The organism is Sinomonas atrocyanea, from assembly GCF_030811715.1.
GTDB lineage: Bacteria > Actinomycetota > Actinomycetes > Actinomycetales > Micrococcaceae > Sinomonas > Sinomonas atrocyanea_A.
Map to the genome: position 1 here is coordinate 56,212 of NZ_JAUSRH010000013.1, position 55,016 is coordinate 111,227.

The 55,016-nt window shown below is 68.0% G+C and carries 58 protein-coding genes and 1 riboswitch (2 of these 59 only partly in view); of the genes, 37 read left to right on the plus strand and 21 right to left on the minus strand.

The window, feature by feature from the left end; genetic code table 11:
• Together J2W21_RS16720 and J2W21_RS16725 are read left to right on the plus strand one after the other, a co-directional pair.
• A protein-coding gene (locus tag J2W21_RS16720; RefSeq protein WP_307115648.1) for a hypothetical protein crosses the window boundary here: on the plus strand, positions 1-101 show its 3' portion. 595 nt of this gene lie to the left of the window's left edge; the window shows 101 of its 696 coding nt (coding positions 596-696); its start codon lies off the left edge, out of view; the stop codon is at positions 99-101.
• Positions 102-203: 102 nt separating this feature from the next.
• On the plus strand, positions 204-593 hold the full coding sequence (locus J2W21_RS16725) for a hypothetical protein (protein ID WP_307115649.1): 390 nt from the start codon (positions 204-206) through the stop codon (positions 591-593).
• Between the two features lie 142 nt (positions 594-735).
• On the opposite strand, the gene J2W21_RS16730 is transcribed toward J2W21_RS16725, so the two are convergent.
• Both J2W21_RS16730 and J2W21_RS16735 read right to left on the minus strand, forming a co-directional pair.
• The gene (locus tag J2W21_RS16730) at positions 736-1,890 is read right to left on the minus strand and encodes a hypothetical protein (protein ID WP_307115650.1); all 1,155 of its coding nucleotides are present in this window, start codon (positions 1,888-1,890) and stop codon (positions 736-738) included.
• 158 nt (positions 1,891-2,048) lie between these two features.
• Positions 2,049-3,056, minus strand: coding sequence for a glycosyltransferase (locus J2W21_RS16735; RefSeq protein WP_307115723.1), 1,008 nt, complete (start codon positions 3,054-3,056; stop codon positions 2,049-2,051).
• Between J2W21_RS16735 and J2W21_RS16740 the strand changes: the two genes are divergently transcribed.
• The gene (locus tag J2W21_RS16740; RefSeq protein ID WP_307115651.1) at positions 3,055-4,239 is read left to right on the plus strand and encodes a glycosyltransferase; all 1,185 of its coding nucleotides are present in this window, start codon (positions 3,055-3,057) and stop codon (positions 4,237-4,239) included. The two genes, J2W21_RS16735 and J2W21_RS16740, sit on opposite strands and share 2 nt — an antisense overlap.
• Before the next feature lie 2 nt (positions 4,240-4,241).
• On the opposite strand, the gene J2W21_RS16745 is transcribed toward J2W21_RS16740, so the two are convergent.
• Complete coding sequence (locus J2W21_RS16745; RefSeq protein ID WP_307115652.1) at positions 4,242-5,324, minus strand: lipopolysaccharide biosynthesis protein; 1,083 nt, start codon at positions 5,322-5,324, stop codon at positions 4,242-4,244.
• A 254-nt stretch (positions 5,325-5,578) separates the two neighbouring features.
• Positions 5,579-6,718 (minus strand): glycosyltransferase, encoded by a 1,140-nt coding sequence (locus J2W21_RS16750; RefSeq protein ID WP_307115653.1) that lies wholly within the window; start codon positions 6,716-6,718, stop codon positions 5,579-5,581.
• A 708-nt stretch (positions 6,719-7,426) separates the two neighbouring features.
• On the opposite strand from J2W21_RS16750, the gene J2W21_RS16755 reads away from it, so the two are divergent.
• From J2W21_RS16755 to J2W21_RS16775, 5 genes are all read left to right on the plus strand, one after another.
• Entirely contained in the window at positions 7,427-8,650 is a 1,224-nt protein-coding gene (locus J2W21_RS16755; protein ID WP_307115654.1) for a glycosyltransferase family 4 protein, read from the plus strand.
• Between the two features lie 114 nt (positions 8,651-8,764).
• Positions 8,765-9,799: a GDP-mannose 4,6-dehydratase gene (gene gmd, locus J2W21_RS16760; RefSeq protein WP_307115655.1), complete on the plus strand. Its 1,035-nt coding sequence runs from the start codon at positions 8,765-8,767 to the stop codon at positions 9,797-9,799.
• Positions 9,799-10,770 carry a GDP-L-fucose synthase family protein gene (locus J2W21_RS16765; protein ID WP_307115656.1) on the plus strand — a complete coding sequence of 324 codons (972 nt, stop codon included), beginning with the start codon at positions 9,799-9,801 and terminating at the stop codon, positions 10,768-10,770. The genes gmd and J2W21_RS16765 overlap by 1 nt, the downstream gene beginning before the upstream one ends.
• Before the next feature lie 39 nt (positions 10,771-10,809).
• Complete coding sequence (locus J2W21_RS16770; protein WP_307115657.1) at positions 10,810-12,159, plus strand: UDP-glucose dehydrogenase family protein; 1,350 nt, start codon at positions 10,810-10,812, stop codon at positions 12,157-12,159.
• A gap of 20 nt (positions 12,160-12,179) precedes the next feature.
• Complete coding sequence (locus J2W21_RS16775) at positions 12,180-13,625, plus strand: sugar transferase (RefSeq protein ID WP_307115658.1); 1,446 nt, start codon at positions 12,180-12,182, stop codon at positions 13,623-13,625.
• On the opposite strand, the gene J2W21_RS16780 is transcribed toward J2W21_RS16775, so the two are convergent.
• The gene (locus tag J2W21_RS16780) at positions 13,622-14,692 is read right to left on the minus strand and encodes a glycosyltransferase (protein WP_307115659.1); all 1,071 of its coding nucleotides are present in this window, start codon (positions 14,690-14,692) and stop codon (positions 13,622-13,624) included. The two genes, J2W21_RS16775 and J2W21_RS16780, sit on opposite strands and share 4 nt — an antisense overlap.
• Before the next feature lie 125 nt (positions 14,693-14,817).
• Positions 14,818-14,955 carry a hypothetical protein gene (locus tag J2W21_RS16785; RefSeq protein ID WP_307115660.1) on the minus strand — a complete coding sequence of 46 codons (138 nt, stop codon included), beginning with the start codon at positions 14,953-14,955 and terminating at the stop codon, positions 14,818-14,820.
• A 261-nt stretch (positions 14,956-15,216) separates the two neighbouring features.
• On the opposite strand from J2W21_RS16785, the gene J2W21_RS16790 reads away from it, so the two are divergent.
• The 5 genes from J2W21_RS16790 (at position 15,217) to J2W21_RS16810 (ending at position 18,884) form a co-directional block, all read left to right on the plus strand.
• Positions 15,217-16,269, plus strand: a complete 1,053-nt coding sequence (locus J2W21_RS16790; protein ID WP_307115661.1) for an FAD-dependent monooxygenase — start codon at positions 15,217-15,219, stop codon at positions 16,267-16,269.
• 135 nt (positions 16,270-16,404) lie between these two features.
• Positions 16,405-16,986, plus strand: coding sequence for an LGFP repeat-containing protein (locus J2W21_RS16795; protein WP_307115662.1), 582 nt, complete (start codon positions 16,405-16,407; stop codon positions 16,984-16,986).
• A gap of 99 nt (positions 16,987-17,085) precedes the next feature.
• Positions 17,086-17,469: a DUF3467 domain-containing protein gene (locus tag J2W21_RS16800; RefSeq protein ID WP_307115663.1), complete on the plus strand. Its 384-nt coding sequence runs from the start codon at positions 17,086-17,088 to the stop codon at positions 17,467-17,469.
• A complete protein-coding gene (locus J2W21_RS16805) occupies positions 17,466-18,167 on the plus strand; it encodes an SGNH/GDSL hydrolase family protein (RefSeq protein ID WP_307115664.1) in 702 nt (233 codons plus the stop codon). The genes J2W21_RS16800 and J2W21_RS16805 overlap by 4 nt, the downstream gene beginning before the upstream one ends.
• Before the next feature lie 492 nt (positions 18,168-18,659).
• A complete protein-coding gene (locus tag J2W21_RS16810; protein WP_307115665.1) occupies positions 18,660-18,884 on the plus strand; it encodes a hypothetical protein in 225 nt (74 codons plus the stop codon).
• Between the two features lie 33 nt (positions 18,885-18,917).
• Here J2W21_RS16810 and J2W21_RS16815 read toward each other — a convergent pair whose 3' ends face one another.
• Both J2W21_RS16815 and J2W21_RS16820 read right to left on the minus strand, forming a co-directional pair.
• Positions 18,918-19,700 carry a TIGR03943 family putative permease subunit gene (locus J2W21_RS16815; RefSeq protein ID WP_307115666.1) on the minus strand — a complete coding sequence of 261 codons (783 nt, stop codon included), beginning with the start codon at positions 19,698-19,700 and terminating at the stop codon, positions 18,918-18,920.
• Positions 19,701-19,708: 8 nt separating this feature from the next.
• Positions 19,709-20,803 carry a permease gene (locus J2W21_RS16820; RefSeq protein WP_307115667.1) on the minus strand — a complete coding sequence of 365 codons (1,095 nt, stop codon included), beginning with the start codon at positions 20,801-20,803 and terminating at the stop codon, positions 19,709-19,711.
• 144 nt (positions 20,804-20,947) lie between these two features.
• On the opposite strand from J2W21_RS16820, the gene J2W21_RS16825 reads away from it, so the two are divergent.
• The 3 genes from J2W21_RS16825 (at position 20,948) to J2W21_RS16835 (ending at position 24,416) form a co-directional block, all read left to right on the plus strand.
• Positions 20,948-22,507: an MFS transporter gene (locus J2W21_RS16825; RefSeq protein ID WP_307115668.1), complete on the plus strand. Its 1,560-nt coding sequence runs from the start codon at positions 20,948-20,950 to the stop codon at positions 22,505-22,507.
• Positions 22,508-23,216: 709 nt separating this feature from the next.
• Positions 23,217-23,777: a hypothetical protein gene (locus J2W21_RS16830; protein ID WP_307115669.1), complete on the plus strand. Its 561-nt coding sequence runs from the start codon at positions 23,217-23,219 to the stop codon at positions 23,775-23,777.
• 147 nt (positions 23,778-23,924) lie between these two features.
• A complete protein-coding gene (locus J2W21_RS16835) occupies positions 23,925-24,416 on the plus strand; it encodes a DUF2199 domain-containing protein (protein WP_307115670.1) in 492 nt (163 codons plus the stop codon).
• 29 nt (positions 24,417-24,445) lie between these two features.
• On the opposite strand, the gene J2W21_RS16840 is transcribed toward J2W21_RS16835, so the two are convergent.
• Positions 24,446-24,652, minus strand: coding sequence for a DUF4177 domain-containing protein (locus tag J2W21_RS16840; protein ID WP_307115671.1), 207 nt, complete (start codon positions 24,650-24,652; stop codon positions 24,446-24,448).
• 108 nt (positions 24,653-24,760) lie between these two features.
• Between J2W21_RS16840 and J2W21_RS16845 the strand changes: the two genes are divergently transcribed.
• Both J2W21_RS16845 and J2W21_RS16850 read left to right on the plus strand, forming a co-directional pair.
• Positions 24,761-25,075, plus strand: a complete 315-nt coding sequence (locus tag J2W21_RS16845) for a hypothetical protein (RefSeq protein ID WP_307115672.1) — start codon at positions 24,761-24,763, stop codon at positions 25,073-25,075.
• Positions 25,076-25,197: 122 nt separating this feature from the next.
• Complete coding sequence (locus tag J2W21_RS16850; RefSeq protein ID WP_307115673.1) at positions 25,198-25,728, plus strand: hypothetical protein; 531 nt, start codon at positions 25,198-25,200, stop codon at positions 25,726-25,728.
• Between the two features lie 25 nt (positions 25,729-25,753).
• Here J2W21_RS16850 and arr read toward each other — a convergent pair whose 3' ends face one another.
• On the minus strand, positions 25,754-26,176 hold the full coding sequence (gene arr / locus J2W21_RS16855; protein ID WP_307115674.1) for an NAD(+)--rifampin ADP-ribosyltransferase: 423 nt from the start codon (positions 26,174-26,176) through the stop codon (positions 25,754-25,756).
• A 133-nt stretch (positions 26,177-26,309) separates the two neighbouring features.
• Between arr and J2W21_RS16860 the strand changes: the two genes are divergently transcribed.
• The 4 genes from J2W21_RS16860 (at position 26,310) to J2W21_RS16875 (ending at position 29,516) form a co-directional block, all read left to right on the plus strand.
• Positions 26,310-27,734 carry a phenylacetate--CoA ligase family protein gene (locus J2W21_RS16860; RefSeq protein WP_307115675.1) on the plus strand — a complete coding sequence of 475 codons (1,425 nt, stop codon included), beginning with the start codon at positions 26,310-26,312 and terminating at the stop codon, positions 27,732-27,734.
• A 206-nt stretch (positions 27,735-27,940) separates the two neighbouring features.
• Positions 27,941-28,237: a DUF4193 family protein gene (locus J2W21_RS16865; protein ID WP_307115676.1), complete on the plus strand. Its 297-nt coding sequence runs from the start codon at positions 27,941-27,943 to the stop codon at positions 28,235-28,237.
• 131 nt (positions 28,238-28,368) lie between these two features.
• Positions 28,369-28,581: a hypothetical protein gene (locus J2W21_RS16870; protein WP_307115677.1), complete on the plus strand. Its 213-nt coding sequence runs from the start codon at positions 28,369-28,371 to the stop codon at positions 28,579-28,581.
• Positions 28,582-29,123: 542 nt separating this feature from the next.
• Positions 29,124-29,516: a hypothetical protein gene (locus J2W21_RS16875; protein ID WP_307115678.1), complete on the plus strand. Its 393-nt coding sequence runs from the start codon at positions 29,124-29,126 to the stop codon at positions 29,514-29,516.
• A 194-nt stretch (positions 29,517-29,710) separates the two neighbouring features.
• On the opposite strand, the gene J2W21_RS16880 is transcribed toward J2W21_RS16875, so the two are convergent.
• Positions 29,711-30,382: a response regulator gene (locus J2W21_RS16880; RefSeq protein WP_307115679.1), complete on the minus strand. Its 672-nt coding sequence runs from the start codon at positions 30,380-30,382 to the stop codon at positions 29,711-29,713.
• Between the two features lie 225 nt (positions 30,383-30,607).
• A complete protein-coding gene (locus J2W21_RS16885) occupies positions 30,608-31,180 on the minus strand; it encodes an AAA family ATPase (protein WP_307115680.1) in 573 nt (190 codons plus the stop codon).
• Between the two features lie 202 nt (positions 31,181-31,382).
• On the opposite strand from J2W21_RS16885, the gene J2W21_RS16890 reads away from it, so the two are divergent.
• The 4 genes from J2W21_RS16890 to J2W21_RS16905 are packed head-to-tail and all read left to right on the plus strand — an operon-like array spanning position 31,383 to position 33,632.
• Entirely contained in the window at positions 31,383-31,712 is a 330-nt protein-coding gene (locus J2W21_RS16890) for a PadR family transcriptional regulator (protein ID WP_307115681.1), read from the plus strand.
• Between the two features lie 2 nt (positions 31,713-31,714).
• The gene (locus J2W21_RS16895) at positions 31,715-32,092 is read left to right on the plus strand and encodes a DUF1048 domain-containing protein (RefSeq protein ID WP_307115682.1); all 378 of its coding nucleotides are present in this window, start codon (positions 31,715-31,717) and stop codon (positions 32,090-32,092) included.
• On the plus strand, positions 32,092-32,871 hold the full coding sequence (locus J2W21_RS16900; RefSeq protein ID WP_307115683.1) for an ABC transporter ATP-binding protein: 780 nt from the start codon (positions 32,092-32,094) through the stop codon (positions 32,869-32,871). The genes J2W21_RS16895 and J2W21_RS16900 overlap by 1 nt, the downstream gene beginning before the upstream one ends.
• Positions 32,868-33,632 carry an ABC transporter permease gene (locus tag J2W21_RS16905; protein ID WP_307115684.1) on the plus strand — a complete coding sequence of 255 codons (765 nt, stop codon included), beginning with the start codon at positions 32,868-32,870 and terminating at the stop codon, positions 33,630-33,632. The genes J2W21_RS16900 and J2W21_RS16905 overlap by 4 nt, the downstream gene beginning before the upstream one ends.
• Here J2W21_RS16905 and J2W21_RS16910 read toward each other — a convergent pair.
• Positions 33,611-34,246, minus strand: coding sequence for a hypothetical protein (locus J2W21_RS16910; RefSeq protein ID WP_307115685.1), 636 nt, complete (start codon positions 34,244-34,246; stop codon positions 33,611-33,613). The two genes, J2W21_RS16905 and J2W21_RS16910, sit on opposite strands and share 22 nt — an antisense overlap.
• Before the next feature lie 160 nt (positions 34,247-34,406).
• Positions 34,407-34,868 carry a GNAT family N-acetyltransferase gene (locus J2W21_RS16915; RefSeq protein WP_307115686.1) on the minus strand — a complete coding sequence of 154 codons (462 nt, stop codon included), beginning with the start codon at positions 34,866-34,868 and terminating at the stop codon, positions 34,407-34,409.
• A 141-nt stretch (positions 34,869-35,009) separates the two neighbouring features.
• Between J2W21_RS16915 and J2W21_RS16920 the strand changes: the two genes are divergently transcribed.
• Positions 35,010-35,927 carry a DUF2382 domain-containing protein gene (locus J2W21_RS16920; RefSeq protein WP_307115687.1) on the plus strand — a complete coding sequence of 306 codons (918 nt, stop codon included), beginning with the start codon at positions 35,010-35,012 and terminating at the stop codon, positions 35,925-35,927.
• 86 nt (positions 35,928-36,013) lie between these two features.
• On the opposite strand, the gene J2W21_RS16925 is transcribed toward J2W21_RS16920, so the two are convergent.
• Together J2W21_RS16925 and J2W21_RS16930 are read right to left on the minus strand one after the other, a co-directional pair.
• Positions 36,014-36,661 carry a bifunctional 4-hydroxy-2-oxoglutarate aldolase/2-dehydro-3-deoxy-phosphogluconate aldolase gene (locus J2W21_RS16925; RefSeq protein ID WP_307115688.1) on the minus strand — a complete coding sequence of 216 codons (648 nt, stop codon included), beginning with the start codon at positions 36,659-36,661 and terminating at the stop codon, positions 36,014-36,016.
• Positions 36,662-36,716: 55 nt separating this feature from the next.
• On the minus strand, positions 36,717-37,484 hold the full coding sequence (locus J2W21_RS16930; protein ID WP_307115689.1) for an IclR family transcriptional regulator: 768 nt from the start codon (positions 37,482-37,484) through the stop codon (positions 36,717-36,719).
• Positions 37,485-37,635: 151 nt separating this feature from the next.
• Here J2W21_RS16930 and J2W21_RS16935 point away from each other — a divergent pair, with 151 nt between their 5' ends.
• From J2W21_RS16935 to J2W21_RS16960, 6 genes are all read left to right on the plus strand, one after another.
• On the plus strand, positions 37,636-39,027 hold the full coding sequence (locus tag J2W21_RS16935) for an MFS transporter (protein ID WP_307115690.1): 1,392 nt from the start codon (positions 37,636-37,638) through the stop codon (positions 39,025-39,027).
• Positions 39,024-39,998: a C-terminal binding protein gene (locus J2W21_RS16940; protein ID WP_307115691.1), complete on the plus strand. Its 975-nt coding sequence runs from the start codon at positions 39,024-39,026 to the stop codon at positions 39,996-39,998. The genes J2W21_RS16935 and J2W21_RS16940 overlap by 4 nt, the downstream gene beginning before the upstream one ends.
• Positions 39,995-41,293: an alpha-hydroxy acid oxidase gene (locus J2W21_RS16945; protein WP_307115692.1), complete on the plus strand. Its 1,299-nt coding sequence runs from the start codon at positions 39,995-39,997 to the stop codon at positions 41,291-41,293. The genes J2W21_RS16940 and J2W21_RS16945 overlap by 4 nt, the downstream gene beginning before the upstream one ends.
• The gene (locus J2W21_RS16950) at positions 41,290-42,171 is read left to right on the plus strand and encodes a fumarylacetoacetate hydrolase family protein (RefSeq protein ID WP_307115693.1); all 882 of its coding nucleotides are present in this window, start codon (positions 41,290-41,292) and stop codon (positions 42,169-42,171) included. The genes J2W21_RS16945 and J2W21_RS16950 overlap by 4 nt, the downstream gene beginning before the upstream one ends.
• Positions 42,172-42,190: 19 nt before the next feature.
• Positions 42,191-43,102 (plus strand): dihydrodipicolinate synthase family protein, encoded by a 912-nt coding sequence (locus tag J2W21_RS16955; RefSeq protein WP_307115694.1) that lies wholly within the window; start codon positions 42,191-42,193, stop codon positions 43,100-43,102.
• A 71-nt stretch (positions 43,103-43,173) separates the two neighbouring features.
• On the plus strand, positions 43,174-44,649 hold the full coding sequence (locus J2W21_RS16960) for an aldehyde dehydrogenase (NADP(+)) (RefSeq protein WP_373423123.1): 1,476 nt from the start codon (positions 43,174-43,176) through the stop codon (positions 44,647-44,649).
• A 37-nt stretch (positions 44,650-44,686) separates the two neighbouring features.
• Here J2W21_RS16960 and J2W21_RS16965 read toward each other — a convergent pair whose 3' ends face one another.
• The 4 genes from J2W21_RS16965 to J2W21_RS16980 all read right to left on the minus strand — a co-directional run bounded on the left by J2W21_RS16965 (position 44,687) and on the right by J2W21_RS16980 (position 49,074).
• Positions 44,687-45,034: a hypothetical protein gene (locus J2W21_RS16965; RefSeq protein WP_307115696.1), complete on the minus strand. Its 348-nt coding sequence runs from the start codon at positions 45,032-45,034 to the stop codon at positions 44,687-44,689.
• Positions 45,035-45,119: 85 nt separating this feature from the next.
• Positions 45,120-45,437 carry a hypothetical protein gene (locus J2W21_RS16970; RefSeq protein WP_307115697.1) on the minus strand — a complete coding sequence of 106 codons (318 nt, stop codon included), beginning with the start codon at positions 45,435-45,437 and terminating at the stop codon, positions 45,120-45,122.
• 129 nt (positions 45,438-45,566) lie between these two features.
• Positions 45,567-47,699: an FUSC family protein gene (locus J2W21_RS16975; RefSeq protein WP_307115698.1), complete on the minus strand. Its 2,133-nt coding sequence runs from the start codon at positions 47,697-47,699 to the stop codon at positions 45,567-45,569.
• A gap of 613 nt (positions 47,700-48,312) precedes the next feature.
• Complete coding sequence (locus J2W21_RS16980; RefSeq protein WP_307115699.1) at positions 48,313-49,074, minus strand: sigma-70 family RNA polymerase sigma factor; 762 nt, start codon at positions 49,072-49,074, stop codon at positions 48,313-48,315.
• A gap of 145 nt (positions 49,075-49,219) precedes the next feature.
• On the opposite strand from J2W21_RS16980, the gene J2W21_RS16985 reads away from it, so the two are divergent.
• From J2W21_RS16985 to J2W21_RS16995, 3 genes are all read left to right on the plus strand, one after another.
• Entirely contained in the window at positions 49,220-49,888 is a 669-nt protein-coding gene (locus J2W21_RS16985; protein WP_307115700.1) for a TetR/AcrR family transcriptional regulator, read from the plus strand.
• Positions 49,889-49,943: 55 nt separating this feature from the next.
• A riboswitch (M-box (ykoK) riboswitch) is annotated at positions 49,944-50,118 on the plus strand.
• Between the two features lie 231 nt (positions 50,119-50,349).
• The gene (locus J2W21_RS16990; RefSeq protein WP_307115701.1) at positions 50,350-52,041 is read left to right on the plus strand and encodes an Nramp family divalent metal transporter; all 1,692 of its coding nucleotides are present in this window, start codon (positions 50,350-50,352) and stop codon (positions 52,039-52,041) included.
• Positions 52,042-52,122: 81 nt separating this feature from the next.
• Positions 52,123-53,388 (plus strand): magnesium transporter MgtE N-terminal domain-containing protein, encoded by a 1,266-nt coding sequence (locus J2W21_RS16995; protein ID WP_307115702.1) that lies wholly within the window; start codon positions 52,123-52,125, stop codon positions 53,386-53,388.
• 54 nt (positions 53,389-53,442) lie between these two features.
• Here J2W21_RS16995 and J2W21_RS17000 read toward each other — a convergent pair whose 3' ends face one another.
• Positions 53,443-54,669: an MFS transporter gene (locus tag J2W21_RS17000; protein WP_307115703.1), complete on the minus strand. Its 1,227-nt coding sequence runs from the start codon at positions 54,667-54,669 to the stop codon at positions 53,443-53,445.
• A gap of 242 nt (positions 54,670-54,911) precedes the next feature.
• Here J2W21_RS17000 and J2W21_RS17005 point away from each other — a divergent pair, with 242 nt between their 5' ends.
• Positions 54,912-55,016 carry the 5' portion of a hypothetical protein gene (locus J2W21_RS17005; RefSeq protein ID WP_307115704.1) on the plus strand. The gene runs 360 nt beyond the window's last position, so only the first 105 of its 465 coding nucleotides appear in the window; its start codon is at positions 54,912-54,914; its stop codon lies off the right edge, out of view.

Sequence of the window (55,016 nt, forward strand, 5' to 3'; positions counted from 1 at the left end):
TGAATGTGGCGTGGGGCCGCCTGTCCGCTGACGCCCGCGCGCGGCTGTGCGCCGCGGCCCTCGGGCAGGGCATCTCCGTCCCCGCCGGTCAGTGCCGCTGACTGGAAGCGTCACACTTCAGTCAGTCCGATATGCCCTGTGGGTGAAGGCCCGTCAAGGCCTAGCCTTGAGGCACGCGAACCACTCTGACAGGAGGCGGGGCGATGGGTTTCAGACTCCTTGCCCTCGGCGACAAGGTGACGTTCCACGACACGGGGCGCCAACCGTTCAACGTCCGCGCGGTCTCGCCGGACGGCAGCGTGGTGATCCTCTCCCGGCCCGTGGGGCGCGGCGACGCCGCCGAGTACACCATGATCGACTGGCACCACGAGCTGCGCGGCACCGACGGAACCACTGGCGCCGGGATCCGGATCACCTCGCAGGCCCACCAGCGCCTGCACCGGTTCTTCACCGAGCGGGCGGCCCTGCGCGACGGCGACGTGCCGGCCACCCAGTCCATCCTCGCCTTCGGCGATTGGACGCCGGTGCAGATCGCCACCGTGAACGGGCGGCCGTGGCCGGAACTGCACCAGGCCACCTCCGAGCACGGGTGAGGTGCGGAAGCGGCCTGGGGCGCTGCAACTAATTCCGCCCGTAGTCCCCTGTAGGGCAGCGGTATGCCGTGCACGGGCCACGCTAGCAGGAAACCATCGGCCGTCGACGCGCCAGACGTCGCCGCAGTCTGAGAACGGGGAGTCAGCCAAAACGCGCTTCACTCAAACTGCCACGATTTCTGCGCGAGCCGATCGCGAAAAGCGCAGCAGCCATCCCCCATAGAGTTGCTGTATAGGCCGTGTGTGGCGAGAAAAGAGTGTCCCACGCGATTTGCAGTGCAAGATACACCACCATACCGCCGAAGGGTCCCTTCCATCGGAACGCCGCAACCATTCCAGCCCCAATCAAAACAACGAGGAAGATTCCTGCCAGCAGCCCTCCCTCGACCCATAATTGAGCCAACATCGAATGAAGGGTTACCTCGTAGCCCGATCGGTGCCAGAGACGGTATATCGCTTCCGTGTTATCGACACCCACGGACTGAAGAAAATCACGTCCCTCTAGGACTAAACTCTCCGGCACGTTGGCCACGCTGCCCCAACCGGTAAGCGGTCGTGCCGATATAATGAAATACGACATAGCTGGCTCAGTCCGGCCCGCAAGCAAGACGGGACCGCCGTCGGATTGGCTGAGAGCCTTCTCCTGTACTGTTGCGCCGAAGATTCCAGACTCGATTAGGGCAGGCAATGCAAGAACAGGAAGTAACACTAGAACCAAAGCGATTGAACTGCGAACTCGGGAACGACGCCCGCTTTGCCCAAAACCCTGATTATGTACAGCGATCAAGATCGCTCCAGCAACTGCACACACCAAACCATGGGAGCGAAAGTTCAAAAATATCGATACTATCCCAATTACGAATAGCAGCACCCCCGAGACAAGAGATCGCCGCTCGCTTGAATTCGCGACAAATAGGACAAGGATCGTCACAGGCACAGCGATCGCATATTTCCAGAGGTTCCCAAAGGAACCCGCGGCATCGCCGACCGGCGCCATAGCACTATGCAGGACCCAGGCAAGAGCATGTCCAGCGATGATGAATGCTACGGCGTCTAGAGAGCCCTCGGCAACGATTAAATACGCGATCAGTCCGACGACATTAGCAGCCAGAATAACACCGGCCCTCTGGAACGGACTCTCCCCATCAGCGTAGGTAAAAAAAACGTACGCTAAACCTGACACCACTCCGCTTAGAAAAAGCCATTTAGCACCGCGGAGGCTGCCCTTTCGCCGCCAACGACCGACCCCGAAAAAAATCGCTAGGAAGAGGGGCAACCCAACGACATCGGGCACCATCGGTATTGGGATTGCGGAAGACGCCCCGAGAGCAAAGAAGAGAACCATCCGGTTCGTCTTCGGACCAGAGTCAGTCGCTACACTTAGCAATTCGCACCCTCGCACACGTATCAGAGTGCGACTCAAATCGTCGCACGCTCATGACCGGGGACAAAATGTCAACCGGCAGAGTTTTCATAGTACCTAGAACCACACCTCATCGGGGCGGGGGGATCAGGAAGCCTGGGATGGACACTCAGCAAAACCCGATCAGCAATGCGAGCAGCAAAACTCACCATAACATCGAAAAAGAAAGGCATTTTTGGACGATATCGAGCACTAACTAGAGCTCGCTCATCGTTGCCGCCCTTTCGCGACGAAATGCTGCCGTCATGAACCCGGAAAGCGGCGACCTCAATCGGGACGTATGCGACCGGACCTTGGATCGACAGTCGAATGAACAGGTCCTGATCCATCGCATTCTTCAATGAACCATCAAGACCACCAACCGCCTCGAAAGCACGCCGACGCATCAAAGAGCCCGGCTGTCCCATGAAGTTACGACCGATGCGCGAGTACCAGCACGCCCAAGAGCCGCTTCTGACTACCCACTTGCTACATCCATCCCCCGTGATGTAACGCACCCGTCCCAGTGCCAGAGTTGTTTCAGGCTTCGCATCCATCATTTCGGCCATTTGCGCCAGCGAGCCAGGCGCTAAGATATCGTCGTCACCCAGCCAAGCGAAATATTCCACGCCGCTTGGAAGGACGTCGTATCCGTCCATTCCGAAGCCCCGGTTCAGCGCATCGGAAAGCCCGGTTCCGGGATCGTCTACTATACGGACCCCCCATTCCTGCGCTCGTCGTGAAAGCGCTTCATTCCGAGGAGCCACTAGAAGAAGGTCTACTGGGACATCCTGCGAGAGTACGGACTCCACACACTGACTCAGCCAAGCGAGATTCTTGCCTAGAGTGGGGATCACGAATCGAATACGCACAAGGTCACTGCCGACCATAATGAGCCCCCAAGAAAAAAATCTTTGAATAGCACAAAGCTCCCCCTTGCTAAACTGTGAAATCCACCAATTGACCCGAATTGGCTCACATCGAACCGTCAGAAGCGGGTCTACGAACGCCAGCCACGTGAGTTCGCAGACAGCATCTGCTTGGCGGCACCGGACCCGCATGCCCACATCGCATGATACATTATCCGACGTAATATTCAAACGCGACCCTTGGGAGCTATACCGGATGAGAAGCCACGATCGGGCGGTTGCTATTTGGAAAAATGGCTGGCTTCCTCGCTCGGAGACGTTTATACGCAATCAGATCAGGGCAGTTCCAGGTTGGAGCCCGCTCAAGATTGGGTTCAACAGCCTCGCTGCTGGCCTAGAGAGGGCCGACTTCGCACCCTATCCGAGTAATTTTCTCGGAAAAGTTGCGCGGATTTCGTTCGGCACCGCACCTTTCATGGACACTTACGTCGAGATGATTCGTTCCTTCCGGTGTGAGCTAATCCATGCTCACTTCGGAAGCGGAGGCGTCAACAGTCTGCCTCTAGCCCGCCGAACCGGACTCCCTCTCATCACGACTTTCCACGGTGCTGACACTAGAATCTATGGCTCGAGCGTACCCGGTCTCGAACGCCGCTATCAGATGGGTCTAAGGTCGCTCTTCAAAGAAGGAAAACTGCTTCTTGCTGCTTCTCGCTACCTCGCAGATCAGCTGGTGCAGGGGGGAGCCCCTCTGGGCAAGACTGAGGTCCTCTACACAGGGGTGCCACCCGTGGACAAAGCGAGTGCCCAAAGTCGGGAGGGCATCATATTCGTCGGCCGTCTCATAAAAATTAAGGGGGTGCACCACCTCCTCAGAGCCGCAGCAGAGCTTCCTCCCCATCTACGGAGCACTCCAATCACAATCGTGGGTGATGGCCCTGAACGCGCTCCCCTTGAGTCTCTGGCGAGAGATCTAGGACTACATGCTCGTTTCGCCGGGTTGCGCAGCTCTTCCGAAATCCCAACACTTTTAGCACGTCACCGCCTGTTCTGCGGACCTTCCATCCCGAGCTCGGCCGGCACCCGCGAAGGGTTTGGAACAGTATTTCTTGAGGCGGCACTGCAAGAGTTACCAGTTGTCGCGTACGCCTCGGGTGGCGTCCAGGAGGCCGTGGCACACGGTGAAACCGGACTCCTAGTTCCCGAAGGCGACATCAAGCAATTAAGTCATGCCCTTCAGACCGTCTTAACCGAGGATCTGCTGGCGCATTCAATGGGCACCAACGGTCGGAGGCGCGTACTTGAGGACTTCAACATGGAGCGCCAAGCCGCACATCTCGGCCGAATCTATGAAAGCATAGCGGACCACACCTGAATTTAGGGTTTTCCTGACCTGTTCATCTCTAAACGATGGTGACGACCGATTCGCAAACGACCTCTTCGTGGCGTGAGCAGCCCGACCTCAGTATTCACACGAGCTACGCCGGGTATAACTTGGAAAGCCATCACGCTTAGTGCAGTTGCAGCAAACGGCACCCATGGTCCATAGATTGGGGTATAGGTGACAGAGAGCGCTAGGTTTGCGATAGTCATAACCACGACGCAAAGGGACTGAAAGGCAAGCCCGCGTGAATCGGTGAGATACATGCCAGGGACCTGCTGAACAGCCTGCACGAAAAGCATGAAGCCCATCGATATGACGACGCTCACGCTGAGATGAATCGTTCCGTGAGAGATCAGGCTCGCGACAGCATCCCCAAAGAGAATAGTCCCCGCCCCAGCAAAGGCGCCGACACCGAAGAAAATGGCGAGAGACTGGCGGACAACTTGCGCCTTGCCCGCCGAGTGGCTTCTGTTTTTGGCGAACATTGGCCACAGGGCGCCAGAAGTCGCTGCAATGAAGGACCAGATTGGCGAATAGATTTGCATCGCAAGGCCGTACACAGCCAAGGCCGTAGGAACGTCGCTCCAAGACACTATAAGTCGTTGGCCTTGGATAGCTGCGGGTAGGGCTATCAGGAGGACAAGCATGGGCGCCGCTGTGCGCATAATCTCTCGATGCTCGCCGGTTTCCCCGAATATCGCTAAGCCCAGCGGTAAGGCATAGGTGTGCAAGCCTAAGACAAAGCAGATGAGTTGGGAGAGCAGCACACCCGCGGGTATGGAGACAGCAAGCTCAATCCCTGAGGTACCCCCGGATGAAAGAAGCCAGGCTATTGCGAGCGTGAAAAGGCTTGAAGTTGAAAGTGAGTATAGGACAAGATCGTTTCTCCCCAACCCAAGCAAGATACGCTGCCCCAGCGACAAGGGTATCGTTGCTGCAAATAATGTCATACACACCGCGACAGTATGGTCCACATCACTCGCGGGAAAATGACCGAGGCTCAAGATATTGCGCCAAGAAAAGATCGACGCCCCTGCCCACCCAATTAACGTGAAGCAGATCGCTGAAACGAACACCCATCGAAATGCGCTCCGAATCACCCGTAGCGCATGCCGTCGTCCATGCATGGATCCTGCGACAGCATTGACGACCGCAGCGCCGGTGCCGAGGTCTGAGAACGGGAAGAGAAGAAATACCCCACCCACGAGAGCGACGCCGCCATAGACTTCTGGTCCTCCGACTCGGATAAACAGCGACGTCGAAAGAAAAGTTGCAAGCGCGGTCAAAGGAAATGACAACAGCCTCGCCAGAAACGAACTACCTAAGGACTTCACCGCCCGCTGGCATCTTCCTCAATAATCCCGACCAACGCTTCATGCCATCGTTGACCGGCGGCCATCCACGAAAAATTCTGCTGGGCGTATCGCTGTGCTGCTCGCGCGAATTCCCTCCGGCTGCCGCGCTGAAGGTCTTCCACTGCGTCCGCGATACTTTCGGGGGTTGGAGACGATAGGACGCGCCCACATGCGAGCGGTAGGTCCTGGGCAGCCGCCACTGCCGCTGAGGAAACGCATGGCAGGCCATGCGCAAGCGCCTCGGCCAGACTTATTCCGAAGTTTTCGTCGTCACTCGGCAGAACATAGATATCTGAACCAAAGTAGAACCGCTCTTTGTCTTGCCCTGTTTTCTGACCATGGAAAGTGACGACGCTTTCGATACCGAGAGCTTGGCACTGCCTCTCGAGCTTCATCTTCAATTCGTCTGGCCCGTCACCGACGATGTCGAGATGAACGTTTATGTCGCGTTCTCGCAGCACCCCTACAGCCCCGAGGATGAGGTCGTGGCGCTTCTTGGGGGCGATGCGGGAAAGGGCGAGTAATCTGAGCGGTTCGTGCCAACCGTTCGTCAGACTCTGCTGGGGGACGGGCGTGCCCACACCGCCAACCGACACCCGAGCCCCCGGTACACTCGCGCGCAGTTCACCCGCTTCTATTTCAGACCCCGTAACCCATCCTGTTGCACTGTCGCGAACAAACCTCCCAACAAGAAGCTCAAAGATGCGCTTTTTGAGAACCGAGACAGTTTGCTGGTGAAACGTCAGAGAACCGTGAGGGGTAATGACGAAGGGAGTTCGCAGAAGCTTTGCGAGGATCGCGAGTGGCAGTATCCATCCGAGATAGTACTGGTGGACAACGATGACATCAGCGCCGCGTACCAAGGCATATAGTCGACGCACGCCAATCGCGTTCCGTCCATCGAGAAGCCGCAGCTGTGCCGGTCTGCGGGCAGGCAGAGGTCCGAGCGCTCCCCCATACGTATCGATAACAGATCTATTGGGCGTTCGTTTCATATATATGAGCTGTGCCGATACGCCGTCTATCTTGTTCAGCGTCAGGTTGAGCTCGAACGAGTTCCGCGACGGTCCTCCGTAACTCACATCAACCGTCTGGATTAGCTGGAGTATTTTCATTGCACTAGCCGGTCCGACCGGAGTTGCCATCGATTGGCGAGCTGTCAATCTTACCCAAGGATTTCGCGTCGAAGCGAGGGAAAGTGCGTCTATCAGCGGTGGTCTTTACTACCGTGTTTGCGGGCACGTCCTCATTCGGACCAATCACAGTTCCAGGCGACAGAACTGCCGATGTACCTATTGTGGTCCCTCCAAGCACCATGCATCTGGTCGTCACCCATGCGCCATCCGAAACTTCAACAGGCGCTGTGATCAGCCGCATGTCCTCCCTGAGCGCGTGACTCCCCGTCGTGATGAATGTCTCTTGCGAAATCACCACGTCCTGGCCAATCGATACGTGGTCCTGATTGTGTATCCAGACACCCTCACCGATCCAGCTTCGATCGCCGACTCGAAGTTTCCACGGAAATTTCACCCTGGTGCGAGGTCTGAAGATCACTTGAGCACCGATGCTGGCACCGAAGAGGCGCAGGACGGCGACCCGAAGCCTAGACGACACCTGAAGCGGATTCGTGACCAAGCACGCTTCTGCTAATCCCCAAATGTAGACTACCCAAGCCGGCCGCCCCCATGCCTGCCCTTCTCCCGGTGCCGCCGCAAGATCAATGACCCGTACGTGGTCCCGTGCTGGCATTCCCGAAGACTTCTCCCCCACTGCACACCGCTCCTCGTGATACCAAGACTGTGGCCTCGGGTAGTATCCCACAGGTGACAGAACCACTCTCGACGGTGCTTGTCGTCGCTCTGAACTACGCGCCCGAGCCGACCGGCAACGCTCCCTACACCACGAAGTTGGTGGAAGGGCTTCGTGGTCAGGGCCACGACGTACGAGTGCTCACGGGCTATCCCCACTACCCCTGGTGGCGGGTCCAGGAGGGCTACACCGGCCTGTCGCGAACAGAGCTGGTGAACAGCGTCCCTGTACAGCGCGTCCGCCACACGGTTCCAGCCGCACCAAGGACGCTTTCGAGACTGCTCATGGAGTTCACATTTGGCCTTCATGCGGTCTTCGTCCGCTGGGGCGAGCCGGACACCGTTCTCGTGGTTAGCCCCGCTCTCTTCTCTTCCGGGCTTGCCGTGCTGAAGGCCCGGTTGCGCGGCAAGCGCGTCGCGATCTGGGTTCAAGACCTCTACAGCCGCGGCCTCGAGGAGACAGCCGGCCGGCGGAGCATCGTGTCTCGGGCGATGCGCAGGGTCGAATCCGCGATCCTCTCCTCCTGCGCGAGCGTCACCGTTATCCACGACAGGTTCCGGGCATATGTGGTGGACGACCTGAACGTCCCCAAGTCCAAGGTCCACGTTGTCCGCAACTGGTCGCACGTCCAACTGCCGTCCCAGTTCGACCGAGGGTTGGCGCGCCGCGAGCTCGACTGGGCTGAGGGCGAGATCATCGCGCTCCATGCAGGCAACATGGGGGTGAAGCAAGGCCTCGAGAACGTGGTCGAGGCGGCGAGACTGGCGAGCGCGCTGGGGAGCCCGGTGAAGTTCGTGTTGCTAGGAGATGGCAATCGCCGGGCGGCCCTCGAAGAAGCAGGTGCCGGCATCCCAAACCTCACCTTCGTCCGCCCGATGGATGACGCCGCCTACTCGGCGGCGCTCCGCGCAGCTGATGTGCTCCTGGTGAACGAGCTGGCAGACGTGAGAGAGATGTCTGTGCCCAGCAAGCTGACGTCATACTTCGCCACCGGGCTCCCGGTCGTGGCCGCGACGCATGAGGAGAGCGCGACCTCCGACGAGATCCGCCTCTCTGAGGGCGGGGTCCGAGTCGACCCGGAGCGGCCCTCTGTACTCCTCCGGGCCATCGAAGCGCTCGGTGCCGACCCAGAGCGCGCCACGGCGCTCGGCGCGAACGGCCAGAGGTACGCGTTGCGCATGCTCTCGGCTGAGGCCGCGATCACAGCACATGAGCGTGTTCTCCTTTCGCACGCCTAGAACGCGTCTCATAAGACGCATTTGGCCCGCCTGCCACTGCAGGCTCTGACGCGACACGCTAAACTCTGCTTGGCCGTTCGCGGCTGCACTATAGGGGACCACATGGGGGGACACATGCCTAAGAAGGCGCTTATCACCGGCATCACTGGACAGGACGGCTCCTACCTCGCCGAACTCCTCCTGTCCAAGGGCTATGAAGTCCACGGGCTCATTCGCAGGGCCTCGACGTTCAACACCGCTCGCGTGGACCACCTCTACGTCGACCCCCACGATCCCGAGGCCCGCCTCTTCCTCCACTACGGAGACCTCTCCGACGGCGCGCGGCTCGTGACGCTGCTGGCGGACATCCGCCCCGACGAGGTCTACAACCTCGCCGCGCAGTCGCACGTCCGCGTCTCCTTCGACGAGCCCGAGCACACCGGCGACACCACGGGCATGGGCTCGATCCGGCTGCTTGAGGCCGTGCGCATGGCCGGAATCCAGACCCGCTTCTACCAGGCATCCTCGTCCGAGATGTTCGGCGCGACTCCGCCGCCGCAGGACGAGGAGACCCCGTTCTACCCCCGCTCCCCCTACGGGGCGGCCAAGGTCTACAGCTACTGGGTGACGCGGAACTACCGCGAGGCCTACGGCATGTACGCCGTCAACGGCATCCTCTTCAACCACGAGTCCCCGCGGCGCGGCGAGACCTTCGTCACCCGCAAGATCACCCGCGCGGTGGCCGCGATCAAGGCCGGCGTCCAGTCGGATCTCTACATGGGCAACCTCGATGCCGTCCGCGACTGGGGCTACGCCGCCGAGTACGTCGAGGGCATGTGGCGCATGCTGCAGGCGGATGAGCCCGAGGACTTCGTCCTCGCCACCGGCGCCGGCTACACCGTCCGGGATTTCCTGCAGTACGCCTTCGAGCATGCCGGCCTCAACTGGGAGGACCACGTCCGCTTCGACGAGCGCTACCTGCGCCCCACCGAAGTCGACGCCCTCATCGGCGACTACTCCAAGGCCGAGCGGAAGCTCGGCTGGACCCCCACGGTCAAGACACCGGAGCTTGCCCGCCTCATGGTGGACGCCGACGTCGAGGCCCTCAAACACGCCGGAGGCAAGTGGATCGACAGCGTCGACCTTGACAGCTGGAAGGCTCTCGTCTGATGCCTGAAAACTCCTACTCCCCCGGCGCCCTCGACCGCTCGGCCACGTTCTACGTTGCCGGGCACCGGGGCCTCGTAGGATCGGCAATCTGGAGGCGGCTCGAGGACGAAGGCTTCAGCAGCCTCGTCGGGCGAACGTCGTCCGAGCTCGACCTGAAGGACCGCAAGGCCGTCTTCGAGTTCTTTGCCGCCGAGAAGCCCCGCTACGTTGCCCTCGCCGCAGCCAAGGTGGGCGGGATCCTCGCCAACAACACCTACCCAGTCGACTTCCTCAGCGAGAACCTGCGCATCCAGACCAACGTCATGGACGCGGCCCTCGAGCACGGCGTGGAGCGCCTGCTCTTCCTCGGTTCATCCTGTATCTACCCGAAGCTCGCGCCGCAGCCCCTGAAGGAGGAGTACCTCCTCACCGGGCACCTGGAACCCACGAACGACGCCTATGCGATCGCCAAGATCGCGGGCATCCTCCAGGTCCAGGCAGTCCGCCGACAGTACGGGCTGCCGTGGATCTCCGCGATGCCCACCAACCTCTACGGCCCGGGCGACAACTTCTCGCCGACGGGTTCGCACGTGCTGCCGGCTCTGATCCGCCGGTACGAGGAAGCGCGCCTCAGCGGCGCGGAGAGCGTCACCAACTGGGGCACGGGATCACCCCTGCGGGAGTTCCTGCACGTCGACGACATGGCAGAGGCATGCCTCTACCTCCTCGAGAACTACGACTGCCCGGAGCAGGTCAACGTGGGCGTGGGAACGGACGTCACCATCAAGGAGCTCGCCCAAACGGTCGCAGAGGCCGTCGGCTACACGGGCTCCATCGAGTGGGACACGACGAAGCCGGACGGGACGCCCCGCAAGCTCATGGACGTCAGCAAGCTCACTGCCCTGGGGTGGAAGGCGAGCATCGGCCTCGATGAGGGGATCCGGAGCACCGTCGAGTGGTTCCGCGAGCACCAGGACGACTTCCGCAAGTAAGGGCGGGCACGCACCGCAGGTCTGATTCAGGGGGGAAATATGAGAATCAGCGTCATCGGCACGGGCTACCTTGGGGCAACGCATGCCGCGTGCATGGCCGAGCTCGGCTTCGAGGTGCTCGGCGTGGACATCGATCCGGCGAAGATCGAGGCACTCGCGAACGGGGTGCTCCCGTTCCACGAGCCGGGGCTCCCTGAGCTCCTGCGCAAGCACGTGGCCTCCGGGCGGCTGCGCTTCACCACCTCGTTCGAGGAGGCGGGCTCCTGGGCTGACGTCCACTTCATCGGAGTGGGCACCCCGCAGCGCGCCGGCGAGCACGCCGCGGACCTCACCTTCGTCGATGCGGCCGTACGGTCCCTCACGGAGAACATCACCAAGGACGCGCTGATCGTCGGCAAGTCGACGGTCCCGGTGGGGACGGCGCGGCGACTGCGCGAAGTCATCGACCGACACGCCGACGCGGGCCTGCGGGTCGGTCTCGCGTGGAATCCCGAGTTCCTGCGCGAAGGCTTCGCCGTCCGGGACACGCTCTCCCCGGACCGACTGGTCTTCGGTGTGGAGAGCCAGGAGGACGAGGACCTGCTGCGCGCCGTGTACGCCGACGCTCTGGCCCTCGACACTCCGCTCATCGTGACGGATTTCGAGACCGCAGAACTGGTCAAGGTGGCCGCCAATGCGTTCCTCGCCACCAAGATCTCCTTCATCAATGCCTTCTCCGAGATCACCGAGACCGTGGGCGGCGACATCCGCACCCTCGCGGATGCGATCGGCTATGACGCGCGGATCGGCCGACGCTTCCTCAACGCCGGCGTGGGCTTCGGCGGGGGCTGCCTGCCCAAGGACATCAGGGCGCTCCAGGCCAGGGCCAGCGAGCTTGGACTCGACAGGACCATGCGGTTCCTGTCCGAGGTGGACCTGATCAATCTGCGGCGCCGCGACCGGGTGGTCCACCTTGCCGAAACCATGCTCGGCCCGCTTCTGGGGAAGAAGGTCGCCGTACTCGGCGTCGCCTTCAAGCCGGACAGCGACGACGTCCGCGACTCCCCCGCGCTCGACATCGCCGTGCGCCTCTTCAACAGCGGAGCCGATGTGGCCGTCTACGACCCCGAGGGCAACGCCAACGCCGCCAAGCGCTTCCCGCGTCTGGGCTACGTCGACTCCCTCGAGGCAGCCGCGACCGATGCTGACCTCGTACTCCTCCTCACCGAGTGGAACGAATTCCGCCAGCTCAAGCCAGCAGACATCATGCCCCTCACCGAAGGCCGCAAGATCATCGACGGCCGCAACGTGCTCAACCCGGCAGAGTGGGAAGACGCGGGGTGGGACTTCACCGCCCTGGGCAAGCGCTTCGTTCCTGCGGCCGATCTGGCCAAGGCCTTCGCGGAATGACCGCCCGGGAGACGGCCGCCATGGCTACCTCCGCAGCCGTTCCACGCCCGACTAAGCACCTCGGCCTGCTCGGCCTGTCCGATCTCGTGTGCATCATCTGGGCCACCGTCGGTGCGCAGATGCTCCGCTTCGGATCCGACGACACCTCCATCCAAGTCAGCCACACCTGGCACGCCCCCTATGCCCTGGTCACCGTCGTGGTGATCGGAGCCTGGTGGCTCATCCTCGGGGCGGGGGGAACCCGGGAGAGCACGATTCTTGGCCACGGCCCCGAAGAGTACAAGCGGGTGCTCACCTCCTCGCTGTGGCTCTTCGGCGCGATCGCCATCCTCTCCTACGTCTTCGGCCTCGACACCGCCCGCGGCTACGTGGCCGTGGCGCTCCCCCTCGGCATCATCTCCCTGCTGATCTCCCGCTGGGTCCTGCGCAGCGTCCTGGTCCAGTCGCGCAGCGACGGCCGCAACCTCCGCCGCGTCCTCGTCCTCGGCGCGCCGAGCAGTGCGCGCCACCTCGCCAGGCAGCTCGCTGACAACCCGGGGGCGGGCTACCGGGCCGCCGCAGCCTACCTCCCCGGCTACCCCGGTGTCGTGCTCACCGGCGTGGGCCACAGCATCCCCGTCCTGGGACATCAGGACGACGTGTGGGAGATCCTCGCTGCTGTGACCGAGGCCGGCGTGGACACGGTGGCGATCTCCGGCTCTGCGCTTGCCCCCGAGGACCTGCGCCGGCTCGGTTGGGAGCTCGCGGCGCGCAACGTGGGAATGATCCTCGCACCCGCGTTGACCGACGTGGCCGGCCCGCGCATCCACATGCAGCCCGTGGGCGGCCTGCCCCTCATCCACGTCACCACCCCCAAGCTCGAGGGCGGCAAGGCCGCGCTCAAGCGCGGCCTGGACATCGTGGCCTCGCTCGTACTCCTCGCGATCCTCGGCATCCCCATGCTCCTCGTCGCCGCCGCCGTGAAGCTGGACAGCCCCGGCCCGGCCCTCTTCCGGCAGACGCGCGTGGGCCGCGCCGGCATCTCCTTCAAGATGCTCAAGTTCCGCTCCATGGTGGTCGACGCCGAGGCGCGGCTCGCCGAGCTCCGCAGCCTCAACGAGGGCGCCGGCCTCTTGTTCAAGATGAAGCAGGACCCGCGCGTCACTCGGCTCGGCCGCATCCTGCGCAGGTTCTCCATCGACGAGCTCCCGCAGCTCATCAACGTGCTCCGCGGCGAGATGAGCCTCGTGGGCCCCCGGCCGCCGCTGCCCGCCGAGGTGGCCGGCTACGACGACTTCGCCCACCGCCGCCTCCTCGTCAAGCCTGGCGTCACCGGCCTCTGGCAGGTGTCCGGCCGCAGCGACCTGAGCTGGGAGGAAGCCATCCGGCTCGACCTCTCCTACGTGGAGAACTGGTCCCTCGTCCAGGACCTCGTGATCCTGCTCCGCACCGCCCGCGCTGTGCTCGGCAAGTCCGGCGCCTACTAGGCTCCGGCGGCCGTCATTGGCTCCCCGGCACCGCTGCCCGCGGGCCGGAGGCCGAGGTCCTCGAGTAGCGCGCCGAGCGCCTTCCGCCCCGCCTCGGGCGAGTAGGCGGTCTGCCAGCGGAGGCGGGCGGCAGCCACGGCGTCGTCCGCGGGGAGCGCCGCGGCGGCGGCCGTGATCACCTCGGCGAGGTGGCCGGCATCGCCCGCGCGCGCCACCCACGGGTGGTCCGGGCCCACCGCCTCGGACAGCGACCCGGCGTCGCTCACCACCACCGGGACGCCCGAGGCCATCGCGGTCGCCGCCGGGAAGCAGAAGCCCCGGGGAGAGACGGCCGGGCAGACCAGCAGGTCCACAGACCCCAGGAACTCGTCCACCGGCATGTTGTGGACGCTCTGGACCATCGCGCCCAGTGACCTGAGCCGGCCCTCGACCACGACGCGCTCGCGCGCATCGGCGTAGCGGGTCGGGCCGGTGATGCGGAGCCGGTACCGCCCGGGGGCCCAGCGCCGCAGCGCGTCGACGGCGTCCGCGAGGACGAGCACGCCGTCGCGCTCGGAGACCGGGCCCATGAAGCCGACCCGCAGCGGGCCGCCGCCGCGCGGGCTGCGGACGAGCTCGAGGGCGGGGACCGACGGGGCGAGCGCCCGGGCGCCCTTCAGCTGAGCGGCATCGGACGGGGACGGGACGATCGTGGCTAGCGCCCGCGCGCGTGCCGCGGACCGGAGTCGCTGCACGGGGGCCGGGGCCGCCGTGTCGAAGGCGACAATCCGCTGCCGCATCCCGGCGGTCGCCAGGGCGGGCATGGTCCCCTCGCACCACAGCACGCCGTCCGGGTTCGCGCGGCGCCACAGGAGCAGATCCCGCGCGTACTCCGCGGGACCGGCGGAGGGCAGCGTGTGGACGGGAAGGCCGAGCGCGGACGCGCGGGCCACGAGCGGGCTGCGGGCCGGTGGGCCGACCACGAGGAGCTCCTCGCCGAGCGCGGAGAGGCCCTCCGCGACCGAGGCCATCAGGCCCTCCCCGCCGCCGCGCCGGATGCCCGCAGCGATGACATGCCTGGCCGTCATCTCCCCCATACTCCTTGCTCGTCTTTGCCGTGTGGGTTCAAGGCTAGAGCGGCTGCCGCGCGGGTCTGTGGCGGCACGCCGGGGTGCGCTGCGGGGTGAGCTTCGGCACAGCCGGAAGCTCCTAGCTAGCGGTGGATGTTCAGGGCAATGAACAGCACGGTGGCCACGGCGGCGACCGCTAGGAGGGCGGTCTGCGCCCTGCTGATGAGGCGCTCGTTCCTCAGCCACCACTGCCGGCGGCGGTACTTGCTCTTCCAGCCCATGAGTGGCCCCCCTCGCGTCACTGAGCGCGGCAACGGAAAGCCGCGGCTGCCCCTGTGCACGACCACCATGGCAGAGGCACGCACGAAGTTCCAAAGAGTGCAAGTCAAACGGCTTCATGGTGATGGAATGCCCGTCATCTCGCGGGATTTTGGCGGAATTCCGGGACTTTGGGCACTGGCTGTGCGGCGGGTTTCGGCTTTGCTCCGCCACCGGGGTTTCGGCTCCGCCCAGCCACCACGGTCCCGTCCTAGGCTGGGCCCATGAGGGGTAGCGCTGTGATCGTCGGGGCCGGGATCGCGGGACTCGCCGCGGCCCGGGCGCTCACCGCGGGCGGCTGGGACGTGGAGGTCCACGAGCGCCACGCGCAGCTCTCCACCGCCGGCACGCTCCTGGGCCTGTGGCCGGCGGCGTGGGCCGCGTTCGAGCGCCTCGGGGCCGCCGCCACGCTGGAGACCGTGAGCATCGCCTCGGGCGAGCTCCTCCGCCCGGACGGGCGCGTCCTGGCCCGCCTGGCCCTCCCGGGAACCACCCGCGGGGTGGGGCGGATGGACCTGCTCGAGACCCTCCTCGCCGGACTGCCCAAGGGCACCGTCCGCTGGTCCTCCGCCGTCGCCTCCCCCGCCGGGCTGCCGGACGCGGACGTGGTGGTCGCGGCCGACGGCGTCCACTCGGCCCTGCGCGCCCGCGCCTTCCCGGCCGCCCGGCTCCGCGACGCCCACGTGGTGGCCTTCCGCGGCGTGGCCCCACTCGAGACCGTGGACGGGTTCGAGGCGTGGGGCGCCGGGCTGATCTTCGGCCGGGCACCGTTCCCCGGCGGCGGGACCAACTGGTACGCCGGCGTCCGCGCCGACCTCGCCGGCACCCGCGAGGACGATCCGCTCGAGCTCCTCGGCGCCCTCTACCGCGGCTGGACCCCGCGCGTGCACGAGGTGCTCGCCACCCTCACCCCCGAGGCGGTGGACCGGCGCCGCATCGAGGACCTCGCCCCGCTCAAGAGCTACGTCGCCGGGAACCTCGCCCTCGTCGGGGACGCCGCCCACGCCATGGCCCCGCACCTGGGCCGCGGCGGCGGCGAGTCCCTCATGGACGGGCTCGCCCTCGCCGACGCCCTGGTCGCCGCCCCCACCGTCGCCGATGGCCTCGCGCGGTACGACGCCGCCCGCCGCCGCCCCTCCCAGCGCGCCGTGGCCGGCTCCCGGCTCATGAACCGCATCACGAACCAACTGCGCCACCCCTGGCTCCGCGACACCCTCGCCACCGCCGCCGGCAAGGTCGCAGCGCGGCGCCGCCCCGCGCCGTCGTCCGCAGGGTGAGACACCTCGGCGAGGGCGGCAGGAGCACCTCGTTGGACATGTAAAATCACGGTAGCCCGGTCCGCTGCGTCAAGCACCCGGCCGGCCGACCGGGCCACCACTTCGTTCAAGAACTCGTAGAACACTGGGGGCTCCATGGAAGCATCGTCGCTTCGGCAGACCACGGGGAGCAGGCTCCTCGGCAAGGGCGGCATCGCCGCACTCGTGCTGGGCCTGCTGCTCGCACTCACCACCACCGGCATCGCGCCGCAGACCGCCTCGGCCGGCGGCTACAGCGCGATCGACGCCAAGTACCAGGCCGTGGGCGGCTCCCGCCTGCTCGGCGCCGCGCGGGGCCCCGAGGTCCGCACCAGCACGGGCGCGCACCGCGACTACGCCCGCGGCGCCATCTACTGGTCCTCGAGGACCGGGGCGCACCCGAACGCGGGCGCCATCCGCGCCGCCTACGCCTCGAAGGGCTGGGAGCTCGGCTACCTCGGCTACCCGACCACGGACGAGTACAACTACCAGGGCGGCCGGGCGCAGAACTTCCAGAACGGCTACATCACCTGGTCCACCCGCGGCGGCACCGCCGTGGTGGTCAACGGGCGCGTCATCCCCGGCGCCTTCTGCGCGAACAGCCAGGTCTGGATGAAGGGCCTGGCCTCGAACGGCCGCTGGTACACCTGCGGCAGCAAGGGCCGCGACGCCAACGGCCACTACCACTGGAACAGCTGACCTGAAGCCCGGCACGCCCCTCGAAACAGGGGTACGCCAGCGACGAACGGGGTCCGCGAACGCTTCGCGGGCCCCGTTCGTCGCGCAATGATGGGGTGCATGACCGAGCCAGAGCCGGAAATGCCCGAGATGCCCAAGGTCTTCCAGATCTCCCTGCCCGAGGAGAACATCGAGGGCCGCTTCGCCGACTTCGCCAACCTCTGGCACACGCCCAACGTGTTCGTGCTGGACTTCGTGGCCCTCACCCAGCCCCCGCAGGTGGGCGAGACCGAGGACGGCGACCACGCCGAGGTGATCCCCGGCCGCGTGGTGAGCCGCATCCGCATCCCCCCGGAGCAGGTGTTCGAGCTCGCCGCGGCCCTCACGCGCCAGCTCGGCGTCTGGGAGCACGAGACCGGCCGCAAGCCCCCGGCCAAGCCCCTCTACGACTCCCAGGGACGCCAGATCCGCATCGACGACGAGGGCGTGGAAGGCCCCGAATGAGGCCCGCCCTCGCGCGGTCCCTCGCGGCGCTGCCCGCCCTCCTGCTGCTCGCCGCCTGCTCGGCGCTGGGGACGCACGACGCCGGCCCCTCGCCGCACGCTGCCGCCTCCCCCGGGGCTGCGGCCCCCGGCGGGGACGCGGCGCAGGCGGTGCCCGCGGCGCAGACCGTGGTGAGCGTCCTGGGCGACTCCCACTCGGGCGTCCCCTACTCCTGGTACCGGCTCTCCGTGGCCGACTCCCTCGTGCCCGGGGCCTCCCCCGGCGTGCTCTCCTCCCACGCCGGGCGGACGTCCGCGGAGCTGCGCCCGTGGGTCCGCGAGGCCACCGCCCGCGGCGGCGTGGTGCTCGTCCAGGCCGGCACCAACGACATCCTGCGCGACGGCGCCCCGCCCGCCGCGGCCGCGGCCGGGGTGGAGCTCCTGGTCCGGGACGTGCTGGCCCGGCACGTGCGGGCCATGCTGGTCTCGGTGCCGCCCTCCGCCGCCCACGGCGCCTCGACCCTGCAGCTGAACGCGATCCTGCGCGCGTGGGCCGCCGCGCACGGGGTGCCGTGGCTCGACGTCACGAGCGCCGTCACGGCCCCGGACGGGACGTGGCTGCCGGGCCTCTCGAGCGACGGCGTGCACGCCAATGAGGCCGGCGGCGCGCTCATGGCCCTCGCCGTGCGGGACCAGCTCCCGGGCCTGCTCGGGAAGTAGGGGCTTCTTGGGTAGGATCTGCTGTCCGTGGGCACTTCACGCGGGCGGGGCCGGGCACCGGCAGCGGTGCTGCTCGCAGCCATGGCAGCAGTCCTCGGCGTGTTCCCGGCGGCGCCGGCCGCCGTGGCCTCGCCGGCGCCGAGTGCGCTGAGCAGGCAGATGGCCGTGCCCGCCGGCTGTCCGGGCCTGCTCACCCTCTTCTGCCCGCCCAGCCGCCCCTCCCCGTCGCCGAGCCCGTCCACCGCTCCTCAGCCCGCAACCGGGCCGACGCCGGCGCCGAGCACGGCCCCTGTCGGCGGGACGGCCCCGAACCCGGTGCCCCCGCAGCCGGCGCCGGCGCCGGCAGCACCCGCGGCCCCCGCCCCCGGGCCCCCCGCGCCCAGTGGGCCCGCGTCTGCGGCTCCCGCACCCGGGCCGTCAGATCGGCCGCCCCAGCCCGGGGCGGCCGCCCCGGCATCGCCGGCGGCAGCACCGTCGTCGTCCGCGCCGTCCGTGAGCCCGAGCACCGCGGCCTCTCCCGAGTCCGCGGTGTCCCCCGTGGCGGCGCTGCGGGCCGGCGGCGGTGCGGCGGCACCGTCCGACGGCGGCCCGGCGTCCGCGGGGCCGTACCTGCTCCTCGGCTTCGGGCTGGTCCTCACCTCCGCCTCGGCGTTCGGGCTCGCGCGCAACGCGCGGACCCGTGCGGCCCTGCGGGAGCGCGAGGGCCCGGAGTCCTAGCGGCCCCTCTCCCCCACGGGCCAGGCCGTCCGGTCACCGCGTCAGGTACGGCTGCGGGGGCTGGGCGGTGTTGGTGATCTGGTCGGCCGTGATGACCGTGGAGGCGCCCTTGGTCGGGTGCGGGCTCTCGTAGAACGTCCCGGTGGCGGTGACCCAGGCGTCGGCGCTGTACTGCTTCTGCCAGCCCGGCAGGTAGACGGGGACGCCCACCGGCTGCGCGTCCACGGCGCAGCAGGTGATCACGAAGCGGGTGATGAAGAAGACGTTGGCGGGGTCGGTGCGGTCCGGGGTGACGAAGCCGATCAGAGTGGCACTCTTGCCGACGAGGTGGCCGTCCGTGTCGTAGCGCAGCAGGGAGGCCCAGTCCCGCACCGTGTACGCGGCGGGATCCTGGCCTTCCAGAGTGCTGGTCTGCGCGCGGCTGAGGGTGCCGGAGACGTTCAGGCTGCGCTGGCTGGCGGTGGCAGAGGTCAGCGTCCTCGGCGGCAGGATCAGCAGCCCGACCACGGCCGCCGCGACCACCAGGAGACTGCCGGCGGCCCGGAGACGCCCCACCGCCTCCCCGGCGCCCGGTGACGGCGCCCCCTCGCGACGCCCGCGTCCCTCCCGTCCCGCTGCCCGGGGCGCGGCTGCGGGCACGAGCGCGAAGGCCGCCACCGCCAGCAGGCCGCCGAGCACGGCCATGACGGTGGCGAACGGGGCGTAGCCGGGGTTGATATACAGGCCCAGACGCCCGGTGGCCGAGAGCCACAGGGTGGCAGCGACGGCGGTGAGGCTGAGCATGACGCCGGCCCTGCCGGCGAATCCCCTAAGCATCCGAGCTCCTAGGCCGCAAGGTTGACCGCCCACCCGAGGACGGCGGCGCACGCGCCGATGAGGAGGGTCAGGACCGCCAGCGTCTTCGCGGTGAAGGTGGTCCGCAGCAGGGCGATCATCTTCACATCGATCATCGGGCCGAAGACCAGGAATGAGGCGATCGCGCCGGGCAGGAACGTGCTGCCGAAGGAGAGGATGAAGAAGGCATCCACGTTCGAGCACAGGGCCACGATGAAGGCCAGCGCCATCAGCGCCAGCACCGACCAGATCACGTCGCCGCCGAGGGCGACGAGCGCGTCGCGGGAGACGACGACCTGGATGAGGCCGGCGAGGGCCGCGCCGATGACCAGGGCCGGCAGCATGGCGTTGGTCTCATGGGCGAAGAGCTCCAGGCTGCGCCGGACCCTGCCCTGCGCCCCGTGGCCGTGATCGTGGCCGTGTCCATGTCCGTCTGCGGCGCAGACCGCCTGGAATCCGGGGGTGAGCAGTTCCTCGGGCCGGGGATGGCGGGCGTAGATCCAACCGACCAGATTGGCGATCAGGAACCCGCCCGCCACGCGTGCGGCGAGGACGGGGCTGTCCCAGCCGAAGGCCTGCTGGGTGGTGATGATGGTGATCGGGTTCAGGATCGGGGCGGCGAAGAGGAAGGTCATCGCCTCGGCAACCGTGAGCCCGTTGGAGATCAGGCCCCTCGCGAGCGGGACGTTGCCGCACTCGCACACCGGCATCAGGATCCCCAGGAAGGACAGCGCCAGGCGCCGCAGGACCGGCCGGGCCGGCAGCCGCCGAAGCAGCAGACCCTGCGGGAGCCAGACCTGCACGATGATCGAGATCAGGATGCCCAGGAAGACGAACGGCAGCGACTCGATCACCACGCTGATCGCGAGGGTGAAGAAGTCCCGGGCCGCGCCCTCGATCCCCGCAGTGGCGGACGGGACGAACGCACGGAAGATCAGCACGGGCACCAGGACGATGGCCGCCAGGACCAGGAAGACCGCAGTGCGGGCGATCGCCTCCGCACGGCGCACCTGCTCGGGAGGCGGCTCGGACGGCCTACCCAACGGCGGTGCGAGGCTGTCCGGGTCTGGTTCCGGCTGCGACATGGGGAGAGGCTACGACCGGGCCCGTGGGGCGACAAGGGGCGGGAGTCCGTCTGCCGGGGGCGCGGTGCAGTGCGCGTAATGCACGGCGCTTGGGATGATGGGACCAGAACTCCCCACTTCGGTCCGCACGGAAGGACGCACGGAATGACTCCGGCTCACGAGACCCGCCCCAAGGAGGTCCGGCCCTGGCCGGCCCTGTGGGCGCTGGTCATCGGCTTCTTCATGATCCTCATCGACACGACCATCGTCTCGGTGGCCAACCCCTCGATCCAGGCCGGGCTCTCGACGACCACGGACAACGTCATCTGGGTCACGAGCGCCTACCTGCTCACCTACGCGGTGCCGCTGCTCGTGACGGGGCGGCTCGGCGACCGGTTCGGGCCCAAGAACATCTACCTGATCGGCCTCGTGGTCTTCACCCTGGCCTCACTGTGGTGCGGCCTGTCTGACCTCCTGCCGGGCAGCGGCATCGCGAACCTGATCGTCGCCCGCGCGGTGCAGGGCCTCGGCGCGGCGCTCATGACCCCGCAGACGATGGCCGTCATCACCCGCACCTTCGCGCCGGAGAAGCGCGGGGGCGCCATGGCCCTGTGGGGCGCGACGGCGGGCTTCGCCACCCTCGTCGGCCCGGTCCTGGGCGGTCTGCTCGTCGACACCCTCGGGTGGGAGTGGATCTTCTTCATCAATGTCCCCGTCGGGGTCGTGGCGTTCGTGATGGCGGCCGCCCTGGTGCCCCGGCTCGAGACGCACAGCCACACCTTCGACTGGCTCGGGATGCTCCTCTCGGCCGCCGGCATGTTCTTCCTCGTCTTCGGCCTGCAGGAGTCGAACACCTACGACTGGAACGGCTGGGTGTGGGCCTCCGTCGCCGCCGGAGTCGGCTTCCTCGTCCTGTTCGTGGTCTGGCAGGCCGTGAACAAGAAGGAGCCGCTGCTTCCGCTCGGGCTGTTCAAGGACAGGAACTTCTCCCTGGCGAACGCGGCGATCTCCGCCGTGGGCTTCTCGATCACGGCGATGTTCATCCCGGTCGTCTACTTCTTCCAGGCCGTGCGCGGGATGACGCCGCTCGAATCGGCGCTGATGGGGACGCCATCGGCAGTCATGACGATGGTGCTCGCCCCGATTGCCGGCCGCCTCACCGACCGGGTGCACCCCCGCTACCTCGTGGTGCCCGGCGCGGCCCTGGTCGGTGCCGGGATGTGGCTCTACTCGGCGATGCTCTCCCCCACCATTGCATGGGGCCTGCTGCTCATCCCCTCCTTCGTGATGGGCCTCGGCAGCGCGTTCATGTGGGGCCCCACGGCGACCACCGCGAACCGGAACCTGCCCCTGCGCGCCGCGGGCGCCGGCTCGGGCGTGTTCAACACGACCCGGCAGGTCGGCGCTGTGATCGGCTCGGCAGCCCTCGCGGCACTCATGACCAGCCGCATCACCGCCGAGATCAAGGCAGTCCTCCCGCCGGGGAGCAAAGCCGGAGGCGGGCAGCTCGGCAGCTCGAACTCCACCGTGCTACCCGCGTTCCTCCACGACGCCTTCACCCACGCCATGAGCCAGACGCTGATCCTGCCCGCGTCCGTGGTCCTGGTCGCCGCAGTGTGCGCGCTCTTCTTCGCCACCCCGCACCACCTGCGCGCCCAGAAGGAGGAGTCCGCCGAGGCAGTGGATGGCCGGCGCGCCGAACGCGGCTCCTCGGTCAGCGGCTGAACGGGGCACTCCCCCGGGGCTCTGCGAACTACTCCAATGTCCACTGCTGACCGCCCGCGGACCTCGTCTTCGGAGCTGACACTCAGGCAACCGTCCTAGACTCTCCAGTGCAGTGCCCCGGCCACCCCCCATGGTCCGGGGCACTGCTTTGTCCCCGGACACCGGCCCTGTCATCGAGGGCGTGCAATCCAGAAGACTCAAGAATATGTGAATCAAGGGTCTAAAGCCCTCTGAACCGAGACGCCACCCTTTGTAAATCAGCTTGGTCCCGTCACCTTACCGACAAGAAAACTCCGACCTTGTCCGGGGACCCATAAGGGCTGGCATTATGCCCTTGACCGGGCCTGCAACCCGGTGGTGCAATCATATCTGCCGGACCCGCGCACCTCACTTTTTATTCTCGCCCTAACGTACCAGTCGAGATCTCCGGCGTATCCCACAAAAACTTCCCCGGGAGCTTTCCCTCAAAAGGGTGTCATTTCATGCGCACGACCCGCCCACGGTGATGCGCAGGGATCTGGAATGCCTCATGGAAACAGCTCGCAGTCCAGCGATGATCTCCCCATCGACGGCACTTACTTGCGACGACACTTTCTTCGCAGGTGGTGCGGGACGACCTCGAGATTCGCATACCGGAGCCCATGACTCCTTGAGTACTCAATCCAGAATCGATCAAACGCATTGGCCCACAACAACTGAGGAGGTTGTCATGGCAAACATGATCGAACAATCCGCCCAGGACACGAGGGCGCACCCCGCTTTGGCAGAGCGGCGCGGACGGCCGAGAGCCCGAGCGTCTCGGCTTTCCAGACTCCTTCGGGAAATCGGTATCACCTTTGGGCTGATTGCCCTGGTCGCTACCGGAGTAGAGGTTGCTACCGCCACCCCGGCGGAGGCCGCGGCGTTCACTTACTCGGTCTATGCACCGCATAAGGTCAGCTCGACCACTGCCGAGGGTTGGGCCTACCTCAGCCACGACTGCCGTGGCACCTACGGATGCGCGAACTACATGAAGATCGAGGAGCGCGAGTGGTGGGGTTGGTCCAACCGAGGCGGAGGCTGGGTCTACCACAACGGGTGGAACACCGCTCGAGGGAGCCTTACTCGCGGCTGCGCCTATTACCGCACGACGGTCGACAGCTACAACGACCTCGCAGGGAGGCACCACAGCGGCACGAACCTCGGCCCGGTCGGCCACACCCGGAACGGAACCACGATCTACCGCTACAGGACGACCTGGTCCTCGGGTACGACGAGGCTATGCCGGTAGGCAGACGGTAGACCCACCGTCATTGGCCCTGGGCCAGGCATAGAGCTGACGCTCAGGCAACCGCCCTTGGCACTCCAGCGCAGTACCCCGGCTACCCCCATGGTCCGGGGCACTGCTTTGTGCAGATCGACCGTTTAGCCTTGTCGCGTGGAGACACAGATATGTGCATCGTGCGGGCGGCCGGTGGATGAGCATGATCGCCACGTCCGCTTCCAATGGCCAGACCCTGTGCTGCAACAGCGGGGGCCGGAAGGCGACTTTCAAGCGTGGATGACGGGGCCGACGGCGAACGAATCCGTGATGATGCAGGTCAACGGGGTCGGAGCATTCGTCCGTGCGCTTCTGCCGGTACGGCTCTCCGGAGGCTACTCGGTGACCTTCGGGGTGTGGGTCGCCGTCGATCCCTCTGAATTGCAGCGCGTCTTCGAGGTCTGGTGGAAGCCCGAATACGCCCAGCTGCACCTGCACGGCTACCTGGCGAACGAACTGACGCCGTGGGGCTTGCTGCGGGCCCCCGTCACCCTCGGAGTGCGCGACCCGAGCCAGACGCCGTACTGCCTCTCCAGCGACAACCCCGGACTGAACGCCCTCCTGACCGAGGAATGGGGGCACGAGGAAGTGCTCGATGCATTGCCCTGACAGCCGCTCGGCGGTTTGCACAGGACAGGCTAGGCGATGCTCTCGAACACCATCGTCGCCTGAATGCGGTCGCCGCCGCCGAAGCCCTTGCTGCCGCTGCTCGCGGTCGTGATGGTGTGGAGCCGGTACCCCTTCGCGGCCTGGTTGTTGATGACCTTCTCGAGCTCGGTCAGGTTCCCCGACCCGGTCCCCCAGAGCTTCTCCTTGAGGATCACCTGCAAGACGACATACTGCATGACACGGTCCCCTTCCGCTGCTTGCCAGTCGCCGCCATTCTATGTTGAGCGCGCCCACGAAGGATCGACCGCCACGACATCAGCTGTGCGGCGCTCTATGGTCTGTTCATGGAGTACGACGACGGACTCGTGGCCTGTACGGACGATGCGCTGATCATCCGTCGGTACTACTTCCCTATGGCGACCAGTAAGCGGGTGCCGTATTCGGACATCCGCTCCGTGCAGCGATGCGCAGCTGGGAAAGGACGGATCTGGGGCAGCGGAGACCTCATCCACTGGCGCAACCTCGACGTGCGACGCCCGCAGAAGGACACGGGCCTGATGATCGATACCGGCCACCGCGTCAAGCCGGTCATCACTCCCGACAATCCCGATGAAGTCATCAAGGTGCTCAGCAGTCACGGCGTCGGCCCGATCACCTGACCACGTGCGCGCCGCGCGGCCCGGAGTCCGAGCCGGGTTCAGGCCATTTGGCTCATCTCAGGACCCTGTCGGCGCCTTCATCATTGCCAGAGGGGGACCGCAGTCTCTGAAAGGGGCCTCCCATGGCGCGGAACCATCGACTCCGGGCGCGGCTGGCGGCGGTCGGCGCGGCGCTCGTGCTGCTGACAGGGTGCAGCAGCACGCCCGGCCCGTCGGCGACCACCACCTCCAGCCCGTCGGGAGGCACCTCGAGCCCGTCGGGGACCACGGCGCCCAGCCCGCCGTCGAGCACCTCGAGCCCGTCGGCAACCACCACGCCCAGCCCGTCGTCAACCGCTGCCTGCACCGCGGCCAGCGCCTTCGGCGACGCCCTCGCCAGCTTCAAGGACGACCTCCAAGCCGGTGCGGCGGTAGAGGATGTCCGCGCCGCCCGTGACCAGATGGTCAAGGCCTTCACCGCCCTGAACGCAACGCCCGGCGATGCCGCCCCAGCCCACCTCGACGCGCTCAAAGCCGCTGAGACCCGTCTTGATGCGGCCGTGAAAGGCATTGCCAACGATGACGTGTTGGCCCAGGCACTCGGTTCTCTCAACCAAGACGCAAGCACTGTCCAGGCCGCGTTCAACGACGTCCTCGCGGACATCAACTGCTAGACAGATGCCCGTCTGGCGGCGGTCCTCAGTTGATGATTTCGCCTCGCTCAATGGTGCGGAGCACCGACAGCCGTTGCCGCCATGCCTGCAGCTGCTCCGGTGTCAGCCGTGACCACTCGGTGACCTCGCCGACGATACGGAGCGGTTCGCTGCTCCGGTACGACCGGGTGGGGTTGCCCGGGAACTTCTTGTCGGTCACGTTGGGGTCGTCCTCGAACGCTCCCGTGGGCTCGACGGTGTACACCCGTGGAGTCGCAGCTCCCCCTGCGAGCTCCGCGGCGATCTCGGCCGCAAGACCGGCTCCGTCGGCGAGTGCTGTGAAGTAGATGTGGTTCATCACGACGTCAGGGCGATAGTTCGATCGGCGGCCGGGCGTCAGCAGGTCGCCCACCTTGAGATAAGCGACGGTGCCATGGAAGAACGGGCCCCTATCGAGCGGTGTGGACACCTGGCCTCCTCCCATCGGCATATTCGGCCCCGCGAGTCTGCCATCATTCTCAGCCCCGGACCAGTCCGAACATCGCGTCGTCGCCCGCATAATGGCCCTGCCCTAGGGGGACGATGAATTCTAGAGTCGTGCCATGAAGACGCGACGCAGGTCGACGCACGGTGGCCGGGAAGGCATCACGGCCTGGGTGTGGTGGGACGCCTACCGGGCCCACAGACAGGGTCCGGCGGCCATCCGGAGCCGGCAGCGGGCGCGCTTGGCTGAGTTGGTCGCGTACGCCCGGCAGCACTCGACGTATTACCGGAACCGGTACCAGGGGCTGCCCGAGCATGTCGAGGATGTCACTGCGTTGCCGGTGACAAACAAGGGCGAGCTGATGGCCCACTTCGACGAGGTCGCCACGGATCCGACGCTGACCCTCGCGGGGGTCCAGGAGTTCGTGGCGGATCCAGCCCGGATTGGGCACCGCTTCGCCGGGAAGTACTTGGTGGCCACCACCGCCGGCACCACAGGCACCCGGGGCATCTTCGTGCTCGACGACCGGTACTGGGCCGTGACCTCTGGCCTGATGGCTCTACTCACCGCAAAGTGGTTGTCTTGGCGGGGTTTGGTGCGACTCATGCGCCGCGGGGCGCGGTCCGCCGAGGTGATCGCCACCGGAGGGCACTTCCTGTCCGTGGCCGCTGGCACCCGGGAAAAACAGGAGAAACCATGGCGTCACCGGAACGTGAGAATATTCTCCGTTCACTCCCCGCTGCTCCGGCTGGTGGCCCAGCTCAACAGCTTCGACCCGGCCCTGCTGGGTGGCTACGCCAGTGTCCTGCGCCTGCTGGCCACCGAGCAACAAGCCGGGCGGCTGCACGTGCACCCGGTGCTCGTGGTCAGCACCGCCGAGGGGATGCCGCCGGCAGAGCGCGGCCGTCTGGAGCGCGTCTTCGGGGCTGTCGTGAGGGAGGTCTACGGCTGCACTGAGTCCGGCTACTGCGCCTACGGCTGCGGCGAGGGCTGGCTGCACCTGCTCGAGGACTGGGTGATCGTGGAACCGGTCGACGCCGAACAACGTCCCGTGCCGCCCGGAACAGTTTCACACACAGTGCTGATCACGAACCTGGCCAACCGCGTCCAGCCGATCATCCGCTACGACGTCGGCGACCGCATCGTTGTCAGGCCCGATCCTTGTCCGTGCGGGGACCCGGCGCCAGCGATCCGGGTGCAGGGACGCGCCTCGGACGTGCTCGTCTTCCCGGCCGCCGGCAACCGCGGCGCGGTGACGGTCACGCCCCTGGCACTGGGAACCGTCGTCGACCGTACCCCCGGGGTGGAACTGTTCCAGATCGTCCAGACTGCCCCCACGAGCCTGTCGGTGCGGGTGCGCCCGAACGCGGACGCAGACACCGAACGAGTCCGTGCGGCAGTACGGGAGGGGATCGCCGCCTCACTCAATGACCTGGGCCTGGCCCACGTGACCGTGGAGCTGGCCTCCGAACCTCCGGAACAGACTACCGGCGGCAAGTACCGCACCGTTATCCCCCTGCGGCCGACACCCCCGTCGTCGTGACAGGCGCCTGCCACCACCGCAGTACGTCTATGACTTTCGACGGCAATAGTGAGGAACCCACAGCGCTATTTCGCGCGGGGTAGGGCGACAGCCCTGGCCTCGGCTCTGCGCCGTGCGGTGACCTTCGACACTAAGTGACGCCATGTGCATCGCGCGGGTGTAGTCTTGCGTCGCTCATCACCCCTCTGGAAGGAACAGCGCGCCAAGTGGCAGCCGATTACGACGAACTTCGCTCTGATGTGAAGGAATCCCAGCATGAGTCGCTGGAGGCCGTGAAGTCGGCCAACAAGCCCGATCCGCGGTCCGTGGTGCTCGAGCTCGACGGGGACGACTCCGCCGAGGAAGGCCTGTCCGGTGGCGAGATCGTCAACGACGAGCTCACCGTCATGGTGATCCCGCAGGGCGCCGACGAGTTCGTGTGCCAGTCCTGCTTCCTGGTCCGCCACCGCACGCAGAAGGTGGTCCTGGGCGGGGTCGAGTACTGCCGGGACTGCGAAGGCTGAACGGGGCGTCAGCTGCGTCAAGACACCTTGACAGTCCGAGGGGGCAAGGTGACCCTGACAGCATTGCGAGGTACAGCGGCGGTCCAGTTACCCATCGCGCTCTCACCGGGCCACAAGCGCGCTTTCCGGATATGACCGATCAGGCGTGGCAGCAGGAGCTGCTGCTCACGCTTCGCTGCGTGAATGAGATCCGGCAGAAGTGCGACCACACCGAGTTGGGGGCCGTGCGGGAGGCCCGGAAGGCAGGGCTCTCCTGGACTGAGATCGCGGGCTCCCTCGGTGTGACCCGCCAGGCTGCGTGGGAGCGCTGGCGCGAGCTAGATGAGACCCTTGAGCGGGACTGACGGGCGGCCCATGGGATGGGCGGGTCGAGGGCTATTTCCGAACTGGGCTTCTTCTGGATGGTGCCAGGAATCGAACCGGGACCCTAGACTCCGGTCATGTGGACGGAGTCGGTCGCGCTTCCGGACGGTGTCTGGCTGAAGGCGGCCACCTACCTCCACCACGAGCCCCAGCCCTGGCGGAAGTCGTGGCTGCGCCGGAGGCTCTTGCTCGCGGTCGCCGTGACCGTCCTCGGCTTCACCGCGGTGGTGATGCATTACTCCTACACCCTCGGGTCGGCAATCGCCCCGTACACCCCGACCCACGCCCACACTGACGGCACCCTGACCGCGTTGCAGCCCCTCCCCTCCCAGAGCGGCAGGCTGTGCCGCCTCACGATGGAGTTCACGCTGGAAGGGCGGCGGGCATCGGGTCTACGACCTACGGCGTCGAGTGCCGCACCGCCCCCGCACTGGGCACCCGCTGGCAGATCGCCATCGACCCCGGCAACCCGCAGGACATCACGGTCGTCGACCCCGGCTTCAGCCAGGTAAGGATTCCATGGGTGGCCGGCTTCGCCCTCGTCGCCTGCTGTTCCAGCGCCGCCGCGTACCTGGGACTGGCCGCCGTGCCGTTTCGGCGCGCGCGTCAGCTAGCATCTCGCGGCCCTGGCTGGAGGGAGGTCACCGCCGTCGTCGTGATGTCCTCTGAGGACCGCACCGGCACCACATGGTTGCTGGAGGCTGACGACGTCATGGGAAAGCCCCGTTACTTCACCATCCGGCACTTCGGACGTGAACTCTGGGAGCCGATGCCGGAAAGGGGCCAGAAGGTTGTCTTCGCCCTGGTCGCCAATGGGTCGAGCTACGCTCTCTTCTCCACCGGGGAAGACCCCAGACTCCGGCTCGTTCGGGTCCAGGTGCCAAGCAGCTTCGAGCTCCGGGCGATGCAGTCCTGAGCGGACCGGATCCTGCACTCCGGTTATGTGAAAGATTCGACCGCGGTCACCCCGCCCGGCTGGGGGGTGCCGAGGCGGGGCGCCGCGTGCCGGCTTCCCATCCCATCAGGCGGCAGGCCGGCCACCTTCACGTTAGGGCTGCGCGCCCATTCGCCCCAGAGGACTTGGGCACAACCACAGAGACCTTTCACGCGTCACCGGCCCTGCCTCTCCCTCTGGGCCTCGGCGACGTACAGGGCCGCCTGGGTCCTGTTCTCGAGTCCGAGCTTGGCCAGGACGGTGGAGACGTAGTTCTTCGCGGTCTTCTCGGCGACGGCCAGTTCGTGGGCGATCTGGCGGTTCGTCATTCCCTGACCGAGCAGCTCCAGCAGACGGGACTCCTTGGGGGTCAGCCCGTCGTAGACCGGCAGCCTCAGCGGAGTCGTCTCGATAGCGCCGGAGAGGATCCTGTCCTCATCCTCGGGGTCGATGAGGACCTCGCCCGCGGCGGCCCGGCGGACCGCAGCGACGACGTCCTGGGCTGCGAGCTCCTTGAGGAGGTAACCGGAGGCCCCGGCGAGCACGGCGTCACGGAAACCCTGCTCGTCGTGGTCCTCGGCCAGTATCAGGCACCTGATGCTTCGGTCGACCGACCGGACGCGCCGGCAGACGTCGGGTCCCGTGCCGTCCGCCAAGCGGGCGTCAAGCACGGCGATGTGCGGCCGCAGGGCCGGAATCCTCGCTGCAGCGTCAGCTGCTGTGCTGCTCTCGCCCACGACGACCATGCCTTCGCCCTCGAGTACCTCTCTCAGGCCCCGCCTGATCACCTCGTGGTCGTCCAGGAGGTACACCCGTAGGGCCTCGGCCGTCTTCTCATTGCTGTCCACGGCGCACGCCTCACACTTTTTCCTCAGAACGGGCGGCAGCGGCCGTCGCCAGAGCGTGCGGGGTGCGGCACACGCCAGGCGGTCCGTTCAAGGGGTTCCACGAAAGAGGAGCTGTTCCGGTTCAGCGCTCCCCACAGGCACAGTTCTCGGCCCGCAGCCATGCTAGGAAGCGGTCTCCGATACGGGCCAGTACGAGACGTCGCGTGGCTCACCGAGTCCACTGGGTCAATAGACGTCGTCTGTCGGACACATGCCTGCCCGATGTACACACTCTCGGCGACCAAGCACTGAATCCGCGATGAGCTGCGCGGCTTGGTCTGCTGTGATGAATGTGGTGTCGATGACCTCTGCTTCGTCATGCAGCCAGGTACGGGCGGCCTCGGCGTACGGCTCCAGGTACGCGAAGCGGAAGCTCGAGGGGCCCATGGCCTCGTCGTTCTGTATGCGGTCGCGGAGGGTGCCCTGGTCGGCGTGGAGCACGAAGTGCCGGATCGGTATGCCGTGCCCGGCAAGACCACCGCTGATCTCCCGCCAGTAGCTCTCGACCAAGACCGTCATCGGCATCACGAGCGTGCCTCCGGCGTACTCGAGCACGCGCCGAGCAGTTTCTACAACGAGCGGCCGCCAGGGCTCCCAGTGCTGGAAGTTGTCCGTTGCCGGAAGCCCCGGCTTGATGTCCATCAAGACCTCGCCGACCTTCTCGGCGTCGAGAACGCGCGCATCGGGCAGCAGTTGCTGAACCAGCACGCTCGTGGTGGTCTTCCCCGCTCCGTGGGTGCCATTGAGCCAAACGATCATGGACTGCACCTTAGTGCCGAGGAGTGGCGTGGCTGCCGCCTCTTGGAGTGAGCCACTCCGAGGCGCCCTCGGCCACGGCCGCATCGTGCCACTGCACCTTCCCCCCCACACTCCAGCTGGTATTCAGTATTGCTATCTACCAGTACTCGTGACTACTATGTACCGGTAGTCAGTGACACCGAATAGCTAGAGGAGCCTGGCCATGGGCAAGCAGATGACCGAGATGCTCAAGGGCACGCTCGAGGGCATCGTCCTCGCGACCCTGGCCGCGCAGCCGGCGTACGGCTACGAGATCACAGCCCGGCTGCGCGAGCAGGGATTCTCCGACATCGTCGAGGGCACCGTCTACGCACTGCTGGTCAGGATCGAGCAGCGCGGCCTCGTCGACGTCGAGAAGGTCCCCTCGGAGAAGGGGCCCCCGCGCAAGGTCTACTCCCTGAACGGGCGGGGCCGCGAGTACCTCGAAGAGTTCTGGAGGACCTGGAGCTTCCTCGCAGAACGCATCGGACAGCTCCGTGAAGGAGAAAAGTGACCATGGCAGCCAAGTGGATCGAGACCCTCACCGGCTCGCTCGAGCAGAAGAAGCAGTACCGGCAGCACAAGGCCCGCCTCGAGGGGCTGCCCGAGCCCTACCGCACGGTCGCGAAGGCCCTCGAGCGCTACCTCATGTACTACGGGGGCATCACCGACGGCGACACCCTCGTCACGATGCTCGGCGATTCGGCCGACCTCTGGGAACGCGCCGCCATCGACGCGACCCCCGTGGACGCGATCGTCGGCAGCGACCCGGTCGAGTTCGCCGAGACGTTCGCCCAGGCCTACGGCGGCGCGCGGTGGATCGACAAGGAGCGCGCCCGCCTCACCGAGGCCGTCGCAGAGGCCGTCAACAACCACGAACCGAAGGAGCCGTGATGACCGCGGACCCGGCCCTCCGGGTGCGGGGCCTCGAGAAGTCCTTCAAGGACGTCCACGTCCTCAGGGGCGTCGACTTCGACGTGAGTCCCGGGAGCATCTTCGCGCTGCTCGGCTCCAACGGCGCCGGCAAGACCACACTCGTGCGGATCCTGGCGACGCTGCTCGGGGCGGACGCGGGTACCGCCGCGGTCAACGGGTTCGACGTCGCCGCGCGGCCACGCGACGTGCGCGAGTCGATCAGCCTGACCGGCCAGTTCGCCGCCGTGGACGGGATGCTCACCGGCCGCGAGAACCTCGTGCTGGTCGCCAGGCTCCGCCACCTGGAGGATCCTGGCGCGACGGCCGACGAGCTGCTCGACCGCTTCTCGCTCACGGACGCGGGCGGCCGGAGGGCGTCGTCGTACTCCGGCGGGATGCGGCGCCGGCTCGACATCGCCATGAGCCTGATCGGCAGCCCGCCCATCGTCTTCCTCGACGAGCCCACCACCGGCCTCGACCCGCAGTCCCGCCTCGAAGTCTGGCAGACCATCTGGCAGCTCGCGGCCGGCGGCACCACCGTGCTACTGACAACGCAGTACCTCGACGAGGCCGAACAGCTCGCCGACCGGATCGCGATCCTGCACGAGGGACGCATCATCCAGAACGGCACCTTGGCCGAACTCAGGCAGCTGCTGCCGGCCGCGAAGGCCGAATACGTCCAGAAGCAGCCCTCGCTGGAGGACGTGTTCCTCGCCCTCGTCGGCGACACCGCCCCCGCGGGAAAGGAAACCCGATGACCACCCATGTCCTCGGCGACACGGGCGTCCTCACCGCCCGCTCGCTGCGCCACATCCTCCGCAGCCCTGACACGATCCTGACCACCGCGGTCACGCCGATCGCCCTGCTGCTGCTCTTCGTCTACGTGCTCGGCGGCGCGATCAGCACCGGATCCGGAACGTCGTACATCGACTACATGCTCCCGGGCATCCTGCTCATCACCATCGCCTCCGGCATCGCCTACACCGCCTACCGGCTGTTCCTGGACCTGCAGGGCGGCATCTTCGAACGCTTCCGGTCCATGCCGATCGCGCGGTCGAGCGTGCTGTGGGCCCATGTGCTCACCTCGCTGGCCGCGAACCTGGCCTCGGTCGCCGTCGTGATCGGCGTCGCGCTCCTCATGGGCTTCCGCTCGGGGGCGTCCGTGGGCGCCTGGCTCGCGGTCGCCGGCCTCCTGGTCCTCGTCACCCTCGCGCTGACGTGGCTCGCGGTGATCGCCGGGCTCTCGGCCAAGACGGTCGACGGCGCGAGCGCGTTCAGCTACCCACTGATCTTCCTCCCGTTCATCAGCTCGGCGTTCGTGCCCACCGGAACGATGCCCGGCCCCGTCGCGTGGTTCGCCGAGCATCAGCCGGTGACCTCGATCGTGGACACGATCCGCGCCCTGCTCGCCCAGGAGCCCGTGGGCAGCGACATCTGGACAGCCCTCGCGTGGCTCCTCGGCACCCTGGCCGCTGCCTACGCCTCCGCGATCGCGGTCTACCGGAGGAAGGCCGGCTGAGAGGCGCCGGCGGCGGCCGAGTCGATGTGCTGCCCGGTGACGGCGCTTCCCTGTGGGCGGTCCTGCGGCCCGATCTCGACGTAGAGCGGGTTGCCCCTGAGGCGCCTGGCGAGGCCACGGTTCGTCGGTGCGTGCGGCACGTAGAGGTGACCGAACGGGTCCGCCACGACCACCACGCCGGCACGATGCGCAGTCTGCGCGTCGACCGCGTGGAGCCCCGCACACCGCGTCGTCGTCGGGCCCGCATGGAGGGTCCACTCCTGCCGGTCGGCAGGGTCTTCGAGCTCGAGCTCCTCGAAGATGGCGCTCAGGACGTCCTCGCGCGTCGAGGGGTAGCGGCGCAGGAGCCGGTGGGCCTCGGGGTGGGCGTGCTGCTGGCGGAGGAACTGCTGCCGGAGCGAGTAGTGGTCCGCCGGGCCGAGGGACCGGCTCACGGCGAGGAGGCCGTCCGGGCCCGCCAGGAGGTGGCGGTACAGGCCGGAGCGGTCGATGACGCACCGGCTGGTCCCGGGCCGCTCGTCGGAACGGAGCAGCTCGGCTTCGGTCCGGTAGAGGTGGAACTCGCCGTCGTCGTCGACCACGATGAGGGGCATGGCGCCCTGGATGGCGCACATCGTTTCTGTCCTTCCCGGAGCCCTCGGGGCGGGGCCCTCTCTGAATGAGAGCACCCCGAAGGGCGCCAGCGGGCCGTTCTTTGCAGGACGTTGACGCGGCCCGGGCAAGCCTTGACGGGATCTTGACGGGCCCCGCACCACCGGGCGGGTCCGCGCAGGCTCAGAGCGCGAGCGTGTAGTACGCGCTGTTCGGGTCCTCGGTGTAGTCGGCAAACGGCGCGCACGGAGTGAATCCGTGCTTCGCGTAGAGCGCGCGGGCCGGCAGGAAGTACTCCTCCGTGCCCGTCTCGAGCGCGAGCCGGCGGATGCCCCTGGACCTGCACTCGCCGATGATCGCTGTCAGCAGCTCGCTCGCGACGCCGCGGCCGCGGGCAGCGGCACTCGTGCGCATCGACTTGACCTCGGCCATCGCCGCGTCGTGCTGCTTCAGAGCCCCGACGCCGAGCAGCGTGCCCGTGCCGGCGGCGCGGGCCGACCAGAAGGTGATGTCCGGCTGGGCCAGGGCAGCCGGGTCCAGGGCGTGCACGCTCTCGGCCGGCGAGGTCGCATGCATCTCCCGCAGGTGCTCCTCGAGCAGGGCGAGCACGTCGGGGGCCTGGGGGTCGTCGAGGGCGATGAGCACCTCTTGATGGTAGGCGCTGTGATGGTAGGCGCTCCGGGCGGCGGGGATGTTTGGCCCGAAAGCGGACGGGCACCACATGCACATCCCTCAAGAAGAGCGGGGCAGCAGCACGCAGATCCACGAACCTGAGGAGAAGCAGCGATGATCGGACGTGAAAAGGTCGAGACGCTCGGACGCAACGGCGGAGCCGTCGTCGGACAGGACGGCGAGAAGATCGGCGGCATCGGCGAGCTCTACGTCGACGACGACACCAGCCAGCCCACATGGGTCACCGTCAAGACCGGCCTGTTCGGCATGAAGGAGTCCTTCGTTCCCCTCCAGGACGCAGACCTCCGGGGTGACGACCTCGTAGTCCCCTACACCAAGGACCAGGTCAAGGACGCACCCCGCATCGACCCCGACGGGCACCTCGAGCCCGGCGAGGAGGACCGCCTCTACAAGCACTACGGCCGTTCCGACGGGGCCGCCCGGGGCGTCGTCGGTGGGACCTCCGGCCGCGAGCAGGCGGACGTCGCGTCGGAGCCCGTTCGGGGCGACACGGGCTCGGTCTACGGCGAGGGCGGCTCCGCCTACGGCGGCACCGGGGAGTCCGCGGGCCTGGCCGGCACCGACACCGAGCAGACCGAGAGGGCCAGCGAAGTCTCGGGCACGCAGCGCAGGTCGGAGCCGGGTACGGGCACGGACGATGCGATGACCCGCTCCGAGGAGCGGCTCAACGTCGGCACCGAGAAGCAGGAGGTCGGACGGGCCCGGCTGCGCAAGTACGTGACCACGGAGAACGTCACCAAGACCGTCCCGGTCCAGCGTGAGGAAGTCCGCGTGGAACGCGAGCCGATCACGGATGAGAACCGCGGCGCCGCTATGGGCGGCCCAGACCTTACCGAAGACGAGCACGAGGTCACCCTCCACGAGGAGCGCCCCGTGGTGGACAAGGAGACGGTACCCGTCGAGCGCGTCCGCCTCGGAACCGAGACGCGCACCAGCGAGGAGACCGTGAACGAAGAAGTCTCCAAGGAGCACATCGACACCGAGGGGACGGAGGGCGGCCGCAGGCCCTGACCTCACTCTGACCGGCAAGAGGGGCCTGAGGAGGACGAATTCGTCCTCCCCAGGCCCCTTCGTTCGGCCTTGTGATGGCTGGGGATCTACGTGGCCGCGTTCTGTGACTGCGCTTGAACGCTCGCCCCCGGCCTGCCCATCAGTTCCGCGAGCTTGGGGAGCTGAGTCGGGTCCTCGAGCGCAGACCCGACAGCGACGACCTTCGCGCCGGCGGCGAGGAACTCCCCCGCGTTCCCGGCATGCATGCCGCCCGTCGTGACGAACTTCGCCGCCGGGAAGGGGCCCTCCATCGCCTTGATCCACTCGGTGCCCAGCACCGAGGCGGGGAACGCCTTGAGCCAGGTCAGGCCCTCCCTGAGCGCGATCTGGACCTCGCTCGGCGTCGCCACCCCGGGCAGAGGCAGCAGCCCGGCGTCGGAGGAGGCCCGGACGACCTCGAGGTCGAGCCCCGGGCTCACGGTGAAGTGGGCGCCGGCATCGACAGCCTGCTGCACGTGCCCGGCCGAGACCACGGTGCCCGCGCCCACGACCTTGCCCCGCTCGCGCCCGGCCGCGGCCACAACGCGCAGGGCCTCGACGTCGTCGGGAGTCTGGATGGGCAGCTCGACGACGTCAATGCCGAGGTCCCAGGCGGTCGTGGAAACGGCGAGGCTCCTCTCCACCCCGATGCCGCGGAGGATCGCCATGAGCGGCGCCCCGCCGAAGATGCTGCTGAACTCGGAATTGTCGACCATGGGATGGACCGATCCTTTCAGTCAGTGAACTCGTGAGCGCTGCCGACGCCCGCCGTCAGGCCAGCAGCTCCTGGACCCGAGAGGCTGCGGCGCGTGCAGCCGGCACGAACCCCCGCACCGAGTCGAGGTCGGTGAGGAGGGTGACCGTCGAGATGCTGACCGCGCCGACGGTCCGCCCTCCGGTCTGCACGGGCACGGCGAGGCAGCGGATATTGGCCTCGTTCTCCTCTTCGTCGAGGGCGAAGCCCTGCGCCCTGATGCGGGAGAGGTCGTCGAGCAACGCTTCGAGCGTCTGGTGGGTGCGGGGGGTCCGGGCAGCCAGGCCCGTGCGGCCCACCAGCTCTGCCACCTCCGTATCCTGCATTCCTGCCAGGATGCACTTGCCGATCGCCGTGCTGTGCAGGAGCTGCCTCATCCCGACGTGGGAGGCGATGCCGAAGCCCTGCGGACCTTCGACCTTGTGGGTGTAGATGAAGTGGTCGCCAGCAGCGAGTCCCAAGTGCACGGTCTGCGAGACCGTCCTGGAGAGGTCTTGGAGGACGCCGTCCACGCTGGCATTGACCGGGTCACGCATGGCGGCGGCGGCCAGCGCCCGTGCCCGGGGGCCGAGTTCGTAGGAACCGCCGTCGTGGACTGCCGCCCACCCTTCGGACACCAGCACGCCGAGCAGGCGGTGCGCCGTGGACTTCGCCATGCCGGCCTCGCGCGCCAGGGAGGCCAGCTGCGTCCTCCCCTCGGAACTGCCCAGCGCTTCCAGCAGTCTGAGCAGCTTCCTGGGGGCCGCCCCGTCACCGGCAGCGGAACCGTGCGTCGTCGTCGTCATTGCCCTCCCTCGTTCCTCGGCAGCTTCCGGCCGAGACGGCGTCGGCAATTGACACCTCTCGGGAGGATCCATAGCCTACTTCCTATACGATTCCATCACCCTGAATACCGTTCCGTCAAGCGGAACGCAGGTGGTCGGCAAAGGAGCCGCTGTGGACCAGAGAGAACTGTTGACCCTGAGCGATCGGGCCGCAAAGCACGTGCTGAACCAGGAGGGGACGGGGGACGGCCGCCGTGCTGGCTGGCTGATGATCTCGACCATCCTCATCGAGGCGTGGGACCTCTACTCCATCTCCTTCCTCCTGATCTTCGTGAGCAAGGACCTCCATCCCAGCCCAGCGATGCTGGGACTCGCGTCCGGCGCGGTCCAAGCGGGAGCGCTCCTGGGTGCCTTCTTCGGGGGCTGGATCGCGGACCGCCTCGGCAGGCGGAAAGTCTTCCTGGCCACGATGATCGCGTTCATCGTCTTGGCCGCCGCACAGGGCTTCGCGACCGACATGTGGCAGCTGGTCATCATTCGGTTCCTGCTCGGCTTCCCGCTCGGCAGCGACATTTCGACCGGCTACGCCTACATCATGGAGAGCATGCCCAAGGGCAAGCGCGAAGTAATGGGCAACCGGTGGCAGATGATGTTCGGCATCGGGGAGATCGTCGCCATCGTCGTGATCACCGTGCTCTACATGACCGGCATGGACCACGCCCTGCTGTGGAGGCTGGGACTGGCGCTGGGGGCCGTGCCGGCATTGGCCCTGCTGGCCCTGCGACTGGACGTTCCGGACACCGCTCTCGCCCTCATCCAGCGGGGCAAGTTCGCGCAGGCCAAGAAGGTCTCCCGCGAGATGTTCAACGACGACCTCGAGATGCTGCCCGACCAGGACTACGCGATCGACCGGCCCCGCACACGGGACTTCCTGACCAGCATCTGGGCCGACCCCACGCGCCGGCGGGCCACCATCTTCGCCTGGATCTCCAACGCCATGCAGGGAGCGGAGTTCGCCGCGTTCGGGTTCTACCTGCCGACCATCCTCATCCTCACCGGCGTCTCCGGCATCACGGCGACCAACTTCCTCACAGCAGGCATCTATGTCATCGCCACGATCGGCGGGTTCACCGCACCCTTGGCCACCCCCAAGATCGGCCACAAGGGCGTCGCCCGCGTGGGCTACGGGCTGGCGTTCGTCTCCCTGATCCTCGCCGCCATCTTCCTGCAGGTGGACTGGAAGCCCCTGGTCCCGCTCGCGGCGGCCGGCCTGATGTTCGGCCACTACTGGGACGCGTCCAACGGCATGACCATCGCCTCGATGGTCGCCCCCTCGCGCTACCGGGCGACCGCTTCGGGGTTCGGCTACATCTTCGTGAAGCTCGCGTCGTTCGTCTCGATCTTCTTCTTCCCGATCATGTTCACCGCGCTCGGAGTGCCGCTGGCCACCGCCCTCGTTGCCCTGCTGTCCCTGACCGGCTACCTCGCCGCGACGTACATCCTCCCCGAGGTGTACGGCTACGTCGAGCAGGAGCAGGTCACCGCGACGGAGGGGGTCCTGTGAGCTCTTCACCGCGCATCGTCGTCACCGACTGGGACCAGGACTCGCTCGCCGAGGAGGAGGCAGTCGCCGCCTCGAGGGGCATGGAGCTGGTCCGGGCCGACTGCCGCACGGAGGAGGACGTCATCCGGGCGGCCGAGGGGGCCCGAGGCATTCTGGTCCAGTACGCGCCGGTGACCCGTCGCGTCCTTGAGGCGCTGCCTGGGCTGAAGGCCGTGGGACGCTACGGGGTCGGCGTCGACAACGTGGACGTGGACGCCGCCACCTCTCTGGGCGTTGCCGTGTGCAACGTCCCGGACTACGGCACCGAGGACGTCAGCGACCACGCCATCGCGCTCACCATGGCCCTCGCCCGCGGCGTTGCCGCCCTGGACCGCGCCATGCGCAGCGGCGACTACTCGCTCGCCCCGGCACAGCCGCTGCACCGCCTCTCCGGACGCGTCTTCGGGGTCGCCGGCCTCGGCCTGATCGGGGCCGCGACAGCCCGCAAGGCCAGAGGGCTCGGGTACAGCACCATCGGCTTCGACCCGCTCCACTCCCCCGGCACCGTCAGCCCGGACGGGACACCGGTCGTGACGTTCGACGAGCTCGTCAGGCGGGCTGACGTGCTCTCCCTCCACGTCCCGCTCAACGGGCACACGCGCCACCTGATCAACGCCGACGTCCTGGCGAAGATGAAACCGGGAGCCGTGGTCATCAACACCTGCCGCGGCGGCGTGGTGGACACGGACGCGCTGGTGGAGGCTCTGGAGTCGGGAAGCATCCGAGGGGCCGGGCTGGACGTGTTCGAGGAAGAGCCCCTTCCGTCAGCCAGCAGGCTTCTCGGACTCGAGAATGTCGTCCTCACGCCGCACGCCGCGTGGTACAGCGAGGAATCGCAGGAAGAACTCAAGCGCCGGACGGCCGAGAACGTGATGGATGTCGCTGCCGGCCAGACGCCCCGCAACATCGTCAACCCGGAGGTACTCGCATGACCGAGACCGAGACCGTCAAGCGCTCTGAGAAGCCGGCCCCGGACGGCCGAGTGCAGGTGCGCCGACGGCTGCCCCGGATCTCCGAGGTGCGCGAACTGCTGCAGTTCCGTGCGCCGGTCCTGGACCCGGTCAGGCGCCGACTGGAGAGCGCCCTCACCATCGAGGACCTGCGCCGCATAGGCCGCCGCACCACTCCGCGCGCCGTCTTCGACTACGTCGACGGCGCGGCGGACGCCGAGGTGACGGCATCCCGCAACCTGCAGGCTTTCCGGGACGCGGTCTTCGTTCCCGAGAACCTCAACCCGGTGGTCGATCCAGACCTCTCCACCGAGCTCCTCGGCGAACGGATCGCTTTCCCGCTCGTCTTCGCACCCACCGGGTACACCCGGATGATGCACCACGAGGGTGAAGCGGCGGTGGCCCGCGTCGCCCAGCGCCGCAACCTGCCGTACGCCCTCTCGACGGTCGGAACCACCACCATCGAAGATGTGCGGGAGGCTGCACCAGAGGGGAAGAACTGGTTCCAGCTCTACCTCACCAACAACCGGCGACTGAACAACGAACTGGTGGACCGCGCACTCGAGGCCGGGTGCCGCACGGTCCTGCTGACCATCGATACAGCAGTAGGCGGCCGGCGCCTGAAGGACGTCCGCAACGGCCTGACGATTCCGCCCTCGCTGACCCTGAAGACCTTCCTGGACATGTCCCGCTTCCCGTACTGGTGGATCAACAAGCTCACCACCGAGCCCATCGATTTCGCCTCCGTCCGCGACTTCCCCGGGACCTCCGCGGACGTCGCAGCCCTCTTGTTTGATCCGGGGCTCGACTATGACGACCTGGTCTGGCTGCGGAAGAAGTGGCCGCACAACCTCCTGGTGAAAGGCATCCAGAACCCCGACGACGCCCGCCGGGTGACGGAGCTCGGAGCCGACGGCGTGGTGGTCTCCAACCACGGCGGGCGCCAGCTCGACCGGACTCCGGCCACCCTCGACATCCTGCCGGCGGTGCGGGAGGCGGTCGGCCCAGACGCCACCGTGCTGCTCGACAGCGGAATCAGGCATGGACAGGACATCATCGCCGCCGTGGCCAACGGCGCAGACGCCGTGATGATCGGCCGGGCCTACCTCTATGGGCTGATGGCGGGCGGCGAGGCCGGCGTCGAACGAGCGGTGGAGATCCTGCTTTCCGAGTACCGCCGGGGCCTCCAACTCCTCGGGCTCGACGCGACGTCGAAAATCGCCCCACGCCATGTGAGCCTCCACGCCAACACCCCTGAAGGGACTCCGATCCGATGACCAGGAACCAGCCGCTCAACCCCAACGATGCACCCCTCGGAACTCTGCTGAAGGCCCGGACCCAGTCCGGAGCCGCCCGCTGGTTCTACCAGAGCCCGGATGGACTGCGCGCCCTCGGCGCGGAAACCCGACTCGGGTCCTTGCTCGCCCTCGAGGTCTCCGACGCCCTGCGCACCCTCGACGCAGCCCCCCTCGCCTCCGAGGCTCCGACGCAGCTCCTCGCCCCGGTAGACGACTACACCGAGGTCTGGGCAGCAGGGGTGACCTACCAGATCTCGAAGGAAGCCCGGATGGAGGAAAGCAGCGAGGCGGACATCTACGACCGGGTGTACGACGCCGAGCGGCCGGAGCTGTTCTTCAAGGGGCTCGGCTGGCGGGTCTCCGGACCCGGCGGACCGGCGGGCATCCGAGCCGACTCGGAACTGAACGTCCCGGAACCAGAACTTGCCCTCGTCCTGAACTTCCGAGGCGAGGTCATGGGCTACACGATCTGCAACGACATGAGCTCGCGGTCCATCGAAGGCGAGAACCCGCTCTACCTGCCGCAGGCCAAGGTGTACCGGCACAGCTGCGTCATCGGGCCCTGGATCCGGCTGGCAGGCGCCATGCCCGATCCGGACAACACGGGGATCACCATGGACATCGCCCGGCGCGGCGAGGTGGTGTGGAAGGGGAGCACGTCCACGGCGAAGCTCAAGCGGAAGTTCACGGAGCTCGCCGACTACCTCATCCGCGCAGAGGACTACCCGGAGGGCGCTGTGCTCTCGACCGGGACCTCCGTCGTCCCGGACCTGGACTTCATCCTGTCCGAGGGGGACAACGTGACGATCGGCATCGAAGGCATCGGCGTGCTCTCCAACGCCGTGGCCCGGGTCTGAGACAGCGAAAGGAGCTTGAGTGTCAGTGCTGAGCGGGGTCATCCCCGTGGCCCCTACCGTCTTCCGCGACGACGAGTCCCTCGATCTGGCCGGGCAGCTGCGCGTGCTCGACTACCTCGTGGACGCCGGCTCGGACGGCGTCTGCATTCTGGCGAACTATTCCGAGCAGTTCTCCCTCGACGACGCCGAGCGGGACCTGATCTCCGCCAGCACGCTGGAGCACCTGGGTGGCCGCCTGCCGGTCTGCGTCGCCGCCAGCCACTACAGCGCCAGGGTGGCCAGGGCTCGGGCGCTGCGGGCGCAGGAACTGGGCGCCTCGCTCGTCATGCTCATGCCTCCGTTCTATGGGGCGGGGGTCACCGCCGATGAAGAATCGGTCCTGGAGTACTTCAAGAGGGTGACGGACGGGCTGCAGATCGACGTGATGATCCAGGACGCTCCCGTCTGCCCGACCCGGCTCTCCGTGGCCCTGCTGGCGCGGCTGGCCCGCGAGATTCCGCAGGTGAAGTACGTCAAGATCGAGACACCGCAGAGCGCCGACACACTCCGGGCGCTCGTCTCCGCCGCCGGGGATGACCTTCCCGGCCCCTTCGACGGGGAGGAAGGCATCACCCTCATCCCGGACCTGGAGGCGGGCGCCAGCGGAACGATGTGCAGCTCGATGGTTCCGGACAAGCTCGGCCCCATCGTGCACCGCTTCCACAAGGGTGAACGCGACGGGGCGGCGGAGGACTGGGAGGCGGTCCTCCCGCTCATCCATTTCGAGAACCGCCAATGCGGCCTGCGCGCAACGAAAGCGCTGCTGCAGGAGGGCGGCATCATCGCCCACGACACAACGAGGGCCCCCTTTCCCGCTCTGCCGCCCCACACCCGGCGCCAGCTGATCCGGCTCGCGGAGAGCAGGGACCCGCTCATCCTGCGCTGGGCCTGAGGCCGCAACACCCACCCCCGCGCCGGGACAGGCCGGCGCCGCCAGTTTCAACGATGACGGAGGCAACACCCATGAAGGACACGAGCCCCGAGGCCCTCGACGCCGCAGTCCGGGCAGCCCACGAAGCGTTCCGAGCCGGCCGGCAGGTCGACTTGTCCACCCGGGCCTCCTGGCTGGAGGCCATCGCCGAGGGGCTGGCCCACGACGGACCGGCCCTCGTGGCGACAGCGGACCGCGAGACGTCCCTGGGACGACCGCGGCTTGAGTCCGAGCTCCGGCGGAGCATCTTCCAGCTGCAGCTGTTCGCGAGCGAGGTCCGCCAGGGCGAGCACCTCGACGCCACCATCGACCATTCCGACCCGGCCTGGGGCATGGGGCCCCGGCCTGACCTGCGCAGGGTCAACCAGCCCCTGGGGGTGGTCGGGGTGTTCGGCGCCTCCAACTTCCCCTTCGCCTTCAGCGTGATGGGCGGTGACAGCGCCTCTGCCCTGGCCGCGGGCTGTTCCGTGGTGCACAAGGCCCACGAGGCGCACCCGGACCTCGCCGAACAGACAGCCCAGACGGTCGCCGCGGCTCTGGAGTCTGCGGGAGCACCCGCAGGGCTGTTCTCCCTGGTCGCCGGCCGTTCCGCCGGGGAGCACCTCGTTGACCACCCACTGGTGAAGGCCATCGGCTTCACCGGCTCCACCGCAGGCGGCCGAGCACTGCTCCAGCACGCCCAGAGCCGGCCCGAGCCCATCCCGTTCTACGGCGAACTCGGCGGCATCAACGCCGTCTTCGTCACCACCGCGGCCTGGCAGCAGAGGCGAGAAGCCATTCTGAAGGAGTACGTGGGGTCGTTCACGCTGGGCATGGGCCAGTTCTGCACCAAGCCCGGACTCCTGTTCGTTCCGGCCACGGGCGGCGAGGAGATCAGGCGGGTCCTTCTCGCGTCACTGGATGGGTTCACCCCGACCAGGCTCCTGAGCGACGCGCTTCTCGAGGGCTACCGCCGGGCCGTCACCGAGGTCCGCGGCCACGCGGGCGTCGACGTACTGGTGGAAGGAACCTTTGCACCGGAGCCGGCACCCATGGTCCTTCACACCACCAGCTCCCGCGTGCTGGCCGACCCGGAGCTTCTGCGCCGCGAGATGTTCGGCCCGGCGAGCCTCATCATCGAGTACGACGACGAGAGCCAGCTCCCCGCGCTCGCCCAGCTCCTGGAAGGCCAGCTCACAACCACCCTCCAGACGGCACCGGGCGAAACCCCCTCGGACCTCGTGGACATCCTTGCGGGGATCAGTGGCCGGGTGCTGTGGAACGGCTGGCCCACGGGCGTCACGGTCAGCTACGCGCAGCACCACGGCGGCCCCTTTCCGGCGACGACGTCCAACACGACGTCGGTCGGCACGGCGGCCATCCGCCGATTCCTGCGCCCGGTCTCCTATCAGTCCTTCCCGCTGGGTCTCCTGCCCGAACCGTTGCGCGACAACAATCCATGGGGAGTCCCCCAGCGCATCGACGGCCGCTGGCACACCGTCCCGAGCCGCCAGTCGGCGTCCGTCTGACCGGAGGCCCACCCAGACGGTGGTCTCGACCGTAGCCTCAGTCGAGGCCGGCTTGCCCGCGGCGACGGGTGCACTCGACAGGGCAGTCGAAGGACACCAGGTTGCGCCAATTGAGGGGAATAGGCTGTTCAGGTCTGATGCCAATGGCTTCGAGCCACTCCGGCAGCTGGCTCGGGTAGTCCAACTCGAACAGGACGCACGCGCCGCCCTCCCCTGAGAACGCCGCGCCGGTCTGCCCGCGTCTGCCGACAGCCGCCTTCCACCGCGAACCCGGCGCTTGCCGGGCGCTCCGGACCTCGAACCAGAGCGGCTCGTCCGGACCGAGCTCGGCCGCCATTGCCTCGATGCGTGCCCTCTGCTTCTCTGCCGAATGCCTGTCGATCACGCTCCCACCCCCTTGTGTGGGGTAGTTGATTCCCCGTCAACGCTGCGGTCACACAAGAAGCTGGGGCGGATCCGCCCGTGCGTCCTCAGTGGTACGGCAGGGGCGGCCTCCCGCCGTCCTGCCCGTTCCACCACATTGATCCCAGAGCGCGGGAGAGCTCGTTGTCCTTCCACGGCGGCAGGTCATCCATGGTGCGCCGGTGCCGCTGGTGTTCCAGCCATGCGCCGAGGATGGGCTCGTCCGGCTCGTCCCGACCTCCGGCCTCCGGGAGCCTCCCGTGCACGGAGCGGAAGGCCCGGACCCGCTCCAGCGCCCTGCCGAAGAGCAGTTCCGCCTCCTCCGCGCCAGCGGCGGCTGTGCCGCTCCCCCATTCCGGTCTGGGCGCTACGTATGCGTCCTCCATCTTCGCCCTCCTCGTCCGAGCGGTTGCGGTGAACACGCCTCAGGTTGAGGCAAGGGCGAGCGCACCGACAAGAGGAAGACGGCCCTACTCCCCCACAGTGGCCATCGCCGAGCACCTAGCCACGGGGTCCTAGGCGATCTCCCTGAGCAGTGCCTGCAGGCGGTCGAGCGCGGCGTGGGCCCGAGTGGGCAGGTTCTGCGTGATGGCCCGGGCGCTGGGGTCGAGCGGCTCCCGCGCGAGCACTGGCGCGTCCGGCACTGATGCCCCGACGCGGTCGACGCCGGCCGCCGCCCGCGCCAGGTCGGCCACCTTCTCGATTTCGGCGGCCAGCTCGCCATCGGCATCGCGCACCCTGCACGCAGCATCGCTCAGGGAGCGCGCCGTCGCGACGATGCTCGCAATCAGAGTGAGGCGGCGCCGGATGGCGCGGGGCCGGTTCTCCCAGATCTGGTAGCGGGTGAGCGGCTCGCCGACGAGTATGAGCCGGCGCAGCTGGTTGTCTGCGGCGATGACGCGCTCGTCGACGGTGTCGGCGCTGACGGAGGCTGGGTCGAGCGCGCGGTCGTGCAGTGTGCCGAGCAGGTCGGCGACCGCCGTGAGGACGGAGCCCTGCACAACCTTGATGGTGTCGCGGGTGCTGACCGGCGTGACGAGGAGGGCGACGGCGATGCCGACCGCCGCGCCGGCTGCAGTCTCCTCGAGGCGCAGCAGCAGGAGCTCATCCGAGAACTGGCCGAGGATGGCGTACAGCTCGCTGAGCATGATGGTGAGGAAGAAGATCATGTACGCATAGGAGACGCGCATCAGGTAGTTGCCGCAGAAGATGCTGGCCACGATCACGGCGAGTGCCGCGAAGAGGTTTCCGTTGGTGAGGTGGGCGATGATGACGCCGGCGACGAGCCCGCCCAAGGTGCCCAGCACCCGCAGCAGCGATTTGCGGGTCGTGTCGAAGCGGGTGCCGGTTCCTGCAAAGGAGACGAACGCGGCGATGACCGCCCAGTAGTAGCGCTGCCCGCTGATGAGGCTCCCCACGAGGATCGCCAGGGTCCCGGCGACGGCGACCTGCACTGCCTGCCGGGTGGCGAACTGCAGCCGGGCGAGCGGATTCCACGTCGTCCCGCGGGGGTCTACGTCGGACGCCACGCTGGGGATCCCGGGCAGCTGCCCCAGGACGAGCCCGGTTGCGGGCACGAACTCCGGTTCGTTCTCCTGCACGGCCCGACTCAGCGCCGGCCGGTTGGGCACCGACGTGACGATGCTCAAGCCGCGGTGCAGGTCGGCAGCCGCTGCCTGCACCTTGGGGGCCGCCGCCGAGGCCAGCTCGGGGAGGGCCGCGGCGGCTGCACGGGCTCGGGCCGGGTTCGCGGTGGCGAGCGCGCTCAAGGCCTCCACCGCGGCGCTCCGCAGCGCCGGCGCGGCGCCCGCGGCGGCGAGTTGCCGGGTTCCGATGGTCAGGCGGTCGAGACCGAGCTGCAGTTCGAGCAGGCGTGCACGCAGCGCGGACGCAGTCCAGCCTTCGGGGAGCGCCGGAGCGTGGGCTGCCCAGCCGTCGCTCATCAGCGCCGCCTCCGTGACCTGCGCCCGGGCGCGGAAGATCGCCAAAGAAGCCCGTTCGGCCCCAGGGCTGCCTGGGTCGGACTCGAGCAGCGCGATGCATGCCCGTGCGAGGCCGCGTTGTCTGGCGCTCATGCTCCGGAATACTGCAGCGAGGGTGCGGTGCGGATGCCGGCGGAACACCGTGCAGCTCAGCAGCAGCACCACCGCCGTCGCCACGATGATGGCGACGAACATCGCAGGGAGGGCAGGCAGCGTGGTCTTGAGGAAGGACGCGAAGAAGTAGCCGTTCCACAGCATGAAGCCGTAGAAGAAGTAGCCAAGTCCGAACCGGCGCATCCACACGGCCAGGAACATGACGACGACGAAGCCGACGAGCGAGGCCACGTGGTTCGGTGCCAGCAGCGTGCCCGCCGTGATGCCCGCCCCCATGGCCAGGGGGAAGTGCGCGGCCGTGATCGCGTTGGCCCTGATGCGGTGGTCGACCAGTGCGTTGGTGCCGATCATCGCCACCACGCTGCTGAGGAGCATGAAGACGACAGTGCCCTGGGCACCCGCGTGGAGCAGCAGGGCGAGGCCGTAGCCGACCACCATGCATACCGCGACATTGCCGGCCCCGGCCAGACCGAGCTGGAGCCTCCCGAGCCCCGGATCAGAGGCCACGGCGACGTCAGCGATCCGGCGCAGGAGGCCAGGCCGGGAAGCCATCGCGACCTCCCTTGGGCCCGGCGACGTGCTTGTCCCGGCCAAAGGACTCAAGCTGCGTGGTCTGAGCGAGCTGTCCAGGGCGAATGGCCCGGGGCGCGCTTCTCCGGCCGCCCAGCATGAGTCTGGGCGGCGCGGGCTGCGAGGCGGAGCCCATCGTCACTGATCGGCACTCCCGCCCACTGCTGTGCATGGGACGGTATGAACACGTCTCCAGCGGGGAAAGCCCTCCTGCGCTGCCGCCCGGAGGCGACCGCCCAGACAACCTCGATGTTCCCGTCCGTTGCCCCGACGGCGTAGCCGTGCACTTCCCGGCTTCCGTCATGGACGACGACCTTCTGCCCTCCGCCCGGCACGGCACGGGCTCCGGCTCCGGCTCCGGCTCCGGCTCCGGAAATCCTGCCCCTATCGAGCTGCCGCATTTCTGACCTCCCTACCTACTCCTGATACCCGGCGCCGGCGGATCCATTCGGTCCATCCAGCCGCGGGTCCTGCTGCATCGCCGCTACCCCGTCACGGCCCCGTCCCGGACCGTGCGCGCGTGTGCTGCCCCGCTGTGTGGGGTCCAGCGCTCTCGGCGCACATGGCTCGGCCGGTCGGCCTGACGTGGTGAAGCTCAGGCGGCGAGCTTGCGGCGCATGCGGTCCAGGAGCCGGCGCAGCAGGCGCGAGACCTGCATCTGGGACACGCCGAGCGCGGCGGCGATCTCGGACTGGCTCATCTCGTCCACGAACCGCATCCTCACCAGGCGCCGCTCGTAGTCGGTGGCACCCTCCAGAGCAGAGGCGACGAGCTGGCGCTCCTCGACCTGCTCGAACCCCGGGTCGATCACGGGCAGCGCGTGGACCGTCTTCTCACCGTCGGAATCTGCCGAGGTGTCCAGCGGCTCGATCGCGGCCGCGGTCATCGCGGCCTCCACCGAGCGGGCCTCGGCGACCTGCTCGGCGCTGGACCCCGTCGCCGAGGCCAGCTCGGCCAAGGACGGCTCCCGGCCCAGCTCCTGCACCAGCCGGCCGCGGGCCTCCTTGACCCCCAGCCGCAGCTCCTGCAGCGACCGCGGCGGCCGCACCACCCACGACTGGTCCCGCAGGTAGCGCTTGATCGTGCCCGAGATCGTGGGCACCGCGAACTGCACGAACCCGTGCCCGGCACCCTCCCGGTACCGCTGCGCCGCCATCACCAGACCCATCCGCGCCACCTGCCGGATGTCCTCGAAATCATGCCCGGGCACCCGGTGCCGCCGCGCCAAAGCGTCCGCCAAACCCAGATGCTCCACCACCAGCGCCCCCGCAGCGGCACCGGCCGCGGACTCCTCCCCGCGTCCCCCAGCGAGGACCTTCAGCCGGTCCGCCCGCTCCATCACAGCTGACTCACTCACAGCGACCTACCCTCTCTGCACCGCCCTGCGGCTCCCAGTGTTGATGCTGGCAATGTCTACGCTTCTCAACGAGACAGACCTGTCTGTTCCGTCATGAGTATGCACAGAGACAGACCTGTCTGTCCAGAGGGCTATGATGGCGACCATGATGGGTGCGGATGAGAGCCAGGTCTCCGGGGGTTCTGTGCGGAGGTCCGCCCGCGAGCGGATCCTTGAGACCGCCTACGGGCTGTTCGCCCGGTGCGGCGTCCGTGCCGTGGGCATCGACGAGATCATCGCCCACTCCGGAGTCGCCAAGGCGACGTTCTACCGGCACTTCCCCTCGAAGGACGCCCTCGTCCTCGCGTACATGGACCGCTGGTACCAGGTCCGTCACGACGCGATCGAGGAGGCGATCTCCCATGCCCATGCGCCCGAGGATGCCCTCCTGGCGGCCTTCACGGTGCTGGACGACTGGTTCAGCCGCGGGGCGGCCGAGGTCAACACGTTCCTCCATGTGGTGATCGAATTCGGGCCCGGCCACCTCCTCGGGCAGGCAGCCATGGCCCATCTCGCGAACATCCGGGGGCGCCTCGCCGCCCTCGCCGAGGGTGCCGGCCTCAGCGACCCCACGGGCTTCGCCTGGTCCTTCCACATCCTCACCAAGGGCGCCATGGTCGCCTCCATCGAAGGCGACCAGCGCGCGGCGCTCCGGGCCCGTGCCCTTGCGCGGGCGCTCATCGACCTGCACCGCCCCGACACGCCCGGACGTCCGCAGTCGGAGCAGGAGGAAGACGACGAGGTGGAGGTCCTGCGGAAGCACGGCCACTCCTGATCCCTCCCTCTCCAGAGCCCCGTCCCAAGCTTCGGGATGTATCATCGCCGCGCAAGGTGCCGTTCGTTAGCTGAGGCTCCTTCGCGGACACAAGCCAGCGACCCCCAACGTCGAGAGACGCCACAGGTCAGGACAGGCTGCCCCGGGCTAAGGGGCAACCCCGATTGGCTCCCCGGGTCTTCCCCGGGGTCACGACGCGAAGTGCCAAAGGTCTTACGAGGAAGGGCCCGGCCCTATGGCCGGCAGCCTGAAGGCACGCAGACTGCGTCCGGAGGAGGTGGCTGACCGTGTCCAGCGGTGACAGTAGTCCCTCCCCGCATATCTGCTGAGCCGCGCTCAGCCCCCTCCGCCAACGCCGCGCGCCCACGCCGTGACCACGCTCATCCCAGCCCGGTTCCGGCCCATGCGGGCGCGCCCGCTTCACGATCCCCGGCCACCGCCGGGAGGAAGCAGGTCCTGCCATGCCCAAGACCCCCATGCCCACCGCCCCGACACCCGGAGTCCCCACTCCCGGGGTCACCACGCCCAAGGATTCGGCGGTCCTCGACTCCGCCCACGTCGGCGACATCCAGGGCGCCTTCGGCACCATCCGCCTGGGCGACTCCTCGTCCCAGTCGAGCTGGAAGCGGCGCCTGAAGACGCTCCTGGCCATCGTCGGCCCGGGCCTGATCGTGATGGTCGGCGACAACGACGCCGGCGCGTTCGGCACCTACACCCAGGCCGGCCAGAACTACGGCACGTCCCTGCTGTGGACGCTCCTCCTGCTCGTCCCCGTCCTCTACGTGAATCAGGAGATGGTCCTGCGCCTTGGCGTGGTCACGGGCGTAGGGCACGCGCGGCTCATCCTCGAGCGGTTCGGGAAGTTCTGGGGCGCGTTCAGCGCGATCGACCTGTTCATCCTCAACGCCCTCACGATCGTCACCGAGTTCATCGGCATCTCGATCGGCCTTGACTACCTCGGCGTGCCCAAGATCCCGGGCGTGCTGATCTCGGCGCTGTTCGTGATCGGTGCGGCCAGCACGGGCTCGTTCCAGCGCTTCGAGCGGGTCTGCATGGCCCTCGTCGCCGGCTCGCTCCTGCTGGTCCCCGTGTTCTTCATGGCCGCCCCGGACTACGGGCAGATGGCCCACGACTTCGTGGTGCCCGGCATCCCGGCAGGCTCCGACATTGCCGACGTCACGCTGCTCATCATCGCCATCGTCGGCACCACCATCGCCCCGTGGCAGCTGTTCTTCCAGCAGTCCTACGTGATCGACAAGCGCATCACCCCGCGCTACATGAAGTACGAGCGGGTGGACCTCTGGCTCGGGATCGTGATCGTGGTGCTCGGCGCCGCGGCGATCGTCGGCTTCACCGCCGCGGCGTTCGCGCACCGGCCCGAGTTCGGCCACTTCACCGACGCCGGCGGCGTGGCCGAGGGCCTCGGCAAGCACGTGGGCCGGCTCGCCGGGATCCTGTTCGCCCTCGCCCTCATCGATGCCTCCATCATCGGCGCCGCAGCCGTGGGCCTCTCCACCTCCTATGCGCTCGGCGACGTCCTCGGCCTCAAGCACTCCCTGCACCGCAAGGTCAGCGACGCCAAGGGCTTCTACGCCGCCTTTGCCGGCATCATCGCCCTCTCCGCGGTCATCGTCATCATCCCCGGCAGCCCGCTCGGCCTCCTCACGGTCGGTGTTCAGGTCCTGGCCGGGGTGCTGCTGCCCTCGGCCACCGTATTCCTGCTCCTGCTCTGCAACGACAAGGAGGTCATGGGGCCGTGGGTCAACGGCCGCGGGATGAACATCTTCACCTCCGCCGTCATCGCCGTCCTCGTGATCCTCTCCGTGGTCCTCACGGCCGCCGTCCTGTTCCCGGACATCAGCGGGACCGCGATCCTGCAGATCCTCGGCGGCGGGGCGCTCGTTGCCCTGCTCGCGGCGACAGGGCTCGCCGTCGTGCGCCTCCGCGCTGCGGCGAGCGCGAAGGCGGTCCGGGCCGAGCCCGCGGACCGCTCCCAGCGGTCCACCTGGCGGATGCCGCCGCTTGCGCTGCTGCAGCGGCCCCAGCTCTCCATGGCCCGGCGGGCCGGGCTGAGCGTGCTGCGCCTGTACCTGCTCGTGGCGATGGTCCTCGTGATCGTCCGCGTGGTCCAGCTGGCCCTCGCCGGCGCCTGACCCGTCCCCTCTCCCCACCGACCGGCGGGTGACGTACAGTCGCCCCGAGACGCCGATGCCCCGCGCACCGAAAGGCCCCCGATGACCACCGCCGCCCCGGAAGCCTCCCTCTCGCTCTCCACGCTCCTGCGCCAGCCGGTCACCGACTCCGACGGGCACCGCATGGGCGTGCTCGCCGACCTCATCGTCCGGCTCGGCCGCGGCGACTACCCGCTCGTGACCGGGCTCGTCGTCGCCGTCGGCGGCACGCGGGCGTTCGTCACGGCGTCCGACCTCGCTGCCCTCGAGCCCGGCCGCGTCCAGCTCGCCGTGAGCACCGTGGACCTTCGCGAGTTCCGCCGGCGGGAGGGCGAGGTGCTCCTCTCGGAGGACGTCCTGGGCCACCGGCTCATCGACGTCACGCGCGCCGCGTTCGTCAAGGCGTACGACATCCAGCTCACCCCCGTCCTGGACGGATGGGCGGCGACCGGCCTCGACGTGCACCGGCGCCGCTGGCTGAGCCTCGGCCCGCGCCACGCCGCCCACGCCCCGCGCGACTGGAAGGACTTCGAGCCGCTCATCGGCCACGCCGACTCCGCCCACGTGCGCCGCGCCGCCGGCCGCATCCCGGACCTGAAGCCTGCCCAGATCGCGGACATCATCGAGGAGGCCACCGAGCGCGAGCAGCACGAGCTGCTCGCCCAGGTGCACGAGGACCCCGAGCTCGAGGCGGACGTCTTCGAGGAGCTCGACGAGGACCGCCAGTCGGAGCTCTTCCGGGACCGCACCGACGCGGAGGTGGCGGAGGTGCTCGGGCGGATGCAGGCCGACGACGCCGCTGATGCCGTCATGGACCTGCCCCAGGAGCGGCGAGCCCCGGTCCTCGGGCTCCTGCCCGAGCCCCACCGCGGCGTGGTGCACCGGCTGCTCGGCTACCACGGGCTCACCGCCGGCGGCCTCATGGGCACCGAGTTCCTCGCCCTGCCCGCCACCGCGACCGTGGCGGACGCGCTCGCGGCGGTCCGCGGGGCGAGCCTCCTCCAGCCCCAGGCCCTGGCCGTCATCTACACCCTCGCCCCGGACGGCACACTCGAGGGCGCCCTCACCCTCGTCCACGCCGTCCAGGCCGACCCCGGCCGCCTGCTGTCCGAGGTCGCCGACCGGGACGTGGTCCGTGCCGCCCCGGACGACGACGTCATCGACGTCACCACCCGCATGGCCGACTTCAACCTCCTGGCCATGCCGGTGCTGGCCGAGGACCGGCGCATCCTCGGCGTCATCACGGTCGACGACGCGCTCGAGGCCGCGATCCCCGAGGACTGGTCCCGGCGCGAGCCCCACCACCGCGAGACCGGGTCGGAAGGCTGACGCGCACTGGTTCCTTGCTGGGCGGTCCGGCCGGGCCCGGCCCGGGCGGACAGCCTAGGAGTGCCGGAGGCGGCGCAGCACGAGGGCGAGGCCCACAAAGGCCAGGGCGTTGGCGGCCAGGATCACTGTGACGGCGGCGGCGGGGCTGGCCACGTAGGCGGCGCCGAGGATGCCGCCGGCGGCGAGGAGGCCGACGCCGCGGACGAGGGCCAGCCAGCCGAACGCCACCGCCCGCGAATGGGAGGGAACGAGCTCAGTGACCACGGCCTTGACCGTAGAGTCCAGCACGCCGTTGACGATTCCCCACACCGCGGCGCCTGCCCAGACGAGCGCCACGCTGCCGCCGAACGAGATCGCGGCGACCGCGGCCGCGGCAGGGACGGCGAGGAGCACGAGGGGGCCGCGGCGGTCGTAGAGCCGCCCGACCACGAACCCGCTGAGCCCGTCCACGGCCATCGCCACGGCGAAGACGACCGGGACGAGGGCGTCGCCGAGGAGCCCGGTGGTCTGGGCATGGAAGGCGATGAGCGGGAACGGCGCCACGCCGCAGGAGAGGACCGCCACCGCCGCCGTGTACTGCCAGAACCGCGCCGGCAGGTGCGCCCGCGCCATGCCCTTCGCATCCGGGCCGCGGGCAGGGGCGGCAGCACCGGCGTCGTGCTCGTAGACCGCCGGGTCCGGCACCCGGGTGCGCAGCCATGCCAGCACGCCCAGGACGAGCACGCCGGGGACGGCGAGGACGCCGAAGGCGAGCCGGTAGTCGCCCTCGCTCCAGGCCAGGACGGCGGCCAGGAGCAGGGGCCCGAGCATGGCGCCCGTCTGGTCGAGCGCCTGGTGGATGCCGAACGCGCTGCCGCGGCCGGTCCTGGTCGAGGCGTGGGAGAGGAGGGTGTCCTTGGCCGGGGAGCGAACGGCCTTGCCGAGCCGCTCGGTGCCGTAGAGCAGCAGCGCCGGGGCGATCAGGCCGGTGGCCCCGATGAGGGGAACGCTCAGGACGGTGAGGGCGTAGCCGGTGATGGTCCAGGCCCAGTAGTGCTGGGTGCGGCGCACCGCGAGGCCGGAGAGGACGCGCAGGCCGTAGCCGATGAACTCCCCCGCCCCCGCGACGAGGCCCACCACCGTGGCGCTCGCGCCGAGCGTGCCGAGGTAGGGGCCGATGATGCTGCGGGCGCCCTCGTACACCATGTCCGCCAGCAGGCTGACGATGCCGAAGGCGAGGATGAAGTGCCACGGGCGGAGCAGGGGCGCGCGCTCCTGCGCGGCGGGGCTGCCGTTCGCCATGGGGGATCTCCTTGGGGCTGGGTACCGGGGCTGGCCGAGGCCGGGGGTCAGGTTACCGCGTGCGCCCGAGGAAATGCTGCGCTCGGCGGGACCCCTGAACTGGTCTGCGGGCGGCCCCGCTCCCTTGAGCGAGGCGCAGACCCGTCCCACCGCCGCGTCGACCGCGAGAGGGACTGGGACCGTGCCTTCTCCACGGGCTAGGTTGTACATGTACAACGCTCGCTTCCTTGGGGGGACACTTCGTGAGAACCAGATCTGGGCCCAGAGCCCTGCCCGCAGCCGTGCTCCTGCTGTCCGTGGGCCTCGCCGGATGCTCGGCGACAGGCACCGCTGCGGCGACGAGCCCG

Excerpts from the sequence above, each read along its gene's own strand:
- J2W21_RS16725 (WP_307115649.1), top strand. The coding sequence starts at position 204 with ATGGGTTTCAGACTCCTTGCCCTCGGCGACAAGGTGACGTTCCACGAC.
- J2W21_RS16730 (WP_307115650.1), bottom strand. The coding sequence starts at position 1,890 with ATGGTGCCCGATGTCGTTGGGTTGCCCCTCTTCCTAGCGATTTTTTTC.
- J2W21_RS16740 (WP_307115651.1), top strand. The coding sequence starts at position 3,055 with ATGCCCACATCGCATGATACATTATCCGACGTAATATTCAAACGCGAC.
- J2W21_RS16735 (WP_307115723.1), bottom strand. The coding sequence starts at position 3,056 with ATGCGGGTCCGGTGCCGCCAAGCAGATGCTGTCTGCGAACTCACGTGG.
- J2W21_RS16750 (WP_307115653.1), bottom strand. The coding sequence starts at position 6,718 with ATGAAAATACTCCAGCTAATCCAGACGGTTGATGTGAGTTACGGAGGA.
- gmd (WP_307115655.1), top strand. The coding sequence starts at position 8,765 with ATGCCTAAGAAGGCGCTTATCACCGGCATCACTGGACAGGACGGCTCC.
- J2W21_RS16765 (WP_307115656.1), top strand. The coding sequence starts at position 9,799 with ATGCCTGAAAACTCCTACTCCCCCGGCGCCCTCGACCGCTCGGCCACG.
- J2W21_RS16770 (WP_307115657.1), top strand. The coding sequence starts at position 10,810 with ATGAGAATCAGCGTCATCGGCACGGGCTACCTTGGGGCAACGCATGCC.
- J2W21_RS16775 (WP_307115658.1), top strand. The coding sequence starts at position 12,180 with ATGGCTACCTCCGCAGCCGTTCCACGCCCGACTAAGCACCTCGGCCTG.
- J2W21_RS16780 (WP_307115659.1), bottom strand. The coding sequence starts at position 14,692 with ATGACGGCCAGGCATGTCATCGCTGCGGGCATCCGGCGCGGCGGCGGG.
- J2W21_RS16785 (WP_307115660.1), bottom strand. The coding sequence starts at position 14,955 with ATGGGCTGGAAGAGCAAGTACCGCCGCCGGCAGTGGTGGCTGAGGAAC.
- J2W21_RS16790 (WP_307115661.1), top strand. The coding sequence starts at position 15,217 with ATGAGGGGTAGCGCTGTGATCGTCGGGGCCGGGATCGCGGGACTCGCC.
- J2W21_RS16795 (WP_307115662.1), top strand. The coding sequence starts at position 16,405 with ATGGAAGCATCGTCGCTTCGGCAGACCACGGGGAGCAGGCTCCTCGGC.
- J2W21_RS16800 (WP_307115663.1), top strand. The coding sequence starts at position 17,086 with ATGACCGAGCCAGAGCCGGAAATGCCCGAGATGCCCAAGGTCTTCCAG.
- J2W21_RS16805 (WP_307115664.1), top strand. The coding sequence starts at position 17,466 with ATGAGGCCCGCCCTCGCGCGGTCCCTCGCGGCGCTGCCCGCCCTCCTG.
- J2W21_RS16815 (WP_307115666.1), bottom strand. The coding sequence starts at position 19,700 with ATGCTTAGGGGATTCGCCGGCAGGGCCGGCGTCATGCTCAGCCTCACC.
- J2W21_RS16820 (WP_307115667.1), bottom strand. The coding sequence starts at position 20,803 with ATGTCGCAGCCGGAACCAGACCCGGACAGCCTCGCACCGCCGTTGGGT.
- J2W21_RS16825 (WP_307115668.1), top strand. The coding sequence starts at position 20,948 with ATGACTCCGGCTCACGAGACCCGCCCCAAGGAGGTCCGGCCCTGGCCG.
- J2W21_RS16830 (WP_307115669.1), top strand. The coding sequence starts at position 23,217 with ATGGCAAACATGATCGAACAATCCGCCCAGGACACGAGGGCGCACCCC.
- J2W21_RS16840 (WP_307115671.1), bottom strand. The coding sequence starts at position 24,652 with ATGCAGTATGTCGTCTTGCAGGTGATCCTCAAGGAGAAGCTCTGGGGG.
- J2W21_RS16845 (WP_307115672.1), top strand. The coding sequence starts at position 24,761 with ATGGAGTACGACGACGGACTCGTGGCCTGTACGGACGATGCGCTGATC.
- J2W21_RS16850 (WP_307115673.1), top strand. The coding sequence starts at position 25,198 with ATGGCGCGGAACCATCGACTCCGGGCGCGGCTGGCGGCGGTCGGCGCG.
- J2W21_RS16860 (WP_307115675.1), top strand. The coding sequence starts at position 26,310 with ATGAAGACGCGACGCAGGTCGACGCACGGTGGCCGGGAAGGCATCACG.
- J2W21_RS16870 (WP_307115677.1), top strand. The coding sequence starts at position 28,369 with ATGACCGATCAGGCGTGGCAGCAGGAGCTGCTGCTCACGCTTCGCTGC.
- J2W21_RS16885 (WP_307115680.1), bottom strand. The coding sequence starts at position 31,180 with ATGATCGTTTGGCTCAATGGCACCCACGGAGCGGGGAAGACCACCACG.
- J2W21_RS16890 (WP_307115681.1), top strand. The coding sequence starts at position 31,383 with ATGGGCAAGCAGATGACCGAGATGCTCAAGGGCACGCTCGAGGGCATC.
- J2W21_RS16895 (WP_307115682.1), top strand. The coding sequence starts at position 31,715 with ATGGCAGCCAAGTGGATCGAGACCCTCACCGGCTCGCTCGAGCAGAAG.
- J2W21_RS16900 (WP_307115683.1), top strand. The coding sequence starts at position 32,092 with ATGACCGCGGACCCGGCCCTCCGGGTGCGGGGCCTCGAGAAGTCCTTC.
- J2W21_RS16905 (WP_307115684.1), top strand. The coding sequence starts at position 32,868 with ATGACCACCCATGTCCTCGGCGACACGGGCGTCCTCACCGCCCGCTCG.
- J2W21_RS16910 (WP_307115685.1), bottom strand. The coding sequence starts at position 34,246 with ATGTGCGCCATCCAGGGCGCCATGCCCCTCATCGTGGTCGACGACGAC.
- J2W21_RS16920 (WP_307115687.1), top strand. The coding sequence starts at position 35,010 with ATGATCGGACGTGAAAAGGTCGAGACGCTCGGACGCAACGGCGGAGCC.
- J2W21_RS16925 (WP_307115688.1), bottom strand. The coding sequence starts at position 36,661 with ATGGTCGACAATTCCGAGTTCAGCAGCATCTTCGGCGGGGCGCCGCTC.
- J2W21_RS16930 (WP_307115689.1), bottom strand. The coding sequence starts at position 37,484 with ATGACGACGACGACGCACGGTTCCGCTGCCGGTGACGGGGCGGCCCCC.
- J2W21_RS16945 (WP_307115692.1), top strand. The coding sequence starts at position 39,995 with ATGACCGAGACCGAGACCGTCAAGCGCTCTGAGAAGCCGGCCCCGGAC.
- J2W21_RS16950 (WP_307115693.1), top strand. The coding sequence starts at position 41,290 with ATGACCAGGAACCAGCCGCTCAACCCCAACGATGCACCCCTCGGAACT.
- J2W21_RS16960 (WP_373423123.1), top strand. The coding sequence starts at position 43,174 with ATGAAGGACACGAGCCCCGAGGCCCTCGACGCCGCAGTCCGGGCAGCC.
- J2W21_RS16970 (WP_307115697.1), bottom strand. The coding sequence starts at position 45,437 with ATGGAGGACGCATACGTAGCGCCCAGACCGGAATGGGGGAGCGGCACA.
- J2W21_RS16975 (WP_307115698.1), bottom strand. The coding sequence starts at position 47,699 with ATGGCTTCCCGGCCTGGCCTCCTGCGCCGGATCGCTGACGTCGCCGTG.
- J2W21_RS16985 (WP_307115700.1), top strand. The coding sequence starts at position 49,220 with ATGATGGGTGCGGATGAGAGCCAGGTCTCCGGGGGTTCTGTGCGGAGG.
- J2W21_RS16990 (WP_307115701.1), top strand. The coding sequence starts at position 50,350 with ATGCCCAAGACCCCCATGCCCACCGCCCCGACACCCGGAGTCCCCACT.
- J2W21_RS16995 (WP_307115702.1), top strand. The coding sequence starts at position 52,123 with ATGACCACCGCCGCCCCGGAAGCCTCCCTCTCGCTCTCCACGCTCCTG.
- J2W21_RS17000 (WP_307115703.1), bottom strand. The coding sequence starts at position 54,669 with ATGGCGAACGGCAGCCCCGCCGCGCAGGAGCGCGCGCCCCTGCTCCGC.